This is a genomic window from Streptomyces sp. NPDC015130 (genome assembly GCF_043080005.1).
Lineage (GTDB): Bacteria > Actinomycetota > Actinomycetes > Streptomycetales > Streptomycetaceae > Streptomyces.
The window spans coordinates 171,029-213,525 of record NZ_JBIBVC010000016.1; the positions used below are offsets into that span (position 1 = coordinate 171,029).

Annotated in this window: 41 protein-coding genes, 4 pseudogenes and 1 riboswitch (1 of these 46 cut by a window edge); of the genes and pseudogenes, 14 read left to right on the forward strand and 31 right to left on the reverse strand. The window is 72.0% G+C overall.

The features are described from left to right. On the forward strand, positions 1 to 82 hold the end of the coding sequence (locus ACF08F_RS28885; protein WP_392301461.1) for a heavy metal translocating P-type ATPase. 1,823 nt of this gene lie to the left of the window's left edge; the window shows 82 of its 1,905 coding nt (coding positions 1,824-1,905); the start codon falls outside the window, past its left edge; it ends in the stop codon at positions 80 to 82. A gap of 309 nt (positions 83 to 391) precedes the next feature. Here ACF08F_RS28885 and ACF08F_RS28890 read toward each other — a convergent pair. The 3 genes and pseudogenes from ACF08F_RS28890 to ACF08F_RS28900 all read right to left on the reverse strand — a co-directional run. Further along, positions 392 to 853 (reverse strand): annotated as a pseudogene (locus tag ACF08F_RS28890) (SRPBCC family protein); the annotation flags it as partial. Between the two features lie 111 nt (positions 854 to 964). Beyond that, a complete protein-coding gene (locus ACF08F_RS28895; RefSeq protein WP_392301462.1) occupies positions 965 to 1,636 on the reverse strand; it encodes an HAD family hydrolase in 672 nt (223 codons plus the stop codon). A gap of 13 nt (positions 1,637 to 1,649) precedes the next feature. Continuing rightward, a complete protein-coding gene (locus tag ACF08F_RS28900) occupies positions 1,650 to 2,615 on the reverse strand; it encodes an LLM class F420-dependent oxidoreductase (RefSeq protein WP_392301463.1) in 966 nt (321 codons plus the stop codon). A gap of 223 nt (positions 2,616 to 2,838) precedes the next feature. Between ACF08F_RS28900 and ACF08F_RS28905 the strand changes: the two genes are divergently transcribed. Both ACF08F_RS28905 and ACF08F_RS28910 read left to right on the forward strand, forming a co-directional pair. Further along, positions 2,839 to 2,994 carry a DUF6131 family protein gene (locus ACF08F_RS28905; protein ID WP_392301464.1) on the forward strand — a complete coding sequence of 52 codons (156 nt, stop codon included), beginning with the start codon at positions 2,839 to 2,841 and terminating at the stop codon, positions 2,992 to 2,994. A gap of 60 nt (positions 2,995 to 3,054) precedes the next feature. Next, complete coding sequence (locus ACF08F_RS28910; RefSeq protein ID WP_392301502.1) at positions 3,055 to 3,501, forward strand: flavin reductase family protein; 447 nt, start codon at positions 3,055 to 3,057, stop codon at positions 3,499 to 3,501. A 119-nt stretch (positions 3,502 to 3,620) separates the two neighbouring features. Here the strand turns inward: ACF08F_RS28910 and ACF08F_RS28915 are convergent, their stop codons facing one another. The 6 genes from ACF08F_RS28915 to ACF08F_RS28940 all read right to left on the reverse strand — a co-directional run bounded on the left by ACF08F_RS28915 (position 3,621) and on the right by ACF08F_RS28940 (position 9,109). After that, positions 3,621 to 4,166, reverse strand: a complete 546-nt coding sequence (locus tag ACF08F_RS28915) for a PadR family transcriptional regulator (protein WP_392301465.1) — start codon at positions 4,164 to 4,166, stop codon at positions 3,621 to 3,623. Between the two features lie 88 nt (positions 4,167 to 4,254). Continuing rightward, positions 4,255 to 6,291, reverse strand: a complete 2,037-nt coding sequence (locus ACF08F_RS28920) for an FAD-dependent oxidoreductase (protein WP_392301466.1) — start codon at positions 6,289 to 6,291, stop codon at positions 4,255 to 4,257. Between the two features lie 96 nt (positions 6,292 to 6,387). Continuing rightward, positions 6,388 to 7,254 (reverse strand): ATP-binding cassette domain-containing protein, encoded by an 867-nt coding sequence (locus tag ACF08F_RS28925; RefSeq protein WP_392301467.1) that lies wholly within the window; start codon positions 7,252 to 7,254, stop codon positions 6,388 to 6,390. Next, the gene (gene cbiQ, locus ACF08F_RS28930; RefSeq protein WP_392301468.1) at positions 7,251 to 8,000 is read right to left on the reverse strand and encodes a cobalt ECF transporter T component CbiQ; all 750 of its coding nucleotides are present in this window, start codon (positions 7,998 to 8,000) and stop codon (positions 7,251 to 7,253) included. The genes ACF08F_RS28925 and cbiQ overlap by 4 nt, the downstream gene beginning before the upstream one ends. A 6-nt stretch (positions 8,001 to 8,006) precedes the next feature. Next, complete coding sequence (locus tag ACF08F_RS28935) at positions 8,007 to 8,414, reverse strand: energy-coupling factor ABC transporter substrate-binding protein (RefSeq protein ID WP_392301469.1); 408 nt, start codon at positions 8,412 to 8,414, stop codon at positions 8,007 to 8,009. Next, positions 8,411 to 9,109 carry an energy-coupling factor ABC transporter permease gene (locus ACF08F_RS28940; RefSeq protein ID WP_359678408.1) on the reverse strand — a complete coding sequence of 233 codons (699 nt, stop codon included), beginning with the start codon at positions 9,107 to 9,109 and terminating at the stop codon, positions 8,411 to 8,413. The genes ACF08F_RS28935 and ACF08F_RS28940 overlap by 4 nt, the downstream gene beginning before the upstream one ends. A gap of 28 nt (positions 9,110 to 9,137) precedes the next feature. After that, positions 9,138 to 9,373: riboswitch (cobalamin riboswitch) on the reverse strand. A 65-nt stretch (positions 9,374 to 9,438) separates the two neighbouring features. Here ACF08F_RS28940 and ACF08F_RS28945 point away from each other — a divergent pair. Next, a complete protein-coding gene (locus tag ACF08F_RS28945) occupies positions 9,439 to 9,780 on the forward strand; it encodes a Rid family hydrolase (protein WP_392301503.1) in 342 nt (113 codons plus the stop codon). 49 nt (positions 9,781 to 9,829) lie between these two features. Here ACF08F_RS28945 and ACF08F_RS28950 read toward each other — a convergent pair whose 3' ends face one another. The 9 genes and pseudogenes from ACF08F_RS28950 to ACF08F_RS28990 all read right to left on the reverse strand — a co-directional run bounded on the left by ACF08F_RS28950 (position 9,830) and on the right by ACF08F_RS28990 (position 15,308). Next, the gene (locus ACF08F_RS28950; RefSeq protein ID WP_392301470.1) at positions 9,830 to 10,222 is read right to left on the reverse strand and encodes a VOC family protein; all 393 of its coding nucleotides are present in this window, start codon (positions 10,220 to 10,222) and stop codon (positions 9,830 to 9,832) included. Continuing rightward, positions 10,219 to 10,521 carry an ArsR/SmtB family transcription factor gene (locus ACF08F_RS28955; protein ID WP_392301471.1) on the reverse strand — a complete coding sequence of 101 codons (303 nt, stop codon included), beginning with the start codon at positions 10,519 to 10,521 and terminating at the stop codon, positions 10,219 to 10,221. The genes ACF08F_RS28950 and ACF08F_RS28955 overlap by 4 nt, the downstream gene beginning before the upstream one ends. Before the next feature lie 76 nt (positions 10,522 to 10,597). Then, on the reverse strand, positions 10,598 to 11,008 hold the full coding sequence (locus ACF08F_RS28960; protein WP_392301472.1) for a PTS-dependent dihydroxyacetone kinase phosphotransferase subunit DhaM: 411 nt from the start codon (positions 11,006 to 11,008) through the stop codon (positions 10,598 to 10,600). Then, the gene (gene dhaL, locus ACF08F_RS28965) at positions 11,005 to 11,616 is read right to left on the reverse strand and encodes a dihydroxyacetone kinase subunit DhaL (RefSeq protein ID WP_392301504.1); all 612 of its coding nucleotides are present in this window, start codon (positions 11,614 to 11,616) and stop codon (positions 11,005 to 11,007) included. The genes ACF08F_RS28960 and dhaL overlap by 4 nt, the downstream gene beginning before the upstream one ends. 71 nt (positions 11,617 to 11,687) lie before the next feature. Next, positions 11,688 to 12,680, reverse strand: coding sequence for a dihydroxyacetone kinase subunit DhaK (gene dhaK, locus ACF08F_RS28970; protein WP_392301473.1), 993 nt, complete (start codon positions 12,678 to 12,680; stop codon positions 11,688 to 11,690). A gap of 288 nt (positions 12,681 to 12,968) precedes the next feature. Next, positions 12,969 to 13,106, reverse strand: a pseudogene (locus tag ACF08F_RS28975) (endonuclease); the annotation flags it as partial. Positions 13,107 to 13,113: 7 nt separating this feature from the next. After that, positions 13,114 to 13,251: pseudogene (locus ACF08F_RS28980) on the reverse strand (glycoside hydrolase family 9 protein); the annotation flags it as partial. A gap of 258 nt (positions 13,252 to 13,509) precedes the next feature. Continuing rightward, positions 13,510 to 14,631, reverse strand: coding sequence for a sensor histidine kinase (locus tag ACF08F_RS28985; RefSeq protein WP_392301474.1), 1,122 nt, complete (start codon positions 14,629 to 14,631; stop codon positions 13,510 to 13,512). Next, positions 14,628 to 15,308 carry a response regulator gene (locus ACF08F_RS28990; RefSeq protein WP_392301475.1) on the reverse strand — a complete coding sequence of 227 codons (681 nt, stop codon included), beginning with the start codon at positions 15,306 to 15,308 and terminating at the stop codon, positions 14,628 to 14,630. Before ACF08F_RS28990 ends, ACF08F_RS28985 begins: the two co-directional genes overlap by 4 nt. Positions 15,309 to 15,724: 416 nt before the next feature. On the opposite strand from ACF08F_RS28990, the gene ACF08F_RS28995 reads away from it, so the two are divergent. From ACF08F_RS28995 to ACF08F_RS29005, 3 genes and pseudogenes are all read left to right on the forward strand, one after another. Beyond that, a complete protein-coding gene (locus ACF08F_RS28995; protein WP_364280543.1) occupies positions 15,725 to 16,162 on the forward strand; it encodes a hypothetical protein in 438 nt (145 codons plus the stop codon). A gap of 139 nt (positions 16,163 to 16,301) precedes the next feature. Then, positions 16,302 to 17,540 (forward strand): DUF418 domain-containing protein, encoded by a 1,239-nt coding sequence (locus ACF08F_RS29000; protein ID WP_392301476.1) that lies wholly within the window; start codon positions 16,302 to 16,304, stop codon positions 17,538 to 17,540. Positions 17,541 to 17,915: 375 nt separating this feature from the next. Then, positions 17,916 to 18,199: pseudogene (locus ACF08F_RS29005) on the forward strand (hypothetical protein); the annotation flags it as partial. A 146-nt stretch (positions 18,200 to 18,345) separates the two neighbouring features. On the opposite strand, the gene ACF08F_RS29010 reads toward ACF08F_RS29005, so the two are convergent. After that, a complete protein-coding gene (locus ACF08F_RS29010) occupies positions 18,346 to 20,145 on the reverse strand; it encodes an ABC transporter ATP-binding protein (protein WP_392301477.1) in 1,800 nt (599 codons plus the stop codon). Between the two features lie 601 nt (positions 20,146 to 20,746). Here ACF08F_RS29010 and ACF08F_RS29015 point away from each other — a divergent pair. Continuing rightward, on the forward strand, positions 20,747 to 21,265 hold the full coding sequence (locus tag ACF08F_RS29015; RefSeq protein ID WP_392301478.1) for a hypothetical protein: 519 nt from the start codon (positions 20,747 to 20,749) through the stop codon (positions 21,263 to 21,265). 31 nt (positions 21,266 to 21,296) lie between these two features. Here the strand turns inward: ACF08F_RS29015 and ACF08F_RS29020 are convergent, their stop codons facing one another. From ACF08F_RS29020 to ACF08F_RS29030, 3 genes are all read right to left on the reverse strand, one after another. Continuing rightward, a complete protein-coding gene (locus ACF08F_RS29020; protein WP_392301479.1) occupies positions 21,297 to 24,233 on the reverse strand; it encodes an ABC transporter permease in 2,937 nt (978 codons plus the stop codon). 2 nt (positions 24,234 to 24,235) lie between these two features. Beyond that, positions 24,236 to 24,973, reverse strand: coding sequence for an ABC transporter ATP-binding protein (locus ACF08F_RS29025; RefSeq protein WP_392301480.1), 738 nt, complete (start codon positions 24,971 to 24,973; stop codon positions 24,236 to 24,238). 122 nt (positions 24,974 to 25,095) lie between these two features. After that, positions 25,096 to 26,256 carry a nitrate/nitrite transporter gene (locus tag ACF08F_RS29030; protein WP_392301481.1) on the reverse strand — a complete coding sequence of 387 codons (1,161 nt, stop codon included), beginning with the start codon at positions 26,254 to 26,256 and terminating at the stop codon, positions 25,096 to 25,098. Positions 26,257 to 26,529: 273 nt separating this feature from the next. Between ACF08F_RS29030 and ACF08F_RS29035 the strand changes: the two genes are divergently transcribed. From ACF08F_RS29035 to fdhF, 3 genes are all read left to right on the forward strand, one after another. Beyond that, positions 26,530 to 26,760 carry an SHOCT domain-containing protein gene (locus ACF08F_RS29035; RefSeq protein ID WP_392301482.1) on the forward strand — a complete coding sequence of 77 codons (231 nt, stop codon included), beginning with the start codon at positions 26,530 to 26,532 and terminating at the stop codon, positions 26,758 to 26,760. A gap of 261 nt (positions 26,761 to 27,021) precedes the next feature. Continuing rightward, a complete protein-coding gene (locus ACF08F_RS29040; RefSeq protein ID WP_392301483.1) occupies positions 27,022 to 28,620 on the forward strand; it encodes an NADH-ubiquinone oxidoreductase-F iron-sulfur binding region domain-containing protein in 1,599 nt (532 codons plus the stop codon). Further along, positions 28,617 to 31,310, forward strand: coding sequence for a formate dehydrogenase subunit alpha (gene fdhF, locus ACF08F_RS29045; protein ID WP_392301484.1), 2,694 nt, complete (start codon positions 28,617 to 28,619; stop codon positions 31,308 to 31,310). Before ACF08F_RS29040 ends, fdhF begins: the two co-directional genes overlap by 4 nt. Positions 31,311 to 31,320: 10 nt before the next feature. Here the strand turns inward: fdhF and ACF08F_RS29050 are convergent, their stop codons facing one another. From ACF08F_RS29050 to ACF08F_RS29085, 8 genes are all read right to left on the reverse strand, one after another. Beyond that, positions 31,321 to 32,178: a universal stress protein gene (locus ACF08F_RS29050; RefSeq protein ID WP_392301485.1), complete on the reverse strand. Its 858-nt coding sequence runs from the start codon at positions 32,176 to 32,178 to the stop codon at positions 31,321 to 31,323. Further along, positions 32,175 to 32,855 carry a CBS domain-containing protein gene (locus ACF08F_RS29055; protein ID WP_392301486.1) on the reverse strand — a complete coding sequence of 227 codons (681 nt, stop codon included), beginning with the start codon at positions 32,853 to 32,855 and terminating at the stop codon, positions 32,175 to 32,177. The genes ACF08F_RS29050 and ACF08F_RS29055 overlap by 4 nt, the downstream gene beginning before the upstream one ends. Beyond that, positions 32,855 to 33,124 carry a phosphopantetheine-binding protein gene (locus ACF08F_RS29060; RefSeq protein ID WP_392301487.1) on the reverse strand — a complete coding sequence of 90 codons (270 nt, stop codon included), beginning with the start codon at positions 33,122 to 33,124 and terminating at the stop codon, positions 32,855 to 32,857. The genes ACF08F_RS29055 and ACF08F_RS29060 overlap by 1 nt, the downstream gene beginning before the upstream one ends. Then, positions 33,121 to 34,515 (reverse strand): dihydrolipoamide acetyltransferase family protein, encoded by a 1,395-nt coding sequence (locus tag ACF08F_RS29065; RefSeq protein ID WP_392301488.1) that lies wholly within the window; start codon positions 34,513 to 34,515, stop codon positions 33,121 to 33,123. The genes ACF08F_RS29060 and ACF08F_RS29065 overlap by 4 nt, the downstream gene beginning before the upstream one ends. Before the next feature lies 1 nt (position 34,516). After that, the gene (locus tag ACF08F_RS29070; protein WP_392301489.1) at positions 34,517 to 35,527 is read right to left on the reverse strand and encodes an alpha-ketoacid dehydrogenase subunit beta; all 1,011 of its coding nucleotides are present in this window, start codon (positions 35,525 to 35,527) and stop codon (positions 34,517 to 34,519) included. Continuing rightward, the gene (gene pdhA, locus ACF08F_RS29075) at positions 35,524 to 36,495 is read right to left on the reverse strand and encodes a pyruvate dehydrogenase (acetyl-transferring) E1 component subunit alpha (protein ID WP_392301490.1); all 972 of its coding nucleotides are present in this window, start codon (positions 36,493 to 36,495) and stop codon (positions 35,524 to 35,526) included. The genes ACF08F_RS29070 and pdhA overlap by 4 nt, the downstream gene beginning before the upstream one ends. Positions 36,496 to 36,587: 92 nt before the next feature. After that, positions 36,588 to 38,390 carry an acetate--CoA ligase gene (acsA, locus tag ACF08F_RS29080; protein ID WP_392301491.1) on the reverse strand — a complete coding sequence of 601 codons (1,803 nt, stop codon included), beginning with the start codon at positions 38,388 to 38,390 and terminating at the stop codon, positions 36,588 to 36,590. Next, positions 38,387 to 39,064 carry a CBS domain-containing protein gene (locus tag ACF08F_RS29085; RefSeq protein WP_392301492.1) on the reverse strand — a complete coding sequence of 226 codons (678 nt, stop codon included), beginning with the start codon at positions 39,062 to 39,064 and terminating at the stop codon, positions 38,387 to 38,389. The genes acsA and ACF08F_RS29085 overlap by 4 nt, the downstream gene beginning before the upstream one ends. A gap of 199 nt (positions 39,065 to 39,263) precedes the next feature. On the opposite strand from ACF08F_RS29085, the gene ACF08F_RS29090 reads away from it, so the two are divergent. The 3 genes from ACF08F_RS29090 to ACF08F_RS29100 all read left to right on the forward strand — a co-directional run bounded on the left by ACF08F_RS29090 (position 39,264) and on the right by ACF08F_RS29100 (position 41,383). Next, a complete protein-coding gene (locus tag ACF08F_RS29090) occupies positions 39,264 to 39,548 on the forward strand; it encodes a DUF1918 domain-containing protein (protein ID WP_392301493.1) in 285 nt (94 codons plus the stop codon). Between the two features lie 228 nt (positions 39,549 to 39,776). Beyond that, positions 39,777 to 40,685, forward strand: coding sequence for a universal stress protein (locus ACF08F_RS29095; protein WP_392301494.1), 909 nt, complete (start codon positions 39,777 to 39,779; stop codon positions 40,683 to 40,685). Beyond that, entirely contained in the window at positions 40,685 to 41,383 is a 699-nt protein-coding gene (locus tag ACF08F_RS29100) for a helix-turn-helix domain-containing protein (protein WP_392301495.1), read from the forward strand. Before ACF08F_RS29095 ends, ACF08F_RS29100 begins: the two co-directional genes overlap by 1 nt. Before the next feature lie 128 nt (positions 41,384 to 41,511). On the opposite strand, the gene ACF08F_RS29105 is transcribed toward ACF08F_RS29100, so the two are convergent. Further along, the gene (locus ACF08F_RS29105; protein WP_392301496.1) at positions 41,512 to 42,105 is read right to left on the reverse strand and encodes a hypothetical protein; all 594 of its coding nucleotides are present in this window, start codon (positions 42,103 to 42,105) and stop codon (positions 41,512 to 41,514) included. Positions 42,106 to 42,497: the final 392 nt, after the last annotated feature.

Here is a 42,497-nt window from a genome sequence, read left to right on the forward strand (position 1 = left end):
CTCGACCGTCCTGGTGGGCCTCAACGGCCTGCGCCTGCTGCGGGAGGCGGCCTGGCGGCGAGCGGAGACCGGAAGGGCCTGAACCCCCCCGGGTCACCTCCGCCACCGCCTCAGCGCGTTCGTCGTGCGCGGCAGTTCGTCGGGAGAGGTCATCAGGCTGCCCACCTCGGTCTCGGCACGGACGGCCGGGAGAGGGGGCGACGCAGGCCGCCGGTGCGGGCGGCCTGCGCCGAGAGGCCGGAGCGGACGGTCAGCGCAGTCCGGGGTCGCCGGGCTCACCGGGGAGGGGCCAGGACTCCTGCCCGCGCGCGGGCGGCGTCCGCATCGGTCCGGGTGCCTCCCGTACGGGCGCGTCGGACGGTGTCATCGGCGCGGCGGCGCCCCCGGCGGCGCCGTCCGAGGGCCGGATGCGGCCGCGCCAGGCGCCGGTCTCGTGCCCGTGGTCCTCCATGAAGCCCTTGAAGCGCTTCAGGTCGCCCTTGACCCGACGGTCCAGGACCCCGAGGGCGTCGGCGGCCTTCTCCGCCATGCCGTCCGGTTCCATGTCCATCGCCAGGCTCACCCGGGTGTGGCTCGGGTCGAGGCGCTGGAAGGTGACGACGCCCTTCTGCCGGACGTCACCCCCGACCGTCCGCCACGAGATGCGCTCGTCGGGCAGCTGGTCGACGATCTCGGTGTCGAACTCGCGGCGGACACCGGCGACCTTGGTCTGCCAGTGACAGTGGCGGTCGTCGACCTGCGTGACGTCCTCGACGCCCTCCATGAAGTTCGGGAACTCCTCGAACTGCGTCCACTGGTTGTACGCGGTCCGCAGCGGGACGTCGACGTCGATGGTCTGCTTCACCATGCTCATGGCGCTTCCTTCCTCCTGCTCGTCGTCGCGGGACAAAGCGCGGTCGCCCCGCGCGTACCCCGTGACACACGGGACATTCGTCGCGATCCGTTCAGCCGTGCGGCCCGCGGCTCAAGCGGCCGACCGCCGCGAGAGCGGGCTGTCGCCGAGACGCGCCAGCAGCTCGGCCGGGTCGCGGTAGACGGCGGCCGCGCCCGCCTCCTCCAGCTCCGCGCGGGGCGTGCCGCCGCACAGCAGGCCGACGGCGGTCACCCCGGCCCGGGAGGCCGCCTTCATGTCCCAGACGGAGTCGCCGACGAACACGGCGGACCGGGGCCGTGCCTCGACCAGTTCGAGGGCGTGGCGCACGGGATCGGGCGCGGGTTTCCCCCGCTCCACGTCCTCCGAGGTCGCCGTGTCGGTGATGGCGTCGTCGGCGTCGACGGCCCGGCGCAGCGCCGTGAGCTCGCGGTCCTTCGCGGAGGTGACCAGGACGACCTTCCAGCCGTCGTCCGACAGGGCGCGCAGGAGCTCGGCGGCGGAGTCCAGCGGGGCCAGGCGGTCGAAGTACGTGGCGTACAGGGTGTCGTGGGCGGCGCCCAGCCGTTCGTCGCCGTCACGGTCCCGGTCCTCGCCGAGCAGGTGGTCGAGAAGGTCGCCCCCGGGCAGGCCGATCGCCCGGTGGACGGCGTGCGCCGGGACCCGGTGCCCGGACTGCCGCAGCGCCTCCCACCAGGAGACGACGTGCAGGTGGTTGGTGTCGGTGAGGGTTCCGTCGACGTCGAAGAGAGCGGCGCGGTTCATGACCGTGGCCTCCTCAGAGGTTCCGCAGGGCGGGCAGCAGTTCCGCCTCGGCCCATTTCAGGAACGGCAGCTGCCGGTCGCCGCCGATCTGCACGAGGGCGACCTCGGTGAATCCCGCCGCCACGTACGGGCGCACCGCGTCGACGAAGGCGTCCACGTCGTCGCCGCACGGGACGGCCTCGGCGACGTCCTCCGGCCGGGTGCGCCGCGAGGCCTGGTCGAAGCTGGTCGGGCCGGGGAGTTCCGCGTTGACCGGCCAGCCGCCCAGTGCCCAGCGGAACTGCTCGTGCGCCCGGGTCACGGCGGCCTCGCGGTCGGGGTCGTAGCAGACGGGCAGCTGGCCGATGCGCGGCTTGCCCGCTCCGCCGTGCTCGTCGAAGGCGTCCAGGAGCTCGCGCTCCGGTTCCGTGGCGATCACGAGGTCCGCGCTCCGGCCGGCGAGCGCGCAGGAGCGGGGCCCGGAGACGGCCACCCCGATCGGCGGCGGCTCCTCGGGCAGGTCCCAGAGCCTGGCGTTCGCGACGTCGAAGTGCGCGCCGTGGTGGTTCACGTCCTCGCCGGCGAACATCCGGCGGATGATCCCGACCGCCTCCTCCAGCATCTCCAGGCGCACGTGCGCGGCGGGCCAGCCGGCCCCGACGACGTGCTCGTTGAGGTTCTCGCCCGACCCGAGGCCCAGCCGGAAGCGGCCCTCGGACAGGATCTGCGTCGTGGCCGCCTTCTGCGCGACGACCACCGGGTGGTACCGGAACGTCGGACAGGTCACGTACGTCATGAGCGGGATCGTGTCGGTGGCCTGGGCGGCCGCGCCCAGGACGGTCCACGCGTAGGGAGCGTGCCCCTGCTCCGCCAGCCACGGGAACGAGTGGTCGGACACGACGGAGAAGTCAAAACCGGCGCTCTCCGCCGCCACCACGTGGGACACCAGCTCACGCGGACCTGCCTGCTCGGTCATCATCGTGTACCCGATTCGTGTCATACCGGGCGAGTAGCCGCGATCCCGCGCCATGAAACCCGCCACCGGCGCGCCCGCCGTGCGAGCGCCCGACCGGCGACGAATCCGAGAACGTGCCGCTGGAGACCCTTACAACCGCGGGACGGGGGCATACGCGGTCCATGGGTGACGCGACCAGCGGCATCCTCGACCGTGAGCCCGCGGTCCCACCCCGGGCCGGGCCCCCTACGAGAGACCGGGACACATCATGATCCTCGTCGGCCTCATACTCCTTCTCATCGGATTCCTCACCGGTGTCTCCATCATCTGGACCATCGGAATCGTCCTGCTCGTCATCGGCGCCGTCCTCTGGATCCTCGGAGCGGCCGGCCACGCGGTCGGAGGCCGAGCCCACTACTGGTAGACCACCGTGCGCGGTGAGCCGCCGGACCTGGGTGACTTCGCCGGCGCCCTGAACGACACGATGTACGTGGTCACGGCGGCCTCGGGCGGCCGGCGGGCGGGCTGCCTCGTCGGCTTCGCGTCCCCGTGTTCCATCCGTCCGCCGCGGTTCGTGGTGTGGCTGTCCACGCTGAACCACACGCACGGCGTGGCACGCGAGGCCCGTCACCTCACGGTGCACGTGCCGGCCCGCGAGCAGCGGGCCCTCGCCGAGCTGTTCGGCGGTGAGACCGGTGACCGTGTCGACAAATTCGCCCGGGTCGCATGGCGGCCCGGGCACGACGGCAGCCCCGTACTGTCGGACGTACGGGTCTGGTTCACCGGCCGGGTCGAGGCGGTCCTCCCGGGCGGCGACCACGAGGGCTTCGTCCTGACCCCCGTCGAACTGGCGGCGTCCGTCGCCGAGCCACCGCCCCCACCGCTGAGATACGGCGACGTCCGCGACCTGGCCCCGGGCCACCCGGCGTGACCTGGCCCCGGGCCACCCGGCGTGACCTGGCCCCGGGCCACCCGGCGTGACCTGGCCCCGGGCCACCCGGCGTGAGCGGAACCGGGCCTCCCGGCGTCAGCGACCGCGGAGTACCGCCGTCAGGGCGTGTCCGAGCTCCCCAGCTCCGCCAGCGCCCCCGTCAGCCACTCCACCCAGAACCGCTCCAGATCCACCCCGCCGCGCAGGACGAGATGGCGCAGCCGGTCCGGTTCGGTGCGGCGCCGTTCCGCCGGGAAGTCGCGCTCCTCGATCGCGAGGTATTCGTCCAACTGCTCCTGGTGCAGGGCGAGGTGGCGCTCCAGCTCGGCTCGCAGCCCGTCGGCGCCGACGATCGCGGCGGCCCGCATCCGCAGCAGCAGGGCGGACCGCATCGGCTTCGGGTCCTCGGGTTTGGCGACCCAGTCGCCCAGCTCCCCCCGGCCGGCGGGCAGTACCTCGTACTCCTTCTTCTGCCCGCGCGCGGGCACCGGAGCGGGCAGGGCGCGGATGTGCCCAGCCTGCTCCAGCTTGCCCAGCTCGCGGTAGATCTGCTGGTGCGTGGCCGACCAGAAGTAGCCGATCGACTTGTCGAAGCGGCGCGTCAGTTCGAGGCCGGAGGACGGCTTCTCGAGCAACGCGGTGAGGATCGCGTGCGGGAGGGACATGCTCGCATCCTAGGTTCGGCCGGCCGGACGGATCACGGCGTGGGGACCACGGTGCGGGGACCACGGCCTCGCGGTCCCCACACCCGGATCACAGGGTGGCGGCGAGCCGCGTGCCCTGGTCGATCGCGCGCTTGGCGTCCAGCTCGGCGGCGACGTCGGCGCCGCCGATCAGGTGCGCCGAGCGCCCGGCGGCGACCAGCTCCTCGTGCAGGTCCCGCCGGGGCTCCTGGCCGGAGCAGAGGACGATCGTGTCCACCGGCAGGAGCTGGGCCTCGCCGTCGATGGTCACGTGCAGACCCTCGTCGTCGATGCGCTCGTACGACACACCCGCGACCATGGCGACGCCCCGGTGCTTGAGCTCGGTGCGGTGGATCCAGCCCGTCGTCTTGCCGAGGCCCGCGCCGACCTTGCTGGTCTTGCGCTGGAGCAGGTGCACCTGGCGCGGCGGCGCGGTGCGCTCGGGAGCGCGCAGTCCGCCCCGGTTCTCGTACGTGGTGTCCACGCCCCACTGGCGGAAGTACGTCTCGGGGTCCTGGCTCGCGCCCTCGCCGCCGTCCGTGAGGAACTCCGCGACGTCGAAGCCGATGCCGCCCGCGCCGATGATCGCGACGCGCTCGCCGACCGGCGCGCCGTCCCGCAGCACGTCCAGGTAGCTGACCACGCTCGGGTGGTCGACACCGGCGATGTCGGGGGTGCGGGGGGAGACGCCGGTGGCGACGACGACCTCGTCGTAGTCGGCCAGATCGGCGGCGGAGACGTACGTGTTCAGGCGCACGTCGACCCCGCGCTCGGCGAGCTGCACGCGGAAGTAGCGGAGGGTCTCGTCGAACTCCTCCTTGCCCGGCACGCGCTTGGCGACGTTGAGCTGGCCGCCGATCTCGGCGGCGGCGTCGAAGAGGGTCACGGAGTGGCCGCGCTCGGCCGCCGACACCGCGCAGGAGAGCCCGGCGGGACCCGCGCCGACCACCGCGACGCGCTTGGCGAGGCGGGTGGGGGAGAGGACGAGCTCGGTCTCGTGGCAGGCGCGCGGGTTGACCAGGCAGGAGGTGATCTTCAGGTTGAAGGTGTGGTCGAGGCAGGCCTGGTTGCAGCCGATGCAGGTGTTGATCGTGTCGGCGCGGTCCTCGGCGGCCTTCGCGACGAAGGCGGGGTCGGCGAGGAAGGGGCGCGCCAGCGAGACCAGGTCGGCCCGGCCGTCGGCGAGGATCTCCTCGGCGACCTCGGGGGTGTTGATGCGGTTGCTGGTGACGAGCGGGACGGAGACCGCGCCCATCAGCTTCTTCGTGACCCAGGTGTACGCGCCGCGCGGCACGGAGGTGGCGATGGTGGGGATGCGCGCCTCGTGCCAGCCGATGCCGGTGTTGATGATGGTGGCGCCGGCCGCCTCGATCTCCTTGGCGAGCTGGACGACCTCCTCCAGCGTGGAGCCGCCGGGGACGAGGTCCAGCATGGAGAGGCGGTAGACGAGGATGAAGTCCTCGCCCACCCGCTCGCGGATCCGGCGGACGATCTCCAGCGGGAAGCGGACGCGGTTCTCGTAGGAGCCGCCCCACCGGTCGGTCCGTCGGTTGGTGGCCGCGGCGATGAACTCGTTGATGAGGTAGCCCTCGGAGCCCATGACCTCCACACCGTCGTAGCCCGCCTCCTTGGCGAGCTCGGCGCAGCGGGCGTAGTCCTCGACGGTCTGCTCGACCTCGGCGTCGGTCAGCTCGTTCGGTACGAAGGGGCTGATCGGCGCCTGGATCGGGCTCGGTCCGACGAGGGCGGGGTGGTAGGCGTACCGGCCGAAGTGCAGGATCTGCATCGCGATCCGGCCGCCGGCCCCGTGCACGGCGTCGGTGATCAGCCGGTGCTCGGCCACCTCCTCCGCCGTGGTGAGCTTGGCCCCGCCGTCCCAGGGGCGGCCGGCCTCGTTGGGCGCGATGCCGCCGGTGACGATCAGGCCGACGCCGCCGCGGGCGCGCTCCGCGTAGAAGGCGGCCATGCGCTCGAAGCCGTGCTCCGTCTCCTCCAGGCCGACGTGCATCGACCCCATGATCACCCGGTTGGGCAGGGTCGTGAACCCGAGGTCGAGCGGGCTCAGCAGATGCGGGTACGGGGTGGTGGGGGCCGGGGTCGAGGTCATGAGGGCGCCTCCTCGCGCAGGATCGGTCGACCTCAGTTCTAAGGGACCCCCCACCCTTCTGCAACTAGTTGCAGAACAATCGGCACGTGATTTCTACTACTCGGTAGCAAGCGGCTGGGCAGCCGCCCACGCATCCAGCTCCTCCGGCGTCCGGGGCTCGGGCGCGTCCGGCGCGAGCAGCCCGTGGGCACGCAGCAGCCGGGCCACGGACGTCCCCCAGGGCCGCCGCAGCCGCGCCGCGTCGAGCAGCGCGTCGTCCCCGAGGAGCTCGGCGACCGGCCCGGTCCGCAGACCGGCGGGGGAGAGCACCGCGGCCTCGTCCGCCCAGCGCAGCGCGAGGTCCACGTCGTGCGTCGCCATCACCACCGTCGTCCCGGAGGCACGGAGCCGCGCGAGGGCGTCGAGGAGCCGCTCCTGACCGTGCGGATCGAGCCCTGCCGTCGGCTCGTCCATGATCAGCACCCGGGGCCGCATCGCCACGGCCCCGGCGATCGCCGCCCGCTTCCGCTGCCCGTACGACAGCAGGTGCGTCGGCCGGTCCTCCAGGGCCACGATGTCCAGCGCCTCCAGGGCCTCGCGCACCCGGATCCGTACCTCCTCCTCCGGCAGCCCCAGGTTCATCGGCCCGAAGGACACGTCCTGGCCGACCGAGGCCGCGAACAGCTGGTCGTCCGGGTCCTGCACCACGAGCTGCACGGTCGTCCGCAGCCGGGTCAGCCCCTTCCGGTCGTACGTCACCTCCGCCCCGTCCAGGAGCAGCGACCCGCTCCCGCGCCGCAGCCCCCCGCTGAGCAGCCGCAGCAGCGTCGTCTTGCCGCTGCCGTTCCGCCCGAGCAGCGCGATGGCCCGCCCCTCCGCCACCGCGAAGTCCACACCGGACAGGACGGCCGGCCCGTCCTCGTAGGCGAAACCCGCCTTCACCAGCTCCACCACAGGGGTCGCGGAGGTCGTCGGAGACGTCACGGCAGGAACCTTTCGAGTACGAGGGTGAGGGCGACGAGCCCGCAGAGCAGCCCGACGGCCGCCGTCAGGAACCGGCGGGAGACCGCGGCCGCGGGGACCAGCACCCGCAGCGTCCCGTCGTAGCCGCGCCCGGCGAGCCCCGACTGCAGGCGCTGCGCCCGGTCGAAGGCGCGCACGAACGAGGTCGCGCCGAGCCCGGCGAGCGAGCGCCAGGTCGCCGCCCGCGTCGTGTGCCCGAGCCGGGCGGCCTGCGCCTGGCGGATCTTGGACAGCGAGTCGAGGAGCAGGAAGATGATCCGGTACATCACGAGCGCCACGTCCACCACGGGAGCCGGCACGCCCGCGCGGACGAGCCGGGGGAGCACGTCGGACACGGGCGTCGTGAACGCGAAGAGCAGCACCCCCAGCGAGGCGGCCGCGGTCCGCAGCAGCAGCTCGCCCGCGTGGACGGGCCCGCCGGGCGCGAGGGCCACGAACCCCCGCGCTCCGCCCACCTCGAAGAGCAGCGGCACCGCACCCGTCACGCAGAAGCCGAGCGGCACGCGGAACGCCCGCCACAGCTGACGGCCCGCGACCCCGGCCGGGCCGAGCAGGACCGCGAGCGTGGCCGCCGCGACGAGCACGGCACCCGGCCACGGCGGCAGACACACCGCGCACAGCGTGAGCCCGAAGCCGAGCAGGGCCTTCTCGGCGGGATGGCGGCGGCGCCACCGACTGCTGTGCGCCGCCGCGTCGATCGGCAGCATGGGCGGCTACGCGTCCTTGCTGCCGGGTGCGGGGACCGAAGGCACGGGGGCGTCGGCCCCCTCAGCCCCTCCCTCGTCGAGGCCGGCCGTCCTCGCGAGGGCGCGGGCCTCACCCTGCCGACGCCCGCGCCGCACACCGAAGTAGTACGCGAGGACGCCGGCGCCCAGCGCGGCCTGGAGGGCGAAGAGCGCCGACTCGATCTCCCCGGACGGCGGCTCGTACAGGGGGCTGAACCAGGGCTCGTAGTCGGGCTGGAGCTCCGTGATCGCGGTCTCGGCCTCCGCGTCCGCCCCGGTGAACGGCTCCTCCTTGTGGTCGCCGAGCCCCAGCGCGAGCGGCAGCACCGCGAGAGCGGCGACGACGAGCAGCAACAGGGCGTTGATCTTCGTGTTCCGGCTGACGGTGAAGCTCATCGCGCGGTCGCCTCCTCGTGTCGCTTCGTGGCGGACCGGGTCAGGACGCCCAGTCGGGTCAGCTCGCCCTTGCTGGACTGCGTGAGCAGCCGCATCACGAGCACGGTGAGCAGGCCCTCGCTGACCGCCAGCGGGATCTGGGTCACGGCGAAGATGCCGCCGAACTTGGCGAGCGCGCCCATGACGCCGCTGCCCTGGTCGGGGAAGGCCAGCGCGAGCTGCACGCTCGTGACGCAGTACGTGGAGAGGTCGGCGACGAACGCGCCGAAGAAGACGGCGACCATCAGCGGCGCGCCGAGCCTGCGCACCAGCAGATAGGTCCCGTACCCCGCCCAGGGCCCGACGATCGCCATGGAGAAGGCGTTGGCGCCGAGCGTGGTGAGCCCGCCGTGGGCGAGCAGCAGGGCCTGGAAGAGCAGGGTGATCGTCCCGAGGACCGCCATGATCGGCGGCCGGAACAGGATCGCGCCGAGACCCGTACCCGTCGGATGCGAGCAACTGCCGGTCACGGAGGGGAGCTTGAGCGCGGACAGGACGAACGTGAAGGCGCCGGAGGCGCCGAGCAGCAGTGTGGACTCGGGGTTGGACCGCACCTCGCGGGTGAGCGCGCGAACCCCGTGGACGACGAACGGAGCGGCCGCGACGCCCCAGGCGGCGGCGTGAACGGGGGGCAGATACCCCTCGGCTATATGCATGATCGGGAGACCCTCTCCAGCACCTCGTGGATGGACAACGCACCCTGGCCGGTCTCCTGGCTGACGGTCATACGTCCCGACTCCGCCTTCCCACACCGTGGCGGTCTCCCGCAACGGTCCAGTGGCTTGCCCGAAGGTGTCTCCCGCGGGTGTGGAGCCGGAACTCCCGATCACAGTGGCGAGGGCCGCACCGGTACTGCACCGGTTTCCCGTACACCAAGGCCCTGTGACACTAGTGCGTTGACCAGGTACATCACAACGCGAAGGAGTACGAAGCGACGGGGAATGTCCGACAGACGGTCAGTTCCGGCTCACCGCTCCAACCGGAGATCGGGTTTTCCCGGGCTGTTCGAAAGGGGGCGCACGTGGCGGTCGCCGGGACGGCCCCCATCGGCGACGGCGGGACGAACGTGGCGCGAGGCGACGTGTACGGGCAGACCGTCAGGTGTCTGGACATCGCGGAGGCGGCGCTGAAGGCAGCGGGGGCGTCGCTGGAGGACGTGGTCCGGACGCGGATCATGCTCACCGACGTGACCCGCTGGAAGGAGGCCGCCCGGGCCCACGGGGAGCGCTTCGCGGAGATTCGCCCGGTCACGACCTTCGTCGAGGTCTCGCGCTTCATCGACCCCGAGTGGCTCGTCGAGATCGAGGCCGACGCCGTCGTCGACTGACGGAGGAGGGAGCGGGCGGCCCGTCGGCCGCCCGGACCGCTTCCGCCGTCTACTGCGGCACGGTGGCGATCTGGATCAGGTTCCCGCAGGTGTCGTCGAAGACGGCGGTGGTGACGGGCCCCATCTCCAGGGGCTCCTGGGTGAACCGGACGCCGAGACCGCGCAGCCGGTCGTACTCCGCCCGCACGTCGTCGACCGCGAACTGGGCCAGCGGGATGCCGTCCTGGACGAGCGCGTCACGGTACGGCTTGACCGCGGGGTGGCCGGAGGGCTCCAGGAGCAGCTCGGTGCCGCCGGGCTCGTCGCGCGAGACGACGGTGAGCCACCGGTCCGTCTCGCCCAGCGGGACGTCGTGCTTCTTCACGAAGCCGAGGATCTCGGTGTAGAAGTGCTCGGCCTTGGCCTGGTCGTCGACGAAGACGCTGGTCAGATGGATCTTCATGAGGTGCCCTTCTCCGGTCCGGGGGTGTCGCGCACGGGCCACCGCTCGGCGATGTGCCGGAGCGGGGCCGTGTTCAGGTCGTGGAACTTGTAGCGGCCCTCCCGCCTGGTCTCGACGAGCCCGGCGGCCTCCAGCACCGCGAGGTGCTGGGAGACCCCCTGGCGCGAGAGGCCGAGCCGGTGCTTCATGCTCAGCCGCGAACAGATCTCGAACAGTGTCTGCCCGGACTTCTCGGTGAGCTCGTCGAGGATGGTGCGACGGGTGGGGTCGGCCAATGCTTTGAAGAGGTCGTCGGCCACGCCTCCACCATAGGCAACCATTCACTTGCCTATCAAGCGGAGGCTCCCCTCCCGGACCCATCGCTCGCTCACTCACTCACTCCTTGCGGTAGGCGTACGCCTCCGAGGCCGCGGCGGCCACCGCGTCGAGATCCCCGCCCGCGCTCGCCGTGACCAGCGCCGCGACCGCGCCCTCGACGAAGGGGGCGTCGACCAGCCGGGCACCCTCCGGCAGCTCGTTGCCCTCGGCGAGCAGCGCCTTCACGGTCAGGACCGCACTGCCCAGGTCGACCAGGATCGCCACCCCGGCTCCCCCGTCCGCGGACTTCGCCGCCGCGCTGATCAGCTCGGCGCTCGTCCCGAGACCACCGCCGGGCAGCCCGCCCGCGGGGAGGACCGGCGCGGTCGCACCGCCGCCCGCGAGGCCCTGCGCCAGCTCCGCGACCGAGGCCGCGACGGCCGCGCTGTGCGAGACCAGCACGATGCCGACCGGCGCCGCCCCGCTCACGCGGCACCCTCCGCGCCGGCCGTCTCGGCGAGCGCGGCGAACAGCAGCGCCGAAGAGGTCGCCCCGGGGTCCTGGTGCCCGATCGACCGCTCGCCGAGATAACTGGCCCGGCCCTTGCGCGCCTGGAGGGGTACGGTCGCGAGGGCGCCCTCCTCCGCCGCGGTGCGCGCGGCGGCGAAGGAGGTCCGCAGCGCCTCCACGGCCGGGACGAGCGCGTCCAGCATCGTCTTGTCACCCACCTGGGCGCCGCCCAACTGGGACACGGCGGCCACACCGGCACCCAACGCCTCGGCCAGCCGCTCCCGGCCGACGCGCTCGTCCTCGCCCAGGGCCTTCCCCGCGCGCCGCAGCAGGGTCCCGTACAGGGGTCCCGAAGCCCCGCCGACGGTGGAGATCAGCTGCCGTCCGGCGGCGACGAGGACGGCGCCGGGCGTCGCGGGCGGTTCCTTGGCGAGCAGCTCGGCCACGGCCCCGAACCCGCGCTTCAGGTTGGCGCCGTGGTCGGCGTCGCCGATCGCCGAGTCGAGCTCGGTGAGCCGCCCGGCCTCACGGTCGACGGCCACGGCCGAAGCCTCCAGCCACCGCACCAAGAACGGAGCGCCCACCATCTCGACCACCCCCGCCACCTCTCCCACTCCTGCTCCCTCTCCCGCCGCTTCTCCCTCTCCCATACGCGGAATCACCGCCCCCACCGCAGCGCGGGCGTCCGCACCGGCGCGTCCCACAGCCGCAGGAGCTCCTCGTCCGCCTCGCACAGGGTCACGGAGCAGCCGGCCATGTCGAGCGAGGTCACGTAGTTCCCGACGAGGGTCCGGGCCACCGGGATCCCGCGCTCGCCCAGCACCCGCTGCACCTCGGCGTTGAACCCGTACAGTTCGAGCAGCGGCGTCCCGCCCATCCCGTTGACCAGCGCGAGCACCGGTCCGGACGGTCGCAGGTCCTCGACCACGGCGTCGACGGCGTAGTCCGCGATCTCCCGCGAGGTCATCATGCCGCGCCGCTCACGCCCCGGCTCGCCGTGGATCCCCACACCCAACTCCAGCTCGCCGTCCGGCAGTTCGAAGGTCGGACTCCCCTTGGCGGGGGTGGTGCAGGCGCTCAGCGCGACCCCGAAGGACCGGCAGCGCGCGTTCACCCGACGGGCGATCGCCTCCACCCGCTCCAGCGGGGCGCCCTCCTCGGCGGCGGCCCCCGCGATCTTCTCGACGAACAGCGTGCCCCCGGTCCCGCGCCGCCCCGCCGTGTACAGACTGTCCGACACCGCGACGTCGTCGTCGACGAGGACCTTCGCGACCTGGATGCCCTCGTCCTCGGCGAGCTCGGCCGCCATCTCGAAGTTGAGCACGTCGCCGGTGTAGTTCTTGACGACGAACAGCACCCCGGCACCACTGTCCACGGCGGCCGCGGCCCGCACCATCTGGTCCGGCACGGGCGACGTGAAGATCGCCCCGGGGCACGCGGCCGACAGCATCCCCGGCCCCACGAACCCACCGTGCAAGGGCTCGTGCCCGGACCCGCCTCCGGAGACCAGGGCGACCTTCCCGGCCACGGGAGCGTCCCGCCGCAGAACGATCTGCCGCTCCACGTCCACGGTCAGCTCCGGATGAGCGGCCGCCATCCCACGCAGCGCGTCGGCGACGACGGTCTCAGGAACGTTGATCAGCATCCTCATGGATACCTCCTGGTGAGACTAGCAGGCATGTGGCTGAGCAGGCTTTTAGCAGGTCAGAATGGGTGAGGCCGGTCATTGAGCTTGGCGGTTCATGGCGCCCGGGGGCGGTTTCGAGCGGTACTGATGCTGACCTGTCGCTGACTTTCATGACTACCTGTCAAGGTCGGCTTGTGCTGGGTGCTCTTTGCATTTGTGCATGATGGGGCAAGTATCGGCCTGAGTGTGCGGTCGCGCACCGGTGCGTCGCGGCCGGAGGAGGCCGATTTCATCGCGACAGGGCGGTGCGAGGGTGAAGCCCTTGGGGGGCAGGCAGTCGCCGGAGTCGTACTGGCAGGAGTTCCAGCGAACCCGTGCGAAGTCGTCAGCTTCGTAGGGAGACTTCGCCAGTGAGTTGAGACCACTCCCGATGCCGGCCCCGCCGCTGGTGCGAGGAGTCCAGCTGGTGTGCCCAGAACCGGTGGTGCTGGTTCTGCGAAGACGCCTCGCCGTGGCCGGTGACGTAGGACAGGCCCAGGGCGTTGCGCCCCAGCAGGTAGTCCATGGTCTCCAGGGCGCCGGCGCGGTAGCGGCCACCTGGCTCCGGGGCAACGACGACGCCCACCAGTGGGGCGCCATCGGAGGTGTCGGCGTCGTCACCGGCGACCCCGACACCTACGGCCGCGTCTACGTCGGCACCAACGGACGCGGCCTCCAGTACGGCGACCCGTCCTGACCCTCCCCCCGAGCGGGGCCGCAGGCACGATGCCTGCGGCCCCGGCAGGTGCCACGGCCTCCACCCGGAGGGGCGACCCGTTGCCGACACGCCTTGCGGGCTGCTTGCGCGGCCAGCTCAGTCGGACCGGGCGGGGGCTCGTAGTTCGATCGTGTAGCCGCCCTGTGGGGTGGATTCGGCGGTGAGGGTGCCGTCGAGGAGTTCGGCGCGTTCTTTCAGGCCGATGAGGCCGTGGCGTGCGCTGGGCAGGGCGACGGTCGGGCGGGTGGGGGCGGTGTTGGAGACGGTGACGCCGAAGTGGTGCGCGTCGTGCCACAGGCGCACCTCGGCACGGGCTCCGGGAGCGTGCTTGCGCACGTTGGTGAGGGCTTCCTGGACCGTACGGTAGACGGTGCGCTGAGCGGTGGTGCTGATGCCGATGGGGAGCTCCCCCACCAGGGTGGCCTCGATGCCGCTGTTGGCGACCAGCTGCCGGAGGTCGGCGAGGGTGGGCTGGGGGGTGAGTTCGGTTGCCTTGCCGCCGGAGGCGCGGAGCAGCGTGACCATGTGGCGCAGCTCGTCGAGGGTGTTCGCGCTCAGGGTGCGGATGGTGCGGGCGGCCTCGCGGGAGTCGGCGTCCTTCGCGGCGACCTGCAGGGCTCCGGCCTGTACGGCGATCAGGCTGACCTGGTGGGAGACGACGTCGTGCATCTCGCGGGCCAGCTGGGCGCGTTCGCGGGCGAGGACGGTCTGGGCGTGCAGGGCCCGTTCGTGTTCCCGGGCCTCCTCGACCTCGACGAGCTGGCGCGCCACGTCGTGCCTGGCCTGCACGAGCTGGCCGAACAGCACGGGGGCGACGGCGGTGGCCAGCGTGTAGACGAACTGGACGAGGGTCCAGGTTCGGTCGCCGTCGAACGCGTCGGACAACGGCCAGACGAGGGTGTCCACCCCTGCGTTGAGCAGGGCACAGCCGGCCAGCATCGGTCGGTTGCGGGTGGACGCGGCCAGTGTGTACAGGGCGGTGATCGGCGCGACCGCGACGTCCATGAACAGGGTCATGGGCAGGGTGAGCAGGAAGACGGCAAGCGGGAAGCGCCTGCGCAGCAACAGTGCCGTGCTGCCGAGGGCCACGCAGGCCCAGACGAGAGGGGTCCCCTCGCCGTAGAGGTTGACCCAGGCGTCGAGCACCGCGAGGACGACGAGACCCCCGTCGACGGCCCAGGGGGGTACGCGGCCCCACAGCGCCCGGCCCGTGCTCATCGCCCGTTGTCCCGCGACGGGTTGTCGCCGTTCCTGCCGAGCAGTCCGGCGCGCTCGGCGAGCAGTGCGGCCTGGACACGGCCGGCGACCCGCAGTTTGTTCAGGATCGAGCTGACGTGGTCCTTGACGGTGCCCGCGCTCAGATGGATACGGGTGCCGATCTCGGCGTTGGACAGTCCTTCCGCGACCAGGACGAGGACGGCGCGCTCCCGGTCGCTGAGCAGGTTCACGCGTGCCACCTCCGCGTCCTGGGGTGCTCCCGCCCCGGGGTGACCGCGCAGCAGCGCGCGTGAGGCTTTCGGGGACATCACCACCCCGCCGGCGGCCAGGGTACGCACGAGCTGGGCGAGCTGCTCGGGCTCGGTGTCCTTGAGCAGGAAGCCGGCGGCACCCGACCGCAGCGCGGTGAGGATGTACTCGTCGGTGTCGAAGGTGGTCAGCATGGCCACGTGCGGCGGTTCGGGCAGTTCCTGGATCTTCCGCAGGACGGTCAGGCCGTCCACGTCCGGCATGCGGATGTCGAGGAGTACGACGTCCGGCCTCTCGCGTCGGATGACGTCGGCCGCCTGCGCCCCCTCCGCGGTCGCGACGACCTCGATGCCGTCGGACGCGTTCAGGATCATCTGGAAACCGGACCGCACCAGGGCCTCGTCGTCCACCACCACTACCCGGATCACCGGCGTCCCGCCTTGCATTCGTCTACTCCGTCAGGCCTCTCGGCGATCCGTGTCGGCACCCGCACCGGCGCGTTCACGCTCTTGTACGGTGATCGCCTGCCGCCGACAGTACGTCCGGCAGGGTACGCGGTGGCGCGACGACGGTGGAGTGTGGACATCCGGCGGGTCGGCTCCAGCCGTTCGGAGGGACGATCCGGTCCGTCGGCGGGCAGGTGCACGAAGAACGGCGGATGGTGTCCGTCGTCCTCGTCCGCTGGAGTCGGTCCATGAGCCCGCACGAGTCCGTGGGCCCCAACCGCTTCCGTACCGTTCGAGGACGACCCGTCATGCCCCGCCCGTTCCTGCGTCAGCCTGTCCGCGCTCTGCGTCGCTGTGCGGCGCGACCCCCTGTGCTCTTCGGAGGTGTGTACGGGGCGGTGCTGGCCAGTTCCATGGTGGCCGCCCTGACGGAACAGGGTGAGACGGCGCCCGCCGACCGGTTGAACAGCGCCCAATGGCTCCTGGTGACGGCTTTCGCCTCGGCCTTGGCCCACGGCTACGCGCATCTGATGGCCCTGCGTGGCGACCGGACTCATCACGGTGTGCGCGCCGGGGTGCGGCTGTTGCTGTCCGAGTGGCCGTTGGTGGTGGCGACGGTGCCGACGCTGGGCGTGCTGCTCGGCGCCGCCTGGGGATGGTGGCCCACGGCGGACGTCGAGTGCGTGGTCTTCGCCGTGAACATGGTGCTGCTGTTCGCCTGGGGGCTGTCCGCGGCGCGCGCCGCCGGTCGCACCTGGGGCTCCGCCGTGAGGATCGGCACGGTGGACGCGTTGCTCGGCCTCGTGGTCGTGGTGGCCAACGCCGTCATCAAATAGGACGGTGGGCCGTCCGGGCCCGCGAACCGTCCTGGGCGCTGTTCCGCCACCCGGCGGGGCTGGTCCCGGCCGGTCGGCGGGGATCTCACCGAAGCCCGTCGGATGGTCCGCTTCCTGGCGGCGCCCGGAGATTGTCCGTATGACACAGACACAGCCGCCGCAGGAGAACGCGCCTGCAGTGCCCCGCACTTCGACCGAGTCCGCCAGGAAGCCCTCTGCGGGCCCCTCGACGGGACGCCTGGTCGGGGTGGACCTGGCCCGCGCGCTGGCGGTGTTCGGCATGTACATCGTCCACATCGGCCCGGTGCTCTCGTCCACGCACGGCGTCGGCACCTGGGTCCGATATCTGGCCGACGGGCACTCGTCGGTCCTCTTCGCCACCCTCGTCGGGTTCTCGCTGATGTTGATCGCCGGGCGCCGTGAGCCGAAGACCGGCCTGGCGGGCCGACAGGCGAAGGCCAGGATCGCGATCCGCGCCGTGGTCCTCCTGGCACTGGGCACGGTGCTGGCGATGGAGTACGGAGGTGTGATCATCCTCGGCTTCTACGGCGTGTACTTCCTCCTCGCCCTGCCCCTCCTGCGGCTGTCCGCCAAGACACTGGCGATCACCGCCGCCGGGCTTGCGCTCGTCACACCCCAGCTGGCGTTCGTCCTGAACTCGGGGCTCAGCGAGTCCGTCCAGCAGGCCATCGACGCCTACGACCCGCTCAAGAAGATCAGCGAGGTCGGCGTGCTCGACCTGCTGCTCACCGGCTTCTACCCGACGATCACCTGGATGTCGTTCGTCGTCGCCGGCATGGCACTGGCCCGCCTGGACCTGTCGGCCGTCCCCGTCCAGCGGCGCCTGGCCGCGCTCGGCGCCGCCCTGACCGCCGGCGCGTACGGCCTGTCCTTGCTCCTGGCGGGCAAGGACGCGCTGCGGAGCGCGGCAGAGGACGGGAAGTCGTCCGCCGGGTTCGAGAAGGCGTCGTCCTTCGGCAGCGGATCCTTCGAGGCCCCCCGGCGGACCGCCTCGGAGCTGCTGTCCGCCGGGCCGCACAGCGGCACCACCTTCGACATCATCGGCAGCGTCGGCGTCGCCATCCTCGTGATCGTAGGCGCGACGGTGCTCATCGACCGCCTGCCGCGACTGCGCAGCCTGGCGAAACCCGTCATCGCCGTGGGCACCATGTCCCTGACGGCCTACGTCGGTCACTTCCTCGCCCAGTCCATGCTCGGCGTATCGGCCGGCGAAAGCAGCCAGACGTCCTGGATCCCCGTGCTCCTGTTCATCCTCGGAGCGATCGCGTTCGCCGCGGTCTGGTCCCGCTTCTTCCGTCGAGGACCGCTGGAGGCGTTGCTCAACACTGCCACCAAGCCGGCGAAGCACATCCGATGAGGCCGGGCCGGGACGACCGGCCCTCATGACCCGCGCGGGCCTGGCAGCCCACGCGCCGCCCGCTGGACGCTCCGCTGATCACCGGCCTCCCCCTCCTGGACAGGTATTCCGTCCCTCAGGGGGAGGCCGCACGCGTCGTCGGACGGATCGATGGTTACGGCGCCCGACGGCCTGCCCCACGCGGCAGTCACCCGTCCCTCCTGACCCGCCGGTCGGCGGGGTATGACCGAAGCCTGCCGGATGGCCCGCGTCCGTACCGCACTGGGAGGTTCTTCGTGAGGCGCAGGTACAGCCGCCGCAGCGACGTCGTCTCCGCGGGAGAACTCGCCTCCACGAATCCGTACCTCGTCCGAGTCCGCCGGGAAGCCCTTGACGGGGCACCTGGCCGGGGTGGATCTGGCCTGCGTGCCGACGGTGTTCGGTACGTACGTCGTGCACATCGGCCCGCCGCTTGGGGCCACGACCGGGGTGGGTACCTGGGTGCGGTTCGTGGCCGACGGTCAACGCGTCGGTCCTGTTCGCCACCCTCGCCGGGTTCTCGCTGATGCTGATCGCCGGCCGTCGTGAGCCGATGAGCGGTCTGGCGGGCCGGCAGCCAAGGACCGGATCGCGATCCGCGCGTGATCCTGCCGACCCTCGGCAGCGTGCTGGCTATCGAAAGAGCAAAGCGCTTGGTGACGCAGGCTCTGCCGTCAGCCTCACGCATCGTCGGGTGCCTCAGATCCGACGGCTGTCCGGTGCCACTTCGCCGTGCAGCAAGGCTGCCCCCGCCGTGTGGCGGGGGCAGCCGAAAGACTCCTTCCTTTCAGCGGCCGGAGCGCTCGGCCGGGAGCAGGAGCTGGGTTGCGGCGAGCTGCGCGTACAGCTCGTCCCCGGCCACCAGCTCCTCGTGGGTGCCGATCGCGCGGACCTGGCCGGCGTCCATGACGACGATCCGGTCGGCGTCCGTCACCGTCGACAGGCGGTGTGCCACCACCAGGACGGTGGTCTCGCGTGCCGTCTCGGCGATGACGTCCCGCAGCGCCAGCTCGTTGACGGCGTCGAGCTGCGAGGTCGCCTCGTCCAGGAGCAGCAGCCGGGGCCTGCGCAGCAGTGCGCGGGCGATCGCGACGCGCTGGCGTTCGCCGCCGGACAGCTTCGAGCCGCGGTGCCCGACCAGGGTGTCCAGGCCGTGCGGGAGTCGCCCGACGAACGAGTCGAGCCTGGTCCGGGCGAGGACGGCGAGGATGTCGTCGTCCGTCGCGCCGGGCGCGCTGAAGACCAGGTTCTCCCGCAGCGTGCCTGCCAGGACCGGCGCGTCCTGCTCGACGTACCCGATGGCGGACCGCAGCTCGGCCGGCGGCCACTGGCGTATGTCCTTGCCGTCTACCAGGATCCGGCCGCCGGTCGTCTCGTAGAACCGCTCGATGAGCGAGAAGACCGTCGACTTGCCCGCACCCGAAGGCCCCACGAAGGCCGTCATCCCGGCGCCCGGCACCTCGAAGTCCACCCGCTGATGGATGTACGGCAGCCCGGGCCCGTAGCGGAAGGACACGTCCTCGAAGCGAACCGACGCCGGACGCCTCAGGGCTGCCGAAGCACGGGGCCGCCGCTGGTGCGCGGTCGGTGGCTCCGCCGCGAGGCGGTCCACCTCCTTGATCCGGGATATCGCGGCCGCGCCCTCCTGGTACGCGGAGGCGGCCTCGACCAGCTTGTACACCGGCTCCAGCAGGTAGAACAGGTACAGCAGGAAGGCGATGAGCGTGGAGACGGGGATGTCCCCGGACGCCACCCGTGCCCCGCCGACCGCGAGCACGGCGAGGAACGCCAGCTCGACGGCGAGGTTGTCGGCCGTTCCCAGCAGGGCCTCCCACTTCGCGCCGCGCACGCCGTGGCGCCATGCCCGCCGGGCCGACGCCTCGATGCGAGCGGTCTCCCGCTGCTCGGCACCGGACGCCTTCACGGTGCGGAACGCGCCGAAGGCCCGCTCCAGGCCGGTGGACATCTCCCCGACCGCGGCCTGGGAACGCTCGGCGGCCTGCCCGATCTTCGGCATCACCAGGGCGGCGCCCGCGCCGACGGCCGCGACCACGACGAGGGTGACGCCGAGCAGGACGGCGTCCAGGAACACCATCACCACGACCGCCGCGATCAGCGTGAGCGCCCCGGTCGCGGCGTGGACCACGGCCTGGGTGCTGACGGCCCGCAGGAGTGTGGTGTCGGAGGTCACCCGTGACATCAGATCGCCCGGCTGCATCCGGTCCACTGCCGTCAGCCGCAGCCGCAGCAGCCGGCCGATCAGGCTGCGGCGTGCGGCCAGGACCACCGACTCCGCCGTCCGCTCCAGGACATAGGCGCCGAACGCCTCGGCCACCGTGCTCAGCAGCACCAACACGGTCAGCGCCAGCAGGATGGTGGCGAGCGTGCCACCGGACGAGAGCCGGTCGACCAGAGCCTTCGTGGCCAGCGGCTGCAGCAGCCCTCCGGCGGCCCCGACCAGCGCCAACAGCAGACCGAGTACGACGGTCCACCGGTGCGGTCGGACATACCCGTACAGCGCCCTGAGCGTCTCGCGGACGAGCAGGGACTCGGCACCCGTCGTCTCCGGTGCGGATGCGGTGTTCACAAGAATCCTCTCCTGGTGGTCTGCCGCCATGGCAGGACGAACGCCCGTAGCGCGCGTCACGACGGTCCGCCGCACCGGCCGGTGAACCGGTGTGAGAGGGCGGGCTCGTGCTCGTGCGTACGGCGTGTCGTGCCCCAGCCTGCAAGGCGGGACGTCTCTTCGCCCATCCGAAGATCGTCGGGCGGACCCCCGCCGAGTGGCTGGAAGAGGAGATCCCCCACGGGGCGCGAGATCTGCTGAACGGCGCCCCTATCGCCCTGCGAGTCGTCTGCTTCGCAGGGAGTCCGCACCGTCCGCATCCAGAGGCCCGCGGTGATTCCGCGAACGCCGTGGGGCCGGATCGACCCTTGCACGCAGCGGCGGTGCAGTGCGTCGAGGAAGCGGTGCTCAACGCCCTTGCCGCCAACGAGCCCATGACCACTGCCACGGACGCAGCACGCCGGCCCTCCATGGCACGAGCCTGCGCGAGCTCGGCGTCCTGGGGCTGACCGTCCGCGACCAGGTCCAGGATCTCGCATTTTGATGTCTTCGCAGGTCAGGGTCACGATAGGTGCCCCTCGGGTCAGCAAAAGGTCAGCATGTGCCGCAGCCCTTTCTCCGCTTGCCGACCTTCCGTCCTCTGCGCAGCGCCTGCGCATGGTTCATCGCTCCCGGGGCCGCGGTGATCGCCGCGGCCCCCGGATCGGCTGCGGCGGGCCGTCGGCGGGCCGGGCCCGCCCTGGCCCATCCCCGTCAGCCGAGGGGACGGCGGCGGACCGTCGGCTCGCGCAGGGACGGCGCGGCCCGGCCGGCGGGCCGCCCGGCTCGACTCCGGAGCGCACCCGAGGGCACCTACTGGGGCAACCCCAACAACCACGCCCTCGCCTGGCGCTACGACGGCACCGAACTCGGCGACCCGAACAGCGCGATCTACGTCGGCTACAACGGGTGGTCCGGTGATGTCGACTTCACGCTTCCCTCCCCGGGCGCGGGCAAGAACTGGTACCGCGTCACCGACACCTCCACCTGGGCCGAAGGCGCGAACCAGGTCGCCCAGCCGGGCAGTGAGGCGCTGATCGGAGGCGCGGGAACCGTCTACCGGCTGCACGGCCGCGCCACCCTTCTCCTGATCGCCAAGTAACCAACGCCTGTCGCTCGCCGGGCCGCGCTCCTCATTCGGTGACGCGGACCGCGAGCGCGGGGCGGATGGCGGCGGCGCGGCGCGCCGGGCCGATCGTGGCCAGGAGCGAGGCGGCGAAGGTGGCTGCGGCCAGGCCGCAGATGCCGGCCCATTCGACAGGGAATCCTCCTTCGAGGCCCTCGAACGCGGCGCTGTTGCTGTGCATCAGCCAGGTCGTGAGCACGCCCAGCAGTGATCCGAGGACGATTCCCTCCAGGGCGATGAAGGCGCTCTCCCAGAGGAACGACCGTCGGACGGTCCGGGCCCGGAAGCCGAGGGCCCGCAGGATGCCTATGGTGCGGCGGCGTTCGCGTACGGCTCGGACCATGACGACGCCGAGGCCGGTGATGCCTACGCCGAGCCCGAGGGCGAGGAAGCCCTGCATGAGTCGGAAGAAGGCGGTGCTGGAGTCGAACTGTTGACGGATGTCCGACTCGATGGGCGTGGCGACCAGGCTGGCCGAGAGCTGTTCGCCCTGCAGTCGGGTCGCCAGGGCGTCGGGGGAGGTTCCGGGGCCGGTCCTCACAAGGGCGGAGGCGTTCTGCGCCTGGGCGCCGAAGAGCTCGCGTGCCGCCCGCTCGCCCATCACCACGGGGTAGGTGGTCGAACTGGCTCCGGTGCCCGGGTAGAAGACCATCCCGTTGCTGAGTACGCCGGCGATGACCTTCTGCTCGCTGCGGCCCGTGCGGGGGTCCGTCAGGGTGAGGGTGTCCCCGGGGTCGTAGTAGTCGCCGGCGGGGCCGCCGGTGCTGCCGAAGAAGCCGTCGAGCACGACGTAGCGGGGGTCGGAGGCGAGGGCCTGCCACACGGCGGCGTCGTTGGTCAGGCCGGGAAGGCGCTCCCGGAACGTGATGCCGGTGATCGCTTTGTCGGGGACGCCGACGACGGCGGCGTCCAGTGCTTGCGGGCTGCGGTGTCCCGGATCGGTTGCCCGGCCTGAGGCGTTGAGCAGCGGTGTGACGGCGGCGATCCCGGGGGCGGACGGGCCGCCGTGGAGATCGGAGAGGAGCCGGTCACCGGCGACCTGCGGGTTGTAGTCCAGGCGCAGGGAGTATCCCGCGGTGGCATCGGCGACGACTCCGTCGACGCCGGCGCGGATGATGCCCGAGATCTCCGTCAGCAGGACGAGGACGAAGACGATGAGGGTGTACATCACCAGCGTCGCGCCGGTCCTGAACCGCTTGGCCAGCGGGTACGCGACGGCGAGCCGCGCCGCCAGGCCGCCCTCCGTCGGGCGTTCGAGGAGCCGCCGCACGGGTCGCAGCAGCGTCTTCTGGTTGTTGCTGACGAGCACTACGGCGGAGAAGGCGGCCAGGGCGCCTTGGATGACGTACACGGACATCGAGGGGGTGTCGAAGATCCGGGGGCGGACGACAGGTGCCAGGAGCGTCCAGGCGAGAACGGCTCCCGCGACCAGGGTGGTGGCCGTGTGACGGGGGAGGACCCGCAGGAGCGCCGGCGTGGCGAAGGCAAGCGCGAGCGCCGGCATCAGGTACGTGGCGTCGGGCTGGCTGCGCGCCACGGCTGGAACGGCCACGAGCGCGCACAGGACGGCGAGGGTGGTGGAGACCGCGAGCAGCCGGCGGCGTGGCCCCTGCCCGGGTGTGGCGGGGAGGTCGCGGATCGCGGCGATGATGTTGAACCTGCTGATGCGCACGCTGGTGGCCAGAATGGCGGCGAGGGCGATGAGCAGGCCCATGGCCAGCCCGTTGAGGACGCTCGTGGGGGTGACGGCGAACGCGATGCGGATGCTGCTTCCGCCGACCGACCAGCCCTGGAAGATCTGGGCGGCCACCACGGCGACTCCCCAGCCGACGGCGAGCCCGATGGCCACGCCCGGCAGTGCGGACAGCAACGCGTAGGACGCCCCTTCGAGTGTGAACGACCCGACCAGCCGTGAGCGCCTCATTCCCACGGCCCGCACCATGCCCATCTGGGACTTCCGCTCCTCGCCGAGCATCACGAAGATGTTCACCAGGAGCAGCGCGCCGGCGATGATGCTGAAACTGCCGATCATGAGGAACAGGGCGCCGAGGGAGTCCCCGGCCTGCTTGGCGTCGCGCAGGACCGTCTGCTTCGGCGTCTCGATCTCCGCTTGTCCGGCGAGCGGGCCCAGAGCCTGCCGGATGTCGGTGGTCACCCGGTCGGTCAGGGCCTCGCCGCTTTCGACGCCGCCGCGGTTGGACACGAAGGTGACCGAGCGCGGCTCCACACCGGCGGCCCGGGCGGCGGCGTCCAGGGTCCCCGGTGCCACGAACACGTCGCGGTTCAGCCTGCCACCCAGGCCCACCCCGGCAAGGCCCTCCTCCGGCACCACACGATCGACCCGGTACGTCCCCGAAACTCCGAACAGGTACAGAGTGACCGTATCCCCGGCTCCTACGCTCAGGGAGCGGGCCAGGGGCTCGTTGACCACGACCTGGCCGGGCTTCGGATTCGGTCCGCCGAGACCGGAGTCCCCACCCGGCGCGCCGAAGCGTGCGGCCTTGTCGAAGTCCATCTGCCAGGCCAGGACGCGTGGCTCGGCGACCGTGCGGTCGCCGGCGCCGCTGACCGCCGATGCCTGGGTGGCCTGGGCGTTCAGTACTCCGTCGACGTCGGGATCGCCCGCCAGGGAAGCCATCCGTTCCGTCACGGCGCGCCCGGTCGGTCCGGGGGGCGCGATGACGCGCTCGTCCACGGGCCCCAGGGTGCGGTACGCCTCCTGGCGTACGGAGAAGTTCAGGGTGTCGCCGACGACCAGGGCTCCGATGACGATGGCCGTGCCGAGCATCGACCCGCCGATCACCAGCGCCGCCTCGGTGCGCCGGCGGGCGACCTGCCGGAAGGCCAGCCGCCGTGACACCGGCTGCCGGACGGCGACCAGAACCAGAGCGCCGAGGGCGAGCACGAGGGCGATGAGCAGCGGGACGAGGAGGTTCGGATACATGATCAGCCCATGGGGACGTCGGGGATCGGGGCTCGGGCCTTGACGGTCTGGCCGACGTCGTCGACGAGCCGCCCGTCGCGCATGCGGATCAGCCGGGGGACGCGGGCGCCGATGGCGCTGTCGTGGGTGACGAGGACGATCGTCTGACCTTCGTCGCGGTTGAGCTCGCACAGCAGGTCCATGACCTGGTCGGCCATCGCGCTGTCGAGGTTGCCCGTGGGTTCGTCCGCCCACACGATGGCCGGGCGTCCGGCCAGGGCGCGGGCGATGGTCACCCGCTGCTGTTCACCGCCGGACAGCTCGCTCGGCCGGTGCTCGACCCGGTGGCCGAGGCCCACCCGTTCGAGCATCTCCAGAGCCCTGCGACGCGCTTCACGCGGCCGCGTGCCCACGAGCAACAGGGGCAGTTCGACGTTCTCCACCGCGGAGAAGACCGGAATGAGGTTGAACGCCTGGAAGACGAACCCCATGGTGTGCGCCCGGTGCTCCGTGCGTGCCGCGTCCGACATGGCGAACAGGTCATGGCCGTCGACCTCCACCCGGCCGGCGTCGATGTCGTCGAGCCCGGACAGACAGTTCAGAAGCGTGGTCTTCCCGGAGCCGGACGGGCCCATGACCGCCACCATCTCCCCGTGACACACGACGAGATCCAGATCGAGCAGGGCTGTGACCTCGACGGAGCCCGTCCGGTAGATCTTGCGTACCCCGGTGGCGACGAGGAGCCCCTGGTCGGCGTTCATGTCTTCCATACCAACCGCCGGAGGGAACCGGCGGCTACGGCCACCCAGGTCCCGCGGGCGGGCCGAACGGCCCAATCGCCGGGTCACCGAGAGGCCCGTGAGAGCTCGTTCGCCGCCGATGGTCAGGTGCCCGGAGTCGCCCGGGCGCGTCGCCGGACGGTGGTGGCGGCCAGGGCCGCCGCGCCTGTCGCCGTGACGACGAGGAGGACGAATCCCCACGTGTAGTCGCCGGTGGCGCCCTCGACCGCACCCATCACGAGAGGCGGGAAGAACCCGCCGAGACCACCCGCAGCCCCTACGACACCCGTCACCGCGCCCACCCTCTCGGGCGCCACGAGGCGGGCGACGAGCGCGAACACCGCGCCGGAGCCCGCACCCAGACCCGCGGCCATCGTCAGGAAGGCCGCCGTGCCGACGGTGACCAGCTCCGCCTCGAACGCGGCGACCAGAGCGCCCGAGGCGACCAGCCCGTACGTCACCGTCAGCACACGAACGGGATCGGTGCGGTCGGACAGCCAGCCGCCCACGGGGCGCATGGCCACCGCGAGGACGACGAAGCCGGCGGTCCGCAGAGCGGCGTCGGAGCGACCGAGTGCGTATGCCTGGGTGAGGTAGGTGGGGAGGTAGACGCTGAACGCGACGAACCCGCCGAAGGACACGGCGTACAGGAAGGCCAGCTGCCAGGTGGCCGGAAGGCGCAGCGCCAGCGCGGTACGCGTGGCCATGGACCCGGGGGCTACCGCACGCCCTGGTTTGTCACGGAGCAGCGACCAGGCGACCACGGCATACACGGCGAGGCAGGCTGCCACGAGGTCGAACGGGAACGACGGCCCGACGGCATCGGACAGCTGGACGGTCGTGAACGCGGACACGGCGGTCCCGCCGGTACCGATGCCGAACAGCCCGAGAGCCATGCCCCGGTGCTCCGGCGGATACCAGGCGTTGACGAAGGGCACGCCCACGGCGAACGTCGTTCCTCCGAGTCCGAGGAAGAAGCCGCCGACCAGAACCTCTGCCGGCGAGTCGGCCAGATGCCCCAGGTACAGCACCGGCAGGACCGTCAGTCCGGCGACGAGCGGGAAGACCCGTCGTGCTCCCCAGTGGTCGGTGAGCGCACCCGCGGGAATACGGCCGAGGGCACCGACGACGACCGGGACCGCGACGACGAGGGACTGCTGGAAGGAGTCGAGGCCGAGTTCCTCCCGCAGCCTTGGCCCCAACGGGGCGAGAAGCGCCCAGGCCCAGAAGCAGAGCAGGAATCCGGTCGTGGCCAGGAACAGCATGGGACCGGGCCGTGGGGTTGCGCGTGTACGGGGTGATGCCCCGGTTCTCGGGATCACGGCGTCCTCCTGACAGCCGGTGCGGCGGTCCCGTGACCTTGCTCCTTGGGCTACAGCCTCCGTCGTCGGGCGAGCCGTTTCCAGGGCTGCCCGGCCCCCCTCGCCAGGGCCGGTCGGCCCTGTACACGGAGACCCTCCCTGACGGACGGTGAACGTGTGGGGACGACCGCCGAGAGGGGAGCGTGACTCACGATGATGTTCTGGTACGGCGACGGCATGAACGGATGGGGATGGTTCGCCATGTCGGCCGGCATGCTGCTCTTCTGGGCACTGCTGATCACCGTGGTGGTGATGCTCTTCCGCACACTGGACCGCGCCTCCGTGAGGCCGTCGGTACCCGAGGTCACGCGGCCCGAGCAGCTGCTGGGAGAACGGCTGGCGCGGGGCGAGATCGACGAGGAGGAGTACCGCAGACGGCTGAGCGCCCTGCGAGGCGGTGGAGCATGAGGCGCCGTGCCCAGTGATCCGGCCGCGGGGATGGCGGCGAGTTCGAGCCCGCGCCCCCGGTCGAGAGTCGCCGGGCCGCCGCCGCGACCCGCCGACCTGCGCGGAACCGTGAGCCCCATGGCCGGCCAGGATGCGGGTGGGGGCGCAGCCGGTCACCCTGGGAGCATGGCAGGTCGGACGCCCGGGGAGCGGGGAAGGCGACAAGACGCGCTCCGTGAGTTGACCGCACGGCACGGAGGGCCCGGGGGGCTGCTGCCGGCCGTGCTGGAACACGCCAGGTCGGGCACGAGTCGAGAGCCCGAGGCGTGGGCGCCCCAGGTTGCGGCGGCAGCCGGACTGCCGGCCGCCGCGGGGCTCGGTCCCGCCACCTACTTCGCCGATCTCGCCGCCCCGCGCGGCGAGCGGCATGTGCGGTTGTGTACCGCGGCGGCGTGCTTCGCCGCGCGGGGCGGTCGGCACCTGGCGGAGGTCGAACGCGCTCTCGGGGTGGGGGTCGGCACGGTCGACGAGGCGGGTTCGACCTCGCTGCAGGCCGTGCACTGCCTCGGCTACTGCTACGCGGGCCCTGCCGCCCTCGACGGCACTTCGCCCCGGGCGGGGCCCGACGTGGCCGACCAACTCGGCGGGCGGACCGAACCACGCGCGCCGGGCATCCCCGCGACCGATACCACCGGTGCGCCCGTCCTCCTCGCCGGCATCGCCGGAGGGCAGTCCGCCTGGGACGTGTGGCGCAGCGTGGTGACCGGCCTGAACCCCGAGGACGTGCAGGAGGAGATCGTCGCCTCGGGACTGCGCGGGCGCGGTGGCGCCGGGTTCCCGGTGGCCGACAAGTGGGCCGCGGCGGCGGGGAAGGCGGACACGATCGTCGTCGCCAACGGGGACGAGGGCGACCCGGGATCGTATGCCGACCGACTGCTCATGGAGGAGGACCCCGAGCGCGTCCTCGCGGGACTCGCCCTGGCCTGCTTCGCCTGTGGCGCCCGGCGGGGGACCGTTCTCGTCCGTTCCGAGTATCCGAAGGCCCTGGTCCGGCTGCGCCGGGCGGTGGAACGCGCGACCGGGGCAGGTGACCTGGCCCCCTCGGTGGAGGAATCCGGTCCGCAGCCGTTCGTCGAGATCGTCGAAGGCGCCGGTTCCTACGTCGCCGGCGAGGAGACCGCCCTGATCGCCCGACTCGAAGGCGCCCGCGGCTGCGCACGCCCCCGGCCTCCCTACCCCACGGACCACGGCCTGTGGGACATGCCGACCGTGGTGAACAACGTGGAGACGCTGGCGGCCGTGCCCTGGATCCTCGCCCACGGCGGAGCGTCCTACGCCCGACGCGGCGTCCCGCACGAGACCGGCACCAAACTGGTCTGCCTGTCCGAACGCTTCGCCCGGCCAGGGGCCTACGAGGTCGAACTCGGCACGCCCGTGGACGAGATCGTCACCCGGTTCGGTGGTGGTCCCAAGGGCGACGGTGAACTCGTCGCCCTCCAGATCGGCGGCCCCCTCGGCGGGTTCCTCTCCGCGACCGCGCTCGACGTCCCGCTCACCACGGCAGCCCTTTCCGAGCGCGGTGCCGCCCTCGGTCACGCCGGTATGGTCGCCTTCGGCGCCGACGTCGATCCGTACGAACTTCTCCGGCACATCTGGGAGTTCGCCGCCGACGAGAGCTGCGGAGCCTGCTCTCCCTGTCGGGTCGGTACCCGGCGAGGGCTCGAACTCGCGCAGCGTCAGGGTGGGCCCGGGGAGTCCTACGGACGACTGGCACGGCTGATGGGTGAGGCGAGCCTCTGTGCCTTCGGCCGCCGTGTCCCCGCCGCCGTCCGTAGCCTGGCCCGAGCCTACGGGCCGCCCTTGGAGGCATGGGACCGATGACACGACTCCACGTCGACGGCGTACGGGTCGAACTCCCGGGCGGAGCCTCCCTGCTCGACGCGGTGCGGGCCACCGGGGCCGACCTGCCCGCTCTCTGCCACGACGACCGTCTCCGGCCGGCCGGCTCCTGCCGGACCTGCCTGGTCCGCGCCGACGGGCGGACCGTCGCCGCCTGCGTCACGCCCGCCACGTCGGGACTCACCGTCGTCACCGCCGACGAGGGCACACGCGACCTGCGGCGGGACGCCGTCGCGCTGATCGCCTCGGCGCTGCCGCCACACGCGCTCGCCGAAAGTGCGCACAGCGAACTGGCCCAGGTGTGCCGGACCTTGGGAATTCCGGCGGATACGGCGACCGCTGACCCCACGTACCGCCGGGACGAGAGTCACCCGTACGTCCGACTCGACCAGGACCTGTGCATCGCGTGCGGACGCTGCGTACGGATGTGCTCCGACGTCCAGGGCACCTTCGCGCTCACCCTCACCAGGCGCGGTGCCGACACGGTCGCCGCCCCCGGTACCGGCGGCCCTTGGGCCGAGTCCGACTGCGTGTCCTGCGGCGGATGTGTCGACACCTGCCCGACGGGGGCGATCTCCCAGCCAGGGCCCGGCCAGGGCCTCACCTCGCGACAGGCTCCCACCGACCGCGTGCGCACCACCTGCGGCTACTGCGGAGTCGGCTGCGCTCTCGACGTCGTCGTCCGCGAGGACCGTGTCACCGCCGTCCTGCCCGCGAGGGACGGGCCGGTCAATCAGGGCCACGCCTGCGTCAAAGGACGCTTCGCGTACGGGTACCTCGGCTCCGCAGAACGTCTCACCGAGCCCCTGGTCCGTGAGAACGGAGTCCTGAGGGAGGCGAGTTGGGCCGAAGCGGTTGGTAGGGTCGCCGACGGCCTGCGCGCCGCGGTGCGTGACGGCGGCCCCGACGCGGTCGCCGCGATCTCCTCCGCCCGGGCCACCAACGAGGAGAACTACCTCGTACAGAAGCTCCTGCGGACCGTCATCGGCACCAACAACGTCGACAACTGCTCCCGCCTCTGCCACGCCCCCTCCGCCGCCGGACTCACCGCCTCCTTCGGGCGCGCCGGCGGCACCGACCCCTTCGACGACGTCGAGACCGCCGACTGCCTCCTGGTCGTCGGCGCCAATCCCGTCGAAGCCCACCCCGTCGTCGGTGCTCGCCTCCTTCAGCGGGCCCTCGCGGGCGCCTCCCTGATCGTGGCCGACCCCCGTGCCGTGGGCCTCGCCCGACATGCCGACGTTCACCTGCGTCCCCGACCCGGTACGAACGTCGCCCTCTTCCACGGCCTCGCCCACGTCCTCGTCGGCGAAGGCCTGACCGATGCGGACTTCCTCCGCGACCGCGCCACCGGACTGGACGAGCTCGCCGACCTGCTGGCCGACTACCCGCCCGCGTGGGTCGCCGAGATCACCGGAGTCCCGGCCGAGGACATCAGGCGAGCCGCCCGGCTCTACGGCGCCGCCGAGCGTCCCGCCGTCCTGTACGGGCTCGGGGTCACGGAGCACCTCCACGGCACCGACGGTGTACGCACCCTGGCGAACCTCCCCATCCTGCGGGGAGCCGTCGGCGGCACCGGCCGCGGGTTCGGCATCAGCCCCCTGCGCGGCCAGAACAACGTGCAAGGCGCCTCTGACATGGGCGCCCTGCCCGATCTGCTGCCGGGCTACGGCCGTGTCACCGACCCGGAGGCCCGCGCCCGCGCCGAGGCGGTGTGGGGCCGACCGGTCCCCGAGCGGCCGGGTATGCGCATCCCCGAGATGTTCGTGGCGGCCCGGGAGGGCCGACTGAGGGCGCTGTGGGTCATCGGTGAGGACGTGTGCGCGACCGACCCCGACAGCCGACGCGTGGCCGAGGCCCTCGACGTATGCCCGCTCGTCGTCGTCAGCGAGCTGTTCCTCGGCGAGACGGCCCACCACGCGGATGTCGTCCTGCCCGTGGCCTCCTGGCTGGAGAAGGACGGGACCTTCGTCAACTTCGACCGCCGCTTCCAGCGCGTACGACCGGCAGTGGCTCCGCCCGGTGCGGCGCGCTCCGACTTCGACGTCGTGCATGCCGTCGCCGATGCCCTCGGCGCCGACCTGGGCTGCCCCACTCCAGCAGCCGCTCTCGCCGAGTGCGGACGTGTGGCACCTCTCTTCGCGGGCCTCTCGCACGAGCGGCTCGACCGGGAGAACGCGGTCCCCTGGCCCTGCCCCGCGCCGGACCGGCCAGGTGAATCCACCCTGTACGTAGAGGAGTTCTCCACACCGGACGGGCGCGCCCACCTGTCGGCGGCTCCCTATCTGCCACCCGGCGAGGCACCGGACCAGGACTACCCGCTGGTGCTCGTCACCGGCCGCCGATGGGCGCACTACAACTCCGGGAGCATGACCCGGCGCGGCGGCAACCTGCTCCTCGACACCTCCGACCGCCTGGACCTGACCGCGGAGGACGCCGCGCGATTCGGTGTGCGGGACGGTACCGCGGTCACCGTCGAGAGCCGTCACGGACAGGCGCGACTGGTCGCCCGCGTCGGGACGGAACCCGCCCCCGGACAGGTCTTCTGCGCCTTCCACTTCCCGGACAGCGGCGTCAACTCCCTCACCTCGGAACACGCCGACACCGTGACCTCGTGTCCGGAGTACAAGGTCACGGCGGTACGGCTGCGTCCGACGGCGCCGGAGAACTGACCGGCACCGATCAGTCGTGGGGAACGAGAGCCACGGGTACGGGGCTGTGGTGCAGGACGGCGTGTGCCACGCTGCCGATGTGCGCGCCGAGCGTCGAACGGCGGGTACGCCGGCCTACCACCACGAGGGAGGCCTCCCGGGCGACCGCCACCAGTTCGAGTCCGGCCGATCCGACCGCCACGCGGGCGACCGCCTCGGCTTCGGGATACTTGGTCCTCCACGGTTCCAGCATGACCTCCACCGAACGCTTGATCTCCGGAACCATGGAGAGCCTGAAGTCCGGGACCATGGCGGGCCCCATTCCCGCGTGCAGCGGGAGCTGCTGTACGTACACGACGAGGACCCGGGTGTGCCGTCGCGCGGCCTCCTCGAAGGCGAAGCCCAGCACGGGGTCCACGGGCTGCCGCACGTCGGCCCCGACCACGACGGGTCCCCGTGGAGTGCCGCCCGCGCCGACGGCCCGTACGAGCACGACGGGACGCTCGACGACACCGGCGACCGTCAGGCCGACCGAGCCGAGGAGGTACCCGGTCACGCTGCCGAGCGCGCGTGAGCCGAGGACCAGCAGCTCACCCTCCTCGGCCGCGGCGACGAGACCCGGCACGGGGGCCGATGGCAGCATCCGGGAGGTCACCGACAGGCCGGGATGGTGTTCGCGCAGCCCCTCTGCGGTGCGTGCCATCATGTCCCTGGCCCACGGTTCCTCGGACTCCCACGCCACGAGCGACAGAGCGGCCTCCGGTACCGGTTCCTTCGCGTACACCAGATGTACGTCCGTGCCGCGCAGCAGTGCCTCCTCGGCCGCCCACTCCGCGGCTGCCTTGGCCTGTTCCGTGCCGTCCAGACCGACCACGATGCTCCGCGTCATGACCGTCCACCTCCTCGTTCGGTGTCGTCGACGTCGTACGCGAGACGGGTGCAGGAGACCGAGACCACGCCGTCCACCGTCGCGCACATGCGCTCGATCGCCGGGACCATGCCCCGGAAGGGCAGCCTGCCGCTGAGCTCCACCCGTCCGTCGTGCACGTCGACGGCAAGGGCGCTCGGTTCGAGACGCAGCGTGTCGCCGAGCACGTCCTCGACGATCTCCCGGCGCATGTCGTCGTCCCCGCGGAGGAAGATGCCCAGGAGGTCACGACGGCTCACGATGCCCACCAGGTGGTCGTCACCGTCGACGACGACGAGCCGCTTGACCCTCTGAACCTCCATGAGCCGTGCCGCCTCGGCCACGGTCCAGTCCGGGCGGGCGCACACCGCGGGGGCGGACATCAGCTCCTCGGCGCGCGTCCCCCCGGCCTTCGCGCGCTCCCACGCCTCCAGGTCCGGAACGGCCGGCATGCCACTCGGTGCGGCAGCCTGGTCGGCGGTCTTGCGCAGCAGATCGCCCTCCGACACCACCCCGACCACCCGGCCCTCGCCGTCCACCACGGGTACAGCGGTCACCCGGTGCTCCGAGAGCGTGCGGACGATCTCCTTGAACGCGGTGGCGCCGCGGACGCTCACCACCTCGCGGGTCATCAGCTGGTCGATCCTGCGGTGGCGCATCATCCGCTCCTTCCTCGTGCGGACGCATCAGCCTCGGCCACCAGGCGATCGGCGCAGCCGCCCCAGGTGTCGAGGGCCGGATAGTCGTCCTCGGTGAGTTCCGTGCCGCTGAGTTCGGAGAGGGCTTCGACGAACTCGAGGAAGTCCAGTGAATCCAGCTCGAACGTGTCCCGCAGGGACGCGCCGGGATCGAGCCCGGTGAAGTCGGCGTCGGGGACGACACGCTGCACGGCGTGCCGGACGAACGCCTTCGCCTGGTCGTGGTTCACAGTTCCTCCGGTCGTTGCAGGAGCTTGTCCAGCGTGGTCAGGAGGCGCGCGCCGGTGGCGCCGTCGGCCGCTCGGTGGTCGGCGGACAGCGTTGCCGTCACCACGGGACGCACTCCCAGCAGGCCGTTCACGGCCACCGGCCGCTCGACGATGCGGCCGAGGCCGACGAGCGCGACCTGCGGCGGGTAGACGACGCCGAACACGGCCTCGACGCCCTGGTCGCCGAGGTTCGTGACGGTGAGACTGGGGTCGGCGGTCTCGGACGCCTTGAGCCGTCCGCCCCTTGCCCGCGCCACCAGGTCCTTGAGCGCGGCCATCACCTCGGCCACGGAGAGCGTGTCGGCGCGGGCGAGGGACGGCGCGGCAAGGCCACCGCCCCGCAGGGAGACGGCGACGCCGAGCCGCACCTCGTCCGCCGGGACGAAGCCGTCGTCGACCCAGTGCCCGTTGAGCCCGGGCACCTTCCGTGCCGCCAGCGCGACGGCCTTGAGGATGAGTGCGGCGGGCACCAGACGGGCGGACAGGGGCAGTTCGCGATTGCGGGCGCGCATCCACTCCAGGGCCGCTGCCATGTCCACGGTCGTGGAGAGGTAGAAATGCGGAATCTCCCGCTTGGATCGGCTCATGAGCCGGGCGGTCGCCGCCCGTGCCGCATTCGGGACGGCCGGCCGCGGCGCGCCCTCGGCTGCCGCGGCGGAACGGACGTCCTCCGCACGGACGGTGCCGCCCCGGCCCGTGCCGGTCACCTGGGCGAGGTCGACGCCGAGTTCCGTGGACAGCCGCCGCGCGAGCGGTGAGGACCTCACGCGCCGCGGAATCTCACGCTCTCCGTTCGCGTCGTCGGTGCGCACCGGTCTCGGCGGCCGTGTCGTCGGCGTGGTCTTCTCCTCGGGCGGGGAAGCGCTCCGCTTCCGTCGCACCGGCTCCGCGCCCGGCTGTCGCCTGGTGGCGGTGCGCGTGGACTCCGCCGGGCCGACGGTCCCGTCGTGCCCTGGCGCTCGTGCAGGTTCCGGTTCCGCGTGCTCCACGTCCGCCCGGGTGATCCTGCCTCCCGGGCCCGAACCGTGGACGGCGGCGAGGTCGACGTGCCGGTCCTGGGCGAGCCGGCGGACCAGGGGCGTCGACGGGGACCGGTCCGCGGCGGGTGCGCCTTCGGTGGTCGTGCCGATGCGTGCCAGCGGGGTGCCCACGGGCACGGTGGTGCCCTCGTCGACGAGGAGGGTGTCGACCGTACCGCTCTCGAAGCACTCCACCTCGATCGCGGACTTGGCGGTCTCGACGACCGCGACGACGTCACCGCGCGCCACCCGGTCGCCGGGATGCACCAGCCACTGGGAGAGCGTGCCCTCGTCCATGTCGGCGCCGAGGGAGGGCATCGTGAACTCGGCCATCTCAGCTCACCACCCGGTGCGCCGCCGCCACGATTCCGGCAGGCTGGGGGAGTGCCGCCTCCTCCAGCCGGTGGGCGTAGGGGATGGGGACCTCCGCGCTGCACACCCGCTCGACGGGCGAGTCGAGTTCGAAGAACGCCTGCTCGCAGATGCGCGCTGCGATCTCGGCGGAGAGACTGCCGCTGCGCCAGCCCTCGTCGACCACGACGGCCCGGTGGGTCCGCCTGACCGAGCCGACGATCGTGGCGTCGTCCAGGGGCCGCAGCGTGCGCAGGTCGACGACCTCCGCGCTGATCCCCTCGCCCGACAGTTGCTCCGCGGCTTCGAGGGCCTTGGACACGCAACCGCCGTACGCGACGACCGTGACGTCGGTGCCCTCGCGGCGGACGGCCGCGCGGTCCAGGTCGACCTGCTGGATCGCCGGGTCGAGCGTTCCGGCCGCGTTGTAGAGACTGCCGTGCTCGAAGAACATGACCGGATCAGGGTCGGCCAACGCGGCCGACAGCATGTGGCGGGCGTCGTCGACCGTGGCCGGAGCCAGGACACGGAGGCCGGGGATGTGGGCGTACCAGCCTTCGAGACTGTGGGAATGCTGGGCGGCCAGCTGCCGTCCCGCACCCGTCGTCATGCGGATCACCAGGGGCACACCGAGCTGCCCGCCGGACATGTGCCGCAGCGTAGCCGCGTTGTTGAGGATCTGATCGAGCGCCAGCAGGCTGAAATTCACCGTCATGATCTCCACGACCGGCCTCAGCCCGGCCAGCGCGGCGCCGATTCCGGCTCCGACGAACGCGGATTCCGACAAGGGCGTGTCCCGGACCCGGTCCGGGCCGAACTCCTCCAGCAGGCCCAGGCTCACCCCGAAGCAGCCGCCGTACCGGCCCACGTCCTCACCCATCAGGAACACCCGGTCGTCCGAGGCCAGGGCCTCGCGCAGTGCCTCGCGCAGGGCGTCCCTGTACGTCGTGGTGTCGTCGTCGGGATGTGCCCGCGGCCGTGTGCGCGTGCTCATGCCTGAGCCTCCTCGTCTCGGCCCGTGACATGCAGCAGCAGATCCTCGGGCGGTTCCTCGGGGGCCTGTTCGGCCGCCCGGACGGCGTGGTCGATCTCCTCGGCGACCTGGTGCTCCACGTCGTCCAGAGCGGCGGTGTCGAGGTGTCCGGCCGTACGCATGCCGTCGGCGAGACCGGCGACGGGGTCGTGCCGCTTCCACTCCTCGACCTCGTCCTTCGGCCGGTACCGGTCCGGGTCGTACATGGAGTGCGCGCGGAACCGGTACGTCCGCATCTCCAGGAAGTGTGGTCCGCTGCCGGCGCGCATGGACTCGACCGCGCCGCGCGCCGCCTTTTCCACGGCGTGCACGTCCATGCCGTCGACGGCCCAGGCGGCCATGCCGTACGACGCCGCCCGCATCGCCAGGTCCGTCTGGGCGTGTTCGCGGGCGAGGGCCGTTCCCATCGCGTACAGGTTGTTCTCGCAGACGAAGAGCACGGGCAGTCCCCAGAGCGCCGCCAGGTTGGCGGTCTCGTGGAACTCGCCCTCGGCGAAGGCCCCGTCACCGAAGAAGCAGCAGGTGACCCGTGACTCGCCGCGCATCCGGTCTGCGAGAGCCAGGCCCGCCGCGAGCGGCAGTCCGCCGCCGACGATCGCGTTGCCGCCGTAGAAGCGGCGGTCGGCGTCGAAGAGGTGCATGGACCCGCCGCGGCCGTGGCTGCACCCGGTGGTCTTCCCGTACATCTCCGCCATGACCGCCTCGGGCGGTATCCCACGGGCCAGGGCGTGGCCGTGCTCGCGGTACGTGGAGACGACCGCGTCCCGCTCGTCGAGCGCTTGGTGGACGCCGACCGCCACCGCCTCCTCGCCGATGTAGAGGTGGACGAAACCCCGGATCGCCGCTGCGCTGTACAGCTCGACGCACCGTTCCTCGAACCGCCGGATGAGCAGCATCCGCCGCAGCAGGTCCAGGTCGTGGGCTGCCACAGATGTCCGGGAAGCCGTCGCGGGTCCATGCGCGCGACGCGGGCGCTTCGCCTTCGGCGTTTCGGCGGACGTGCCGCCGTGTGCGGTGGCCATCACGACTCCTTCTCGGAGGGCTCGGCCGTCCCGGCCGGTTCGGGTGTCTCCAGCGTCGACACGTCGCCCTCGGGCAGGCCCAGTTCGCGGGCCCGCAGCAGGCGGCGCATCACCTTGCCGCTGCGGGTGTGGGGCAGATCCTCGACGAACTCGATCTCCCGGGGTGCGACGGCCGGGCCGAGGCGCCGGCGGGCGAACGCCATGACGTCGCGCCGCAGTTCGGTGTCGGGCGGACACTCGGGGCGCGGCAGCACGAACGCCTTGACGATCGCGCCGGCCAGGGGGTCGGGACGCCCGACGACTCCCGCCTCGGCGACGGCCGGGTGCTCCATGAGCGCGCTCTCGACCTCGAACGGCCCGATGAGGTGCCCAGCGGACTTGATGACGTCGTCGCTGCGGCCCACGAACCAGTACCAGCCGTCGGGGTCGCGGCTGACGAGGTCGCCGGTCAGGTACCACCCGTCGGCGAAGCACGCCTCGTACCGGTGCGGTTCGTGCAGGTAGCCGCGGAACATCGACGGCCAGCCCGCCCTCAGGGCGAGCTCGCCCTGAGCACCCGGTTCCCGGAGGACGTGGACCCGCCCGCCGGTGATCGCGGCCCGGCCGTCCTCGCCGCATGCCAGTACGGCGGCCTCGACGCCGGGCATCGGTCGGCCCATCGAACCGGGTCGCACGGGATCGGCCGGGAAGCCGGCGATCATGATGGCACCGGTCTCCGTCTGCCACCAGGTGTCGTGGACCGGTAGCCCCAGCGCCTCCCGGCCCCAGTGCACGGCCTCGGGGTTCAGTGGCTCGCCGACGCTCGCGACGAACCGGAGCGCCGAGAGGTCGTGCCGCGCGGCGGGCGTCGGCTCGCCGTCGCGCGGTGTGGCCCGCATGAGCATGCGGAGCGCGGTGGGCGCGGTGTACCAGACGGTGACGTGTTGGTCGGCGAGGATGCGGTACCAGCGCTTCGGGGCGAATTCCCCTTCGTCCACGACGGTCGTCACCCCGTGGGTGAGCGGGGCGATGATGCCGTACGACATGCCGGTGACCCAGCCGGGGTCGGCGGTGCACCAGAAGACGTCGCCCTCGTGCAGGTCCAGGGCGTAGGCGGAGGTGACGTGATGGGCGAGGACCGCCTCGTGCACGTGTACCGCGCCCTTGGGCGTGCCGGTCGTGCCGCTGGTGAAGTGCAGCAGCGCAGGCTCCGCCGGATCGGTCGGACCGACCGTGTACGTGTCCGGCGCGGCGGCCGTGAGGGCGGGGAAGGAGAGGGTGTCCGGGGGCGGGTCGGCACCGGGGTCGAGAAGCAGGACGTGCCGCAGGTGGGGAAGACGGGACCGTACGGGGGCCACCTTGCGTTCGTACAGCTCGCGCGTCGTGACGAGCACCCGGGCGTTGCCCAGCTCCATGCGGAGGGCGACGGGTTCGGGACCGAAGGCGCTGAACAGGGGACACACGACTCGGCCGGCGCGCAGCGTTCCGAGGACGGTGCTGTAGAGCTCGAACCGCCGGCCGAGCAGGGTGAACACCCGCTCGCCGCGTTCCAGGCCGAGCGTCTCCAGCACGTGTGCGAAGCGGGAGCTCTCGGCCGCGAGCCCGGCGAACGTCATGGTTCGAACGGATCCGTCGCGGGCGACGCAGCGCAGCGCGGCCTGCTCGCCGTGGCCCTCGCGCAGGTGCCGGTCGACCGCCTCGTACCCGATGTTGATGCCGCCGTCCGGCAGTCCGGCGAGCCGTGACCGTTCCCGTCGCCAGGAGAACGTGTCCCGGGCGCTGTCGTAGTCGGGCATGACCGGTGAGACCCACAGGGCGTTCATCGCGGTGGCTCCACGTCGAGCGCGAGGTTGTCGTAGGCGTACTCGATCGACTCGTGCAGGGCGACGACTCCGTCGACCGAGCGGCAGAGCCGCACGATCACGCGGATGTCGGCCCGCTCCTCGATCCGGCCCGTCAGGCTGACGACTCCGTCGTCGACGGTCACGCGGATCGTGTCGGGGGCCAGGCGCAGCGTGTCCGCGAGGACGTCGTGCTCGATCTCGTCACGGATCGCGGTGTCACTGCGCAGGAAGGGCCGCAGCAGGTCGCTACGGCTGATGATCCCGACGAGTCGACCGGTCTCGTCGGTCACGGGAAGTCTCTTCACCGCCTTGCGCTGCATCGTCCGGGCCGTCTCGACGAGATTCCAGTTGGCCTGTGCCGTGACGGTCGGCGAGGTCATCAGCTCGGAGGCCGTCTCCGCATCGGGAAGGCCCCGCTCCTGGGACAGCAGCCGGACACCCGCCCAACGGCCCTCCAGGTCGGGGAGCTCGGCGGTGGAACGCAGCAGGTCGGCCTCCGAGACCACTCCGAGCAGGCGTCGGTCGGCGTCGACGACCGGGACCGCCGAGACGCCGTGGTCGGCGAAGAGCCGGGCGATCTGCTTGAACGGGGTCTCCGGGGCGGCGGTGACCACGTCATGGGTCATCACTTCGAAAACCGTGCGGTGCTGCATGACGGTCCTCCTTCACGGGACGCGGCCGCCCCGGTTCTCACTCTGCTGCGCGCATCCCGCCCCCGGCAGTGCCGAATGGTCCCCATCCGGGACTGTTCGCCCCTATGGCGGCCGGCCGGCCGGGACGCACGGTGGAGAAGGCGAGAGAGCCCGTCCCGGGAGGACCGCGGCCGGGCGCTCGTGCCGGGAGGCGAGCACCATGACCGCGACCGGAGCACGACAAGGCCAGGAGAAGCCCCGAGCCGGGTTGTGGGCTCGCGTCGGCGACCGGCTGATCGTGGGCGGCGCCACGGTCGGGGACGAGGGACGTGACGGTGAGATCGTCGGGCTGCACCATCCGGACGGCACTCCGCCCTTCGACGTCCGATGGTCGGACACGGGCCGGGTCACCGAGGTGTTCCCGGGCCCGGACGCGCGGGTCCAGCACTTTCCGCCGCACGACACGAGAGAGGCTGGACCTGGGAAGGCCGCTGAGCAGTCCTGAACGCCGCCGTCGCGGCCACCACGCCGGGTGTCGACCTCCGGTGTTCCGAGCACCGCGCGATCAGGATCCGCGAGAAGCGGATGGGCCCTCCTCTCCTCGTGTCTCCCCGTTGTCACCACACCTGGTCCGGGCGGGCCACGCCCGGGACCGACCGGCCCTATCCGGCCCCTTCCGCCCGGTGCGAGCGTGACAGCAGGCCTCCACACGACTCGGAAGGCGGTGGGCACGATGGAATCGCCCCTGGTGGTAGGAGTGGTCGGAGTCGACGGGTCCGACGCCAGTCTCACGGCTGTGGACTGGGCCGTCGACGAAGCGGTACGGCACGCGGTTCCTCTGCGTATCGTCCACGCCTCCATGTGGGAGCGGTACGAGGGAGTCGTGCCGACGTGGAGTACGGACCGACCCTCGGGTCAGATCCTCGCCGAGAACATCGCCGCCATCGCGGCCGAACGTGCCCGCCGTCGTGCACCCGACCTCCCGCTCAGCACGGAGATCGTCGCCGAGGACGCGTCGCAGGCGTTGCTCAGGGAGGGGCGGGAGGGCGCGATCCTCGTCGTCGGGTCACGTGGGCGCGGCGAGTTCGCCGACCTCCTGCTCGGATCCGTCAGCCTCATCGTGGCCGCCCGTGCCCTCTGTCCGGTCGTCGTCGTCCGGGGGGACTTGCAGGCCCTGGAAGCACGCCACGGGCGCGTCCTGCTCGGGGTGGGCGAGCACGACCTGGATTCGCCGGCCGTCCGGTTCGCCTTCCGCGAGGCGGCCGTCCGGGACGCGGAGCTCGACGTCGTCCGCGCCTGGCGACGGCCCGCCCATGAACCGGCCGACCACCTGCTGATGAGGCGTGCCGGGGCGGCCTACTTCACGGAAGGGGCTTCCGAGCTGCTCGAGAAGGCCCTTGAGGCCGCGGCGTCCGAACATCCCCAGGTGCGCCTGCGCAGGAGCACCGTCGAGGGCCCCGCCCACAAAGTGCTGACCGAGCGCTCCGCCGCCGCCGACCTGCTGGTCGTCGGCGCCAGGCGTCGGGACGGGCTCGTCGGCCTGGAGCTCGGCAGGGTCGCCCACCGAGCTCTGCACCACGCCTCGTGCCCGGTCGCCGTCGTGCCCCAGCGGCGCCCCGTGACCACGGAGGGAGACCAGTGATGAACACGCCTGGTGAACCGTATTCCTCGCACGCAACGAGCGACCTCGGCCGCCGCGTCGCGGCCAGGCGCACCCGACTCGGCCTGTCCTGGGAGGACGTGGCCGAACGGGCCGGCTCCACGCCCGGCTTCATCGCCTACGTGGAGGAGCAGGTGGCCACCCCGGGGATCGAGTTCCTTGTCCGGCTCGCGAACGCGCTGGAGACCACCGTCCAGGATCTCACCGGGTACACGGCGGACCGCGCGCCCGGCGGGGCCCGCGCCGGGTACCGGGCACGGATGGAGGAGATCGGCGAGGCCGAGTGCTGGGAACTGCTCGACGGCCACGGCGTCGGCCGGGTCGCCGTCGAAGGACGGGACGGGCTGATGGTGATCCCTGTGAACTACCAGGTCGTCGACGGGGAGATCGCCTTCATGACCGCTGCGGACTCGACCCTCGCGCGCGTCTCGACGTCCGGCGTGGAGGTCGCCTTCGAGCAGGACCACCTGGACGAAGCCTTCAGCCAGGGCTGGAGCGTGCTCCTCGTCGGTCCGACTCACACGGTGTCGGACGAGGCCGCGGTACGGAGGATCAAGGACGCCGTCCACTCGGAGCCGTGGGCAGGGGACGGGCGGGACACCGTGGTGACCCTCTCGCCGCGCCGAGTGACCGGACGGCGCATCCAGGTGCCCGGCGCGCCGTCCGGACCTGCTGTCTAGAAGGTTTCTCTGACCGGACGACGCGAGCGGCGACGGCGCCCGACCGGCGTCCGAGGTGACGACCACACCGAGCCACACGCGTAAGCCGGACGGCTGATGGCCCCCGGTCGACAGGGGCGGCCGTGTCCTTAGTGCTCGTCGGTGCTGATGTAGATGCCGTGCCAGGTGTGGTCCCACACAGCGCCGGAGGAGGCGTTGACCGACAGCATGCCGCTGATCTCGCCCGAGCGCAGGGTGTGCAGGGTGTAGTAGCCGGGGAACGCCTCGGCCTCGCCGACGATCAGGTCGCTGCCTCGGTCATGGAGCCACTTCTCGGCTCGCTCCTGCGCCCCGTCGGGGGAGATCCGGGTCTCGGTCCCGCCGCGCTGGTGCATGCCGTAGTCGGTGTTCCACATCATCGCCGGCCCGTACTCGATTCCGGTGTCACCGTCGGACGGATCAATGAGGATCTCGGTCGCCGGCTTCCCGTCAAGGGTGTGCAGTTCGGCGTAGAAGTTCTTCGAGAACTGCATGACTTCACCGACACGCAGGTCGAGGCGGTCGGCAAAGGCCTCGGCCTGCTGACGGGCCTGGTCCACGGTCTCGACCGGAGTACCGTCGCCGCGCTGCCAGTAGCCCCCACCCATCATGCCGGGACCCCATGCGCAGTCATCCCGGCCCGTCGGTCCTGTCTTCATGCCGGGCCCCCACGAGTCCCAGTCGTCCCATTCATCGCCGGACATGCCGGGCCTCCAGCAATCGCCGCCGGAAGGGCTGGGTTGTGCGGCGGCGCTCAGGGGCCTGCCGCTGACGGTGCCATTTCCCGCCGCGCATCCAGCGGCCAGAGCGAGGGCCGCCAGCGCGGCCGCGGTCCACCTGCTCGTGCCGGACATGATCGTCACCCCTCCGGCTCGTTGCCCGTCCCTACCGACCGACCCGGGTACGTTTCCTCCAGTCTCTCCCCGGACGCAAGGACCGCCTAGGGCGTGTTGCGAAAGTCCCGCCTGCCCGACGGCGTCTGGCGCTACTTTCGCAACACGCCCTAGATGAATGAGTCCGATGTCTTCAGTGGTCATAGGCGATCAGTGAGCGTTTGACTGCGGCGCCGGTGGTCCAGTTGTGCCAGATGCCGGCG

What these genes read in the sequence shown, in the direction of transcription:
- ACF08F_RS28895 (WP_392301462.1), bottom strand. Translation starts at nt 1,636, where the DNA reads ATGAACCGCGCCGCTCTCTTCGACGTCGACGGAACCCTCACCGACACC.
- ACF08F_RS28900 (WP_392301463.1), bottom strand. Translation starts at nt 2,615, where the DNA reads ATGACACGAATCGGGTACACGATGATGACCGAGCAGGCAGGTCCGCGT.
- ACF08F_RS28905 (WP_392301464.1), top strand. Translation starts at nt 2,839, where the DNA reads ATGATCCTCGTCGGCCTCATACTCCTTCTCATCGGATTCCTCACCGGT.
- ACF08F_RS28910 (WP_392301502.1), top strand. Translation starts at nt 3,055, where the DNA reads ATGTACGTGGTCACGGCGGCCTCGGGCGGCCGGCGGGCGGGCTGCCTC.
- ACF08F_RS28915 (WP_392301465.1), bottom strand. Translation starts at nt 4,166, where the DNA reads ATGTCCCTCCCGCACGCGATCCTCACCGCGTTGCTCGAGAAGCCGTCC.
- ACF08F_RS28920 (WP_392301466.1), bottom strand. Translation starts at nt 6,291, where the DNA reads ATGACCTCGACCCCGGCCCCCACCACCCCGTACCCGCATCTGCTGAGC.
- cbiQ (WP_392301468.1), bottom strand. Translation starts at nt 8,000, where the DNA reads ATGCTGCCGATCGACGCGGCGGCGCACAGCAGTCGGTGGCGCCGCCGC.
- ACF08F_RS28935 (WP_392301469.1), bottom strand. Translation starts at nt 8,414, where the DNA reads ATGAGCTTCACCGTCAGCCGGAACACGAAGATCAACGCCCTGTTGCTG.
- ACF08F_RS28940 (WP_359678408.1), bottom strand. Translation starts at nt 9,109, where the DNA reads ATGCATATAGCCGAGGGGTATCTGCCCCCCGTTCACGCCGCCGCCTGG.
- ACF08F_RS28950 (WP_392301470.1), bottom strand. Translation starts at nt 10,222, where the DNA reads ATGAAGATCCATCTGACCAGCGTCTTCGTCGACGACCAGGCCAAGGCC.
- dhaL (WP_392301504.1), bottom strand. Translation starts at nt 11,616, where the DNA reads ATGGTGGGCGCTCCGTTCTTGGTGCGGTGGCTGGAGGCTTCGGCCGTG.
- dhaK (WP_392301473.1), bottom strand. Translation starts at nt 12,680, where the DNA reads ATGAGGATGCTGATCAACGTTCCTGAGACCGTCGTCGCCGACGCGCTG.
- ACF08F_RS28985 (WP_392301474.1), bottom strand. Translation starts at nt 14,631, where the DNA reads ATGAGCACGGGCCGGGCGCTGTGGGGCCGCGTACCCCCCTGGGCCGTC.
- ACF08F_RS29000 (WP_392301476.1), top strand. Translation starts at nt 16,302, where the DNA reads ATGACACAGACACAGCCGCCGCAGGAGAACGCGCCTGCAGTGCCCCGC.
- ACF08F_RS29020 (WP_392301479.1), bottom strand. Translation starts at nt 24,233, where the DNA reads ATGTATCCGAACCTCCTCGTCCCGCTGCTCATCGCCCTCGTGCTCGCC.
- ACF08F_RS29025 (WP_392301480.1), bottom strand. Translation starts at nt 24,973, where the DNA reads ATGAACGCCGACCAGGGGCTCCTCGTCGCCACCGGGGTACGCAAGATC.
- ACF08F_RS29030 (WP_392301481.1), bottom strand. Translation starts at nt 26,256, where the DNA reads ATGCTGTTCCTGGCCACGACCGGATTCCTGCTCTGCTTCTGGGCCTGG.
- ACF08F_RS29035 (WP_392301482.1), top strand. Translation starts at nt 26,530, where the DNA reads ATGAACGGATGGGGATGGTTCGCCATGTCGGCCGGCATGCTGCTCTTC.
- fdhF (WP_392301484.1), top strand. Translation starts at nt 28,617, where the DNA reads ATGACACGACTCCACGTCGACGGCGTACGGGTCGAACTCCCGGGCGGA.
- ACF08F_RS29050 (WP_392301485.1), bottom strand. Translation starts at nt 32,178, where the DNA reads ATGACGCGGAGCATCGTGGTCGGTCTGGACGGCACGGAACAGGCCAAG.
- ACF08F_RS29055 (WP_392301486.1), bottom strand. Translation starts at nt 32,855, where the DNA reads ATGCGCCACCGCAGGATCGACCAGCTGATGACCCGCGAGGTGGTGAGC.
- ACF08F_RS29065 (WP_392301488.1), bottom strand. Translation starts at nt 34,515, where the DNA reads ATGGCCGAGTTCACGATGCCCTCCCTCGGCGCCGACATGGACGAGGGC.
- ACF08F_RS29070 (WP_392301489.1), bottom strand. Translation starts at nt 35,527, where the DNA reads ATGAGCACGCGCACACGGCCGCGGGCACATCCCGACGACGACACCACG.
- acsA (WP_392301491.1), bottom strand. Translation starts at nt 38,390, where the DNA reads ATGAACGCCCTGTGGGTCTCACCGGTCATGCCCGACTACGACAGCGCC.
- ACF08F_RS29085 (WP_392301492.1), bottom strand. Translation starts at nt 39,064, where the DNA reads ATGCAGCACCGCACGGTTTTCGAAGTGATGACCCATGACGTGGTCACC.
- ACF08F_RS29090 (WP_392301493.1), top strand. Translation starts at nt 39,264, where the DNA reads ATGACCGCGACCGGAGCACGACAAGGCCAGGAGAAGCCCCGAGCCGGG.
- ACF08F_RS29095 (WP_392301494.1), top strand. Translation starts at nt 39,777, where the DNA reads ATGGAATCGCCCCTGGTGGTAGGAGTGGTCGGAGTCGACGGGTCCGAC.
- ACF08F_RS29100 (WP_392301495.1), top strand. Translation starts at nt 40,685, where the DNA reads ATGAACACGCCTGGTGAACCGTATTCCTCGCACGCAACGAGCGACCTC.
- ACF08F_RS29105 (WP_392301496.1), bottom strand. Translation starts at nt 42,105, where the DNA reads ATGTCCGGCGATGAATGGGACGACTGGGACTCGTGGGGGCCCGGCATG.